This window comes from Streptomyces sp. NRRL F-2580, from assembly GCF_000720115.1.
Classification (GTDB): domain Bacteria; phylum Actinomycetota; class Actinomycetes; order Streptomycetales; family Streptomycetaceae; genus Streptomyces.
Genome location: NZ_JOIR01000037.1, coordinates 1 through 56,596, shown reverse-complemented (window position 1 = coordinate 56,596; position 56,596 = coordinate 1). Strand labels below are relative to the sequence as shown.

Genomic DNA, 56,596 nt, shown 5'->3' with positions numbered 1-56,596 from the left:
CTCCCCGGCGGAGAGCCGGGACCGCGCGGCCGGGGCCTCGTCGGCGGCCGGTACGGCGTCCCCCGTGAAGGGCTCGCCGTCGAGGCGGAGGCCGTCCTCGGCGACGGCGGTGAGCGCCACACCGCCGTCGGTCGTGCGCCAGCGCCCCGCAACGGCCGGAATTCGACCTACCGGGTAGTCGGCGAGCCGGTAGGTGCCCGTCAGCGCGAGGGGGCCGTAGGGGGCGGACACGGCCGCGGCCCTGCACTCGTGCCCTCTCCGCCAGGCGGCCTGCGGATCGTCTGCGTCGTCGCTCATCCCGCTCACCCCTTCCACGCGGGTCCGGACGGGAATCCCCTCGTACGCCGTCCGGACCTGTGAAACCTGAGAGGGTCTCAGCAGTCGCAGCCGCAGCAGTCACAGCTGCAGCAGCCGTCGCCACCGCCGCCGCCACCGGAGCCGTTGGTGCCGTTGCAGCAGTCGCAGCAGTCACAGGCGTCGCACCACGGGTCGCGCTTCTTCCGGGACCACGGGCCCTCATGCTCGGTGCAGCACATCTGGCAGGTGCAGAAGAGCCCGAGGGCGACCGCGCAACCGGCGAGCAGTCCGCGGCGCGGCGGCCGCGGCGGCGGCGGCGCGCCGCCGAATCCGCCCGGGCCCGTGGGCGGCATCCCGGGGCCGCCCGCTCCGCCGCCGTACGGAGCCCCGCCGTACGGGTTCTGGCCGTAGGGGTTCTGGCCGTACGGGTTCTGGCCGTACGGGTTCCCGCCCTGGCCGCCGTACGGCTGGCCCCCGTAGGGGTTGCCGCCCTGCCCGGCGGAGGCCGTCGCCGTGTGGCCGCAGCTGCCGGTCCCGAAGGCCCGGTCCACCGAGGTGCGCAGCTCGTGCACGAGCAGCCGGTGGGCGAGCCCCGCGTCCGCGAACTCCACCTCGCCCAGCGCGAGCCGGATCCCGTGCAGGGCGTCGTCACAGAGCCGCCGGGCCTCGGCGAGCGAGGTCCCGGTGGCGGTGAGCGGGTTCCAGGCGCCCGCGGCGGCGTCGGCGCCCTGGTCCTCCACGGCGTCCAGCAGGTGTGCGAGCCGGCCGAAGTACCGGCCCGCCTCGGCCAGCGCGGGGGCGTTGCCTGGCCGTCCGGCCAGCTGCGCGGTATGGGCGAAGGCGGCGGCCGTCGCGGTCTCCGTCGGCTCGGTCACCACGAGCACGGGCGTGCCGGGGCCCGCCAGCGTCTCGATGCCCGTCTGCCGGTCCACCGCGTCGACGAGCACCGCCGTGTCGAAGCCGAGCGAGGCCCCGGTGCGCGCGCCGGCCCGGTCCCAGCCGCGGGCCACCCTGCGCGCGGCCGCGGCCATGGGTGCGCGGGCCAACAGCCCGTCCCGGTCCGCCACGTGGTCGCGCACCTTCGCGGAGGCGAGGACGAGCGAGACGGCGGCCGCGAGCCGCGCACCCTCGCCCTGGGCGACCGAGGCGGTGCGCATCCCGCGCAGGGGACAGGGCCCCGCGGTGCGCCGGGCACCGGGCGCCGGACCCGACTGAGCCTCCGTCAGAACGGAGACGAGCAAACCGTCGTAGTTGGTGACGATCCGGGCGAACTGCCCGTGGTCTCCCCGAAGTGCCAGGCACAGCCCGCACAGATGGGCCATCCACTCCGCTTTGAACCGCTCCCCCAGCCGGTGCGTGCAAGGTCTGACGATGCCGAACAAGCTGCTTCCCCCGTGTGTCGTACGCCTTCCTGCCGGGCATCGTAGCGAGCCGATTCGTTCACTCGAACGTCCCCGTCGCTCACCCGCACGGCGGCAGTGGTCGTATTTTCACTCAGTCAGCAGTGGTAGCCACCAGGATCCTTGACCGTGCAACGGATGTTCTGCACCAGTACCGTCACGAAACCTCTGCGCGGCGGCTATCCACTTGGCGCGTTGTCAGCATCATGGACGAGCATAGGGGCAGCGGAGAGAAGACAGACTGATCGCGGTGAAAGGAGGCAGTCCATGGGTTCGGTGCGCAAGGCGAGTGCCTGGCTGGGTCTCGTGGAGGACAGCGACGACGAGCGCTACTACGACGACGACTACGCGGAGGCCGCCCAGGGTTCGGTGGCCGGCCCCGGCGAGCAGTGGGTCACCGACCCGCGGGTGAGGGTCGCCTCCGAGTCGGCCGTGGAGCACGGCCGTCGGATCGCGACGGTCACCCCGGACGGCTTCCGTGACGCGCGCGGCATCGGAGAGCTGTTCCGCGACGGGGTCCCGGTGATCGTGAACCTGTCGTCGATGGACCCGGGCGACGCGAAGCGCGTGGTCGACTTCGCGGCCGGCCTGACGTTCGGGCTGCGCGGTTCGATCGAGCGGGTGGCGACCAGGGTCTTCCTGCTGACCCCGGCCGACACCCAGATCGTGAGCGGCGAGCCCGGCGGCCGCTCGCGCGACTTCTTCAACCAGAGCTGAGCAGGGCCCTCACCGGAAGGCGTCGAGGCCGGTGAGCGCCTTGCCCAGCACCAGCTGGTGCATCTCGACGGTGCCCTCGTAGGTGAGGACCGATTCGAGGTTCGTGGCGTGTCGCATGACGGGGTATTCGAGCGAGATCCCGTTGGCACCGAGGATGGTCCGCGCGGTACGGCAGATGTCGATGGCCTCGCGGACGTTATTGAGCTTGCCGAAGCTGATCTGCTCCGGCCGAAGGGTGCCCGCGTCCATCCGCCGGCCCAGGTGGTGGGCGAGCAGGATGCCCTTGTGGAGTTCGAGGGCCATGTCCGCCAGTTTGGCCTGGGTGAGCTGGAAGCCGCCGATGGGCTTGCCGAACTGCTCCCGCGTCCTCGCGTAGTCGAGCGCCGCCTCGAAACTGGCGCGCGCCGCGCCCATGGACCCCCAGATGATCCCGTACCGCGCGTGGCTGAGACAACCGAGCGGCCCCTTGAGCCCGGTCACTCCGGGCAGCACCGCATCCGCGGGCAGCCGTACGTCGTCCATGACCAGCTCACTCGTCACGGACGCCCGCAAGGACCACTTGTGCTTGATCTCCGGCGCGGAGAACCCCGCGGCGTCCGTCGGGACGGCGAACCCGCGGATCCCCTCGTCGGTCTGCGCCCACACCACGGCCACGGCGGCCACCGACCCGTTGGTGATCCACATCTTGCGGCCGTTCAGCACCCAGTCCGTGCCGTCGCGCTTGGCGTACGTCCGCATCGCGGCCGGGTCCGAACCCACGTCGGGCTCGGTCAGCCCGAAGCAGCCGATCAGCTCGCCGGCGGCCATGCCGGGCAGCCAGCGCTGCTTCTGCTCCTCGGAGCCGTACTTCCAGATCGCGTACATGGCGAGCGAACCCTGCACCGACACGAGCGAGCGGATCCCGGAGTCGGCGGCCTCCAGCTCCAGGCAGGCGAGGCCGTACTGCACGGCGCTGGCCCCGGCGCACCCGTAGCCCTGGAGGGACATCCCGAGCGCCCCGATGGCACCGAGCTCGCGGGCCAGCTCCCGGATCCCGGGCAGCTCACCGTCCTCGTACCACTGGGCGATGTCCGGAAGCACCCGGTCCGCGGCCCAACTGCGGACGGTGTCCCGGACGGCGAGGTCCTCGGGCCCGAGGAGCTCGTCGAGCCCGAGCGGATCATGGGGCAGGAACGCGGACACTGGGCCTCCCGGCGGCCTGGATACAGAGCCTGGCAACGCAAGTTTTTGCGCCCAGCCGACGCTAGCCACCCGGATCCCACCCGTCCACCCCCGCCAATCCCAGCCCCGCCGGCGCTTGAGGCGCGGGGCCCGGGGGCGGCGCCCCCGCAACGGCGATCAGCCCGCGTGCTCCACCGACGCCGGCGCCCCGCACGGCTCACCGCTCGCCTGCGCGGGCAACCGCACGGCATCCCCCGCACCCCCACCCTCGACGGCCCCGCACTCCATGGCCCGCGGCAGCCTCAATGCCATCGCGGCCCCCGCGAGCAACAGCCCCGCGCTCACCACGAGAGTGACGTGCAGCCCGTGCACGAACGAGTGCCGCGCCGCCGCGTACAGCGAGGCCCCCGCCGGCCCCCCGAGGTGCGCGGCGATCTGGTACGCCTCGCCGAGAGAGTTCGCCGCGCCCGCCGAGTCCGCCGCGGACACCCCCGGCACTCCCGCCAGCCCCGGCCGGTACGCCGCGTTCATCACGCTGCCCAGCAGCGCGATGCCGATGCCCGCGCCCAGCTGGTACGAGGTCTCGCCGATCGAGGCCGCGCCGCCCGCGGTGGCCGCCGGGGCCTCGCTCAGCATCGACTCGTACGCGGCGAACAGCGTGGTCTGCAGTCCGAAGCCGAGCAGGATGAAGCCGGCGGTGAGGAGCAGCGGCCGGTCCTGCTGGCCCATCAGCGTCAGCAGCAGCACGGCGGAGGCCGTCAGGAGGAAGCCGAGCGAGACCATCGTGCGCGGCCCGACCCGGCCCAGCGTGTACGACCCGGTGGCGCCCGCGGCCATGGCGGCGAAGGTCAGCGGCAGCAGCCGCAGGCCCGTCTCCAGCGGGCTGAGCTCCAGGACCAGCTGGAGGTACTGGACGGCGATCAGCTCCAGGCCGACCAGGGCCAGCATGGCGAGGACGATGCAGGCCACCGAGGTGGAGAAGGCGGCGCGGGAGAACATCCGCATGTCGATCAGCGGGTGCGGGCGCCGCTTCTGCCGCCGGACGAACAGGACGAGCAGCACCGCGCCGAGCAGCAGCGGGACCACGGCCTGCGCGTCGAGGAGGTGGCGTTCGGCGCCGAGCCGCTTGATGCCGAGCACCGAGCCGAGTACGCCGGCGGCGGCCATCAGCGCGCCGAGCACGTCCCACGGCCCGTCCGCGGAGCCGCGCGACTCGGGCAGCAGCCGGCGTCCGAGCGGCAGGATCAGCGCCATCAGCGGGATGTTGATGAGGAAGACCGAGCCCCACCAGAAGTGCTGGACGAGGAAGCCGCCGAGCACCGGCCCGCTCGCGGCGCCGACCGCGGCGACGGCGGTCCAGATGCCGATGGCGAGCGCCCGCTCGCGCCGGTCGGGGAAGACCTGGCGCAGGATCGAGAGGGTGGCCGGCATGATCATCGCGCCGCCGATGCCGAGCAGGGCGCGCGCCGCGATGAGGACCTGGGCGTTGTCGGCGAGGGCCGCTGTCGCGGAGGCTACGCCGAAGAGTCCGTAGCCGAGGAGGAGGACGCGGCGGCGGCCGACCCGGTCGCCGAGGGTGCCGAAGAGGATGAGCAGCGAGGCGCATACCAGCGGGTAGGCGTCGACGATCCAGAGGAGTTCGATCGGGCCGGGGCGCAGGTCCTCGGTGACGGAGGGGACGGCGACGTGCAGGATGGTCGCGTCGAGTGCGACGAGGACCAGGCTGACGCAGAGAACCGCCAGGACGACCCAGCGGTTGGCTCCGCCGGAGGCCGCACTGAGCCGCTGCCAGGGGGAAGGGGTCCTGGCGCCGGCCGCGTTCGTCCCCGACATGCATGTACCTCCCAGGTGATCCCTCGCGCTCGGCGGACCAGCGTCTTGTGGAGCCACGGGGGGTGGTGCGCTGTGCGGCGTCCAACGGGGTCCGGCATCGACACGCGAGTGAACGGTCAGCGTACGCGAGTTCGTCCGTCCGACACGTGGCCAAGCTCTCATCACCGCGACGGCCCAGGTGTGGCGTGTGCCACTCGCCCATGCCCCGTCCCTCCCCCGCGTACGCACCCGCTCACGGCCCGTGGTCCCCGGCCCCGGGCAGGGTCCGGCGCCACCGATAATCATGCCCGTGAAAGATCTTGGATTGCGTCGGGCCGCGCCCGCCCTGGCCGCCTTCGCGGCGGTCCGGCTGCTGGGGCTGACCGTGCTCGCGGTGTGGGGCGCGGCGGCCGGCAGCAGCCCGCACACGCTGCTGTCGGCCCGCTGGGACTCGCTCTGGTACGCCCGCATCGCCGCGGAGGGGTACGGGTACGAGGTGGTCCTCCCGAACGGGGACGTCCACTCGAACCTGGCGTTCTTCCCGCTGCTGCCGTGGCTGGAGCGGCTGGTGTCGGCGGCGACCGGACTGTCGTACGGCTCCGCGGGGCTGGTGGTGTCGGCGGTCGCGGGGCTCGCCGCGGCCTGGGGGATCTTCGCGGTGGCCGATCTGCTGCACGGCCGCCGGGCCGGGGTGTTCGCGGTCGGTGTCTGGGCGGCGCTGCCCGTCGGGATCGTGCAGTCGATGGCGTACAGCGAGTCGCTGTTCACGGCGCTGGCCGCCTGGGCGCTGTACGGGACCCTGCGCGGCCGGTGGCTGACGGCGGGGCTGCTCGCGGCGGGTGCGGGGCTGACCCGTCCGGTCGGTGCGGCGGTGGTCGCGGCGGTGTGGGTGGCGGCCGTCCTGGCGTGGCGGCGCGGGGAGCGGTCGTGGCGGATGGCCGCGGGGGCGCTGCTCGCTCCGGCGGGCGCGGCGGCGTACGTGCTGTGGGTCGGCGCGCGCACGGGGGGCGGTCTGCTCGGGTACCTGGACGTACAGGGCGGCTGGGGCAACGGCTTCGACGGCGGCTGGGCCTTCGCGCGGTTCGTCGGCGCGAAGCTGGCCTCGTCCGCGTTCCCCGCCGGTGTGGGGCTGATCGCGGGGGTGGTGCTGGTGCTGTGGCTGTACGCGAGGTGCGTGCGGCAGCGGCAGCCGGCGCCGCTGCTCGTGTACTGCGGGATCGTCGTGGCGCTGGCGCTGTGCGCGTCCGGCTACTTCGGTTCCAAGCCGCGCCTGTTGCTGCCCGCCTTCCCGCTGCTGCTGCCGCCGGCGCTGGCCCTGGCGCGGTGTCGGACCCGGCGGGCGGCCACGGTGCTGGGCGCGGCGGCCCTGGCCTCGGCGGTCTACGGGGCGTTCTGGCTGAACGGCTCGGGACCTCCATAGAGCCCACACATAACGGAATGAATCATTCCCATCCATCTTTCAGCAAAAGAAATGACCTGCGGCAATAAAGTTCGGGTAAGCGACTGAAACAATTGCCGGGACCGTGGATCATCCGCTTCCAACCGCTGCCGAAATACCGCGAATTAAGCTCCGCGTGAGACCAACTCCACATCACATGGTCATCACAAAGCCCGCGATTCGCCCGGGCCGACCAGCGGCGCGCGGTAACGTCGATTGAGTGCGTACCGACCAAATCCTGACCCGTCTGGAGCGGGTGTTCGCCCGGCTGGACCGGGAACCAGAGCGACCGGCTCATCTGCAAACCCCGCAGATGAGCCGGCACCGCGTCGTACTCCTGGGATCGACCCTCGTCTTCTATCTCGCAATCGTGGTGGCCGTACTGACCACTTCGTGGCTGGTCCGCCTGGACTGGCAGATCATGTTCTTCCGGCCCTACGAACAGTGGCCGCAGGTGCACGCGTTCCTCGACTACCTCGTCGTGCTCGGCCAGCGCGGACCCACCGCGGTCATGGTCGCCGCCTGGCTCGGATGGCGCTGCTGGCGCCAGCACACGCTCCGGCCGCTGATCACCCTCGGCGTGGCACTGCTCCTGCTCAACGTCACCGTCGGCTCCGTCAAGCTCGGCCTCGGCCGGCTCGGCCCGCACTACGCCACGGAGATCGGATCCGCCGAACTCTTCGCGGGCGGCGATATATTTCCTTCCGGCCACACCGCCAACGCCGTCGTGACCTGGGGGATCCTGGCCTACCTGGCCTCCACCGTGGTCACCCGGCGGGTGCTGTCCGTGGTGTCCGCGGTCGTCTCCCTGAGCGTCGGCGCCACCACCGTGTACCTCGGCACCCACTGGGTCAGTGACGTCCTGCTCGGCTGGTCCGCGGGTCTGCTGATCCTGCTGGCCCTGCCGTGGTTCGAGCCGCTCATCGCCCGGACCGAGGCCTACGTGTTCGACCTGCGCGAGCTGCTGCGCCGCCGCGCCGAGACCGGACGGATGCCCGCGCCGGTCGTCTCCGCGCTCACCCCGCTGCTCTCCGCGGGCGGCAAGTGGCAGCTGCGGCGCGTCGACGAAGCCGCCGCGGAGCCGGTCCCCGTCCCCGCCGCGGCCGCGGCCGGCACGGCGCACTCCCCGGCTCCCCGGCCCACCGCGCACCCGGTCGCCGGCCGGCCGCACCTGATCCGCTCGGAGCGGACCCCGGTCACCCCGGTCGGCAGCCGCCGCCCGGCGCACACCGAACGGGCCGCCGCCCGGGGGGCCGCGGCCCGTCCGATCGCCGGCGGCTGACGGACCCACCGCGGGGCGGTACGCACCACCTCACCCCGCGACACGAGGCGGGCCCGGTCTCACCGACCGGGCCCGCCTTCGTCGTTCGTCAGCGTCACGCCCGGACGTTCGTCCGTCCCGGGTCACGCTTGTGTCACAGAATATCTACAACCGCAAATTGTTATCCGAAGCGCGACACGCCCGACGTGCAAGGACTTTGGAATTGACGCCGAGTGGCCCGGAATTCCCGGCGGGGATTGCCACGGCCCTCATGGACCAGACCAGCTGAATCCCCCTCAGGTCCGCTACATTTCCTTCACTTCTCCGGCGTCCACGGCCCTCCCCAGGAGATCCCGCGCGGCCCTGATCCGATCCGTGAGCTCCGGTGGCTCGACCACTTCGAACTCACAGCCGAGCAGCATGATGTGAATCACCAGAACGTCGAGGTTCGCCGCCCCGGTACGCAGCAGACAGCTCTGCCCGTCCACCGCTTCCAGGACTCCGTCGCTCGGCCCGACGACCCGGCCCGCCTCCTGCGCCGAAACCTTCAGCCGCACCACCGCCCGGGCCGCGTACGCCCGCTGCGACACGCCCTGGGAGACGTACGCGGCGAGGTCCTCGGCGGGCGGCGGGCGCGGGGTGAACCGCGGCCCGTGCGGCGGTCTGGGCTCGATCCGGTCGGCGCGGAAGGTCCGCCACGCGTTCCGGTCCACGTCCCAGGCGACGAGGTACCAGCGCCGCTCGGTGCACACCAGCCGGTGCGGCTCGACGGTGCGGCGGCTGACGTTGCCCTCGTGGTCCCGGTAGCCGAAGCGCAGCCGCTCGGCGTCCCGGCAGACGGAGGCCAGCTCGGTCAGCACCGAGGCGTCCACGGTGGACCGCTCGGCCCCGCGCAGCATCGGCACCGTGAACTCGTTGAGCGCGGACACCCGGCGCCGCAGCCGCGAGGGCAGCACCTGCTCCAGCTTCGCGAGGGCGCGTACGGAGGCCTCACCGATCCCCTCGACCCCGTTCCCGGCGGCGGTCCGCAGCCCGACGGCGACGGCCACGGCCTCGTCGTCGTCCAGCAGCAGCGGCGGCAGCTCGGCCCCCGCCCCCAGTTGGTAGCCGCCGCCGGTCCCCGGGCTCGCGTTCACCGGGTACCCCAGCTCCCGCAGCCGGTCCACGTCGCGGCGGACCGTGCGGGCGGTGACCCCGAGGCGCTCCGCGAGATCGGCCCCGGTCCATTCGCGGTGGGCCTGCAACAGGGACAGCATGCGCAGCAGTCGTGCGGAGGTGTCGAGCATCCCCCGAGTCTGCCAGCGGAGCCCCGCGGGAACGGGCCGGGCGGGAACGGGCCGGGCGGGAGTACGCGGGAGCGGGCCGGGCGGCGGGGTTCACCAGGGCGGCGCCGGCGCGGGAGCCGGGGCCTTGGCGGGCGGCTGCGCCGGCACGGCGGGGGACGAGGGCTGCGGCCCGGCGGGCACCGCCGGAGCCACCGGCTCAGACGTCGGGTCCGGCCGCAGGTCCGGCTCCGGCCTCGGGTCCGGCCGCAGGTCCGGCTCCGGCCTCGGGTCCGGCCTCGGGTCCGGCCTCGGGTCCGGCCTCGGGTCCGGCTTCGCCGACGGCGGCGGCTCGGGGACCGTCAGCAGCATGCCCACCGCGATCGCCTCCGGCCGCGGCCCGATCAGCTCCCGGTTCGCCTCGTACAGCGCCCGCCACCCGCCCCGCACCCGGTGCTTGCGCGCGATCGACACCAGCGTGTCCCCGGCCCGTACCGCGTGCATCCGCCCCGCGAGCCCGTACCGCTTCGAGCACACCGGCCAGGCGTTCCATCCCTGCGAGCCGAGGAGCTCCTCCGCGACCCGGATCTGCTGTCCGCGGGTCGCGAGGTCGGGCCGCCGGGCGAACGCCAGCCCCCCGTACTCCTCCCAGGTCGGCTGCCGGAACTGCAGCCCCCCGTAGAAGCCGTTGCCGGTGTCGACCGCCCACCGCCCGCCGCTCTCGCAGTCGGCCACGCAGTCCCAGGGCCACTCCCCGCCCGGTCCGCAGTCCCCCGGCCCGCTGCCGATCACCCCCGGCGAGCCGGGGTGCGCCGCGCCCGCCGGTCCGGGCGCGGGCGGTGGCGGTGGCGGGGCCGCGGCCGCGGGGCCGCGGGGAAGTACGAGCACCAGCACCGCGGCAGCGGCGACGCCGACGGCGGCGGCGGCCCGGCGGATCCGGAGGTTGGGCATCGGGTCACGCTAGGCAGCCCCCCGCGGCCCCCTCCGGCCCGCCACGCGGCGGGTCACCGCACCCCACCCGGTCGGCCGACCGCCACCCCTGCCCCAAACGGCCACACCCGGCCGCCAACTGACCACAATCAGAAAACAGTTGGCACGAATACAACGCTGCGGTCAGACGGTTCACTCTTCCGGGGGCCAGGTTCGATTCCGTTCCCTCCAATGGCGTGACCCCGGCCGCCGCTGCGCCGTTGAGCCCGGCGAGCCGGGAGTCCCCCGGCCCCGCCCCTATGCCGAGGAGCCACCCCGTGCCGCGCATGCTCGACGTCAGTGATGAGGTACGTGCCGAGATCGGTGACGAAGAAGCCGACAGGCTGCTCGTCGGCGAGGACGCGCCGCGCAGTTACGACTGCACTTCCTGCCGCACCCCGGGCGACCCCGAGAACGACCGCACCAGCACGGTGCTGTTCGTCGGCGAGGAGACCGCCGTCCTCGCCTTCGCCCACGCCACCTGCATCCCCTCGCAGGTCGTCTCCGTCTCCGAGGAGCAGCTCCAGGGCGCCGTCCGCAGCATCACCGGCGACAGCCCGGCGCCCGGCGCCGACGGCAGCGCCCCGCAGAACGTGCCCGGCGGCCAGGCCGTCCTCGGCATCACCAGCGGCCTGATCCTCATCGGCGGCGAGCTGCACCCGGCCCTGGTCGTCGAGCCGACCGCGCCGATCGCCCGCCCCGGCAGCGACGGCCCCGGCGACGACTTCCTGCCGCTCCTCATCGAGCAGGGCTTCATCCCGGTCACCGACACCACCGAGCTCCCCACGGTCCTGGGCGGCTGGTCCGTCCTGCTCGCCGGCGGCCAGCTGCACGCCGTACTGCAGCCGGGCACCGAGGGCGGCGGCCAGGTCGCCTGGTGGCAGGCGCACCAGGCGCTGTCGGTCACCGACGGCTGGCGCGCCGCCGTCCAGAAGACCCAGCGCGTGCTCATCTACGCCGCCCCGGTCGGCTCCATCGGGCAGCAGCCCCGCGAGGACCTGCTGCGCGACGCGCTCGACAAGGCCGCCGCCTCGGGCAAGCTCGTGGCCGCCGCGATGCCCCTGGCGGGTACGCCCGGGGTCTGATCCAGCGGGGTCACCGGAACGGCCGCCAGCCCCCGGCGAGGGGGCCCGGCGGCGTGCGCCGGGGGTGTGCGGTCCGTCCCGCGCACCCCCGGCGATCTGCGTTTCCTGCCCCGTCACCCCGCATCCGCAAGCCGTCGATTTCGTTGGCTGGTACGTGCATTCATACGACTCCTCCCGCGCCCCGTCCCATCCGAGCACCGTCCCCGCGCTGCGCCCCGCACGCGACCGGGACAGCGCTCCGGCCGTCTCGCACACCCCGATCTACGACACGCTGTACTCCGAGTACCTGCGTGCCTTCCGGGCACTGCCGGGCGACCGTACGGGCGAGGAGGACCTCGGGTTCACGGCCTTCTCCTACGGGGGCGGGTACACCGGCGGGGTCAGCTCGTACGGCAGCGGCTGGAATGGTTCGGCCTGGCAGCGGACCGACGACTGGCAGCCCTCGTACACCCCGCAGCCGCAGCCACAACCGGCGTACTCGTACGCGGGCAGCCCCGGATACGCCGGCGGGCGGCAGCACCAGACCGGGATGACGCACGTCCCGGCGGCCCTGCCGCCCGCTCCGCGCCGGGGCTACTGACCCCGGACAGCTCGTCCGCGTACCGCGGCCTCCGCTGCTACTTCTTCTTCTTGTGCTGGGCGCCGCGCTTCTCGCGCACCCGCACCGAGATGTGGATCGGGGTGCCCTCGAAGCCGAACTCCTCGCGCAGGCGGCGCTCGATGAAGCGCCGGTAGCCGTGCTCCAGGAAGCCGGAGGCGAAGAGGACGAACCGCGGCGGCTTGCTCCCCGCCTGGGTACCGAACAGGATGCGGGGCTGCTTGCCGCCGCGGATCGGGTGCGGGTGGGCGGCGACGACCTCACCGAGGAAGGCGTTCAGCCGGCCGGTGGGGACGCGCGTCTCCCAGCCCGCGAGGGCGGTCTCGATCGCCGGGACCAGCTTCTCCATGTGACGGCCGGTGAGCGCCGAGACGTTCACCCGGGGCGCCCAGGCGACCTGCTGCATCTCGGTCTCGATCTCGCGCTCGAGGTAGTAGCGGCGCTCCTCGTCGAGCTCGTCCCACTTGTTGTAGGCGATGACGATCGCGCGGCCGGCCTCGACCGCCATGGTGATGATGCGCTGGTCCTGGACGCTGATGCTCTCGGTGGTGTCGATGAGGATCACCGCGACCTCCGCCTTCTCGACGGCGGCGGCCGTGCGCAGCGAGGCGTAGTAGTCGGCGCCCTGCTGGAGGTGGACCTTCTTGCGGATGCCCGCGGTGTCGACGAACTTCCAGGTGATGCCGCCGAGCTCGATCAGCTCGTCGACCGGGTCGCGGGTGGTGCCGGCCAGCTCGTTGACGACGACACGGTCTTCCTTCGCCACCTTGTTGAGCAGCGAGGACTTGCCGACGTTCGGGCGGCCGATCAGCGCGATCCGGCGCGGGCCGCCGGGGGCGGCGCCGCCGAAGGTCTGCTCGGGCGCCTCCGGCAGGGCCTCGAGGACGGCGTCGAGCATGTCGCCCGTACCGCGGCCGTGCAGCGAGGAGACCGGGTGCGGCATGCCGAGGCCCAGCGACCACAGGGAGGCCGCGTCGGACTCGCCGCTCTGGCCGTCGACCTTGTTGGCGCACAGGACGACGGGCTTGCCGGCCTTGCGCAGCAGGCGGACGACGGCCTCGTCGGTGTCGGTGGCGCCGACCTTGGCGTCGACGACGAAGACGACCGCGTCGGCGGCCTCGATGGCGTACTCGGCCTGGGCGGCGACGGAGGCGTCGATGCCGAGGACGTCCTGCTCCCAGCCGCCGGTGTCGACGACCTTGAAGCGCCGGCCGGCCCATTCGGCCTCGTACGTGACGCGGTCGCGGGTGACGCCGGGCTTGTCCTCGACGACCGCCTCGCGACGGCCGATGATCCGGTTCACCAGGGTGGACTTGCCGACGTTCGGGCGGCCCACGACGGCGAGGACGGGCAGCGGGCCGTGGCCCGCCTCCTCGATGGCGCCTTCGACCTCCTCGATGTCGAAGCCCTCTTCCGCGGCGAGCTCCATGAACTCCGCGTACTCGGCGTCGCCAAGTGCTCCGTGGTCGTGCTGGTCGTTCATGAAGTCCGTTCCTCGTCGTTCGTGGTGGTCGGTGGCACCCGCGCAGCGCGGTTCCACTACTAGGTCAAGTCTCGCTCAGCGCCCGGTGAGGCGCTTGGCGTCGGCCAGGTGGGCGGTCAGCCGGTCCTGGATGCGTGTGGTGGCCTCGTCCAGCGCGGTACGGGTACGTCGGCCCGTGCCGTCGCCGGCGTCGAAGGCGGAGCCGAAGACGACGTCGACCCGGCTCTTGAAGGGCGGCAGCCCCGGGATCAGCTTTCCGCGGTTCTCGCCGCTGCCCAGGACGGCCACGGGCACGACGGGCGCTCCGCTGCGGACCGCGAAGTACGCGAGACCCGCGCGCAGCGAGGCGAAGTCCCCCCCGCCGCGGGTGCCCTCGGGGAAGATCCCCAGGGCCCCTCCGTTGTCGAGCACCTTCAGGGCGCGGCCTATCGCCGTCCGGTCGGCGCCGGTGCGGTCGACCTTGACCTGCCCGATCCCGTCGAGGAAGGGGCCGAGCGGGCCGACGTACGCTTCCTTCTTGATCAGGAAGTGCAGCGGGCGCGGCGCGGTGCCCATGACCATCGGGCCGTCTATGTTGTGCGAGTGGTTCACGGCGAGGATCACGGGACCGGAGGCGGGCACCTTCCAGGCGCCCAGCACGCGCGGCTTCCACAGCCCGTACATGAGCCCGATGCCGATGCGCCTGCCGACCGCCGCACCCGTGAGGGAGGGCGATTCGCTCACTTGCGGCCCGCCCGCTTCTCTTCCACCAGGGTCACGACGCATTCGATCACCTGGTCGAGCGTGAGCTCGGTGGTGTCCACCTCGACGGCGTCGTCGGCCTTGGCCAGCGGGGAGGTCTTGCGGCCGGAGTCGGCCGCGTCGCGCTTGATCAGCGCCTCCTTGGTGGCCGCCAGGTCGGTGGCCTCCTTGCCGCGGAGCTCGCCGCTGCGCCGGGCGGCGCGCGCCTCGGCGGAGGCGGTCAGGAAGACCTTGAGGTCGGCGTCGGGCAGCACGGTGGTGCCGATGTCCCGGCCCTCGACGACGATCCCCTCGGCCTCCAGGGCCGCCGCGGCGGCGATGGAGCGCTGGAGCTCGGTGATCAGGGTGCGCACCTCGGGGACGGCGCTGACGGCGCTGACCTTGGAGGTGACCTCCTGGGTGCGGATGGGACCGGCGGCGTCCACGCCGTCCACCGTGATGGTGGGGGCGGCCGGGTCGGTGCCGGAGACGATGGCGGGCTTGCCCGCGGCGACGGCTATGGCCTGCGGGTCGTCGGTGTCGACGCCGTTGCTGATCATCCACCAGGTGATGGCCCGGTACTGGGCACCGGTGTCCAGGTAGCGCAGCCCGAGCTTGGCGGCCACGGCCTTGGAGGTGCTGGACTTGCCCGTGCCGGAGGGACCGTCGATGGCGACGATCACGGCGGACGGAGCTGCGGTTTCCACGGTGCGGGCACCTTCCTGGTTGCGCGTACGTGTCCGGGCGCGGCAAAACGCCCCTCCCCAAGGTTACCGGCCCCGGACACCCCCCGGCCCCGCCGTGCACATCCGGCCCCGACGGGGGCCGGGGCGGGGCCCCCGCCCGGCCGGCGCGGCTACTGCTGGCGCAGCGCCCAGCCCCGTTCCCGCAGCTCGGCCGTCAGGCCGGCCACCGCCCGCGGCTCCACCATCAGCTGCACGAGGCCCGCCTGCTGCCCCGTCGCGTGCTCGATCCGCACGTCCTCGATGTTGACCCCGGCCCGCCCGGCGTCGGCGAAGATCCGCGCCAGCTCGCCCGGCTGGTCGCTGATGAGCACGGCCACCGTCTCGTAGACCGTCGGCGCCGCGCCGTGCTTACCCGGCACCCGCACCCGGCCCGCGTTCCCGCGCCGCAGCACGTCCTCGATGCCCGCCGCGCCGCCGCGCCGCTTCTCCACGTCGGCCGACTGGAGGCCCCGCAGTGCCTCCACGGTCTCCTCCAGGTCGGCCGCGATCCCGGCGAGGACGTCGGCCACCGGCCCCGGGTTGGCCGACAGGATCTCCACCCACATCCGCGGGTCGGAGGCCGCGATCCGGGTCACGTCCCTTATGCCCTGCCCGCACAGCCGGACGGCCGTCTCGTCGGCCTCCTCCAGCCGGGCCGCGACCATGCTGGAGACCAGCTGCGGGGTGTGCGAGACGAGCGCCACCGCCCGGTCGTGCGCGTCCGCGTCCATCACCACGGGAACGGCCCGGCACAGGGCCACCAGCTCCAGCGCGAGGTTCAGCACCTCGTGTTCGGTGTCCCGGGACGGGGTCAGCACCCACGGGCGGCCCTCGAAGAGGTCCGCGGTGGCCGCGAGCGGTCCCGACTGCTCCTTGCCCGCCATGGGATGCGTACCGATGTAGGCGGTGACGTCCACGCCGAGCGCCGCCAGCTCCCGCCGCGGCCCGCCCTTGACGCTGGCCACGTCCACGTACGCCCGCGCCGCCTTGCGTCCGATCAGGTCGGCGAGCGTCGCCGCCACGTGCGCCGGCGGTACGGCGACGATCGCGAGGTCGACCTGGCCCTCGGGCGCCTCGTCGGTGCCGGCCCCGAGGGCGGCGGCCGTACGGGCCCGGTCCGGGTCGTGGTCGGCGAGGTGCACGGTGATCCCGCGCGCCGCCAGGGCGAGCGCCGCGGAGGTGCCGATCAGTCCGGTTCCGATGACGACGGCGGTTCTCACGGGCGCTCCAGGGTTGCGTACGGAAGGTGACGGGACTGCCCGGCCAGGGTAGCCAGAGTGGACGCACGAGGGCCCGGCGGTCCGTCCGGTGGGACGGTGGCCGGGCCCGGGCTGTTGTCGCCGAGGGTCAGAGCGCCTGCGCCTTGATGATGTCCTCCAGCGAGCCGGACGGCACCTGTCCCTGCGGCGTCAGCCTGTCGACCGCCTGCGGCAGCACCCGCGCGATCTGGTCGGCGGCCTGCTCCGGGGAGACGCCGGCCTGTTCGGCGGCCTGCTGGAGGGCTCCGTCCGGCAGCGCCTCCTTGATCTGGTCGGCGCTGACGGGCTTGTTCTCGCCGGTGCCGATCCAGGACTGCGCCTGGTCGGCGAGGCCGGACCTGGCCAGCATGTCGAGCAGGCCGCCGAGCGGATTGTTCGCGCCGTTGCCGCCGGCCGTCTGACCGCCACCGCCGGCGCCCCCGCCGAGCGCGCCGATCAGCGCGCCGAGGATGTTGCCGGCGCCGCCGCTCCCGCCCTGGCCGCCGCCGCCCCCGAGGAGACCGCCGAGAAGAGAGCCGAGGTCGTTACCCGCCATGGTCCTGCCTTTCGAAGAGGGACCGGGCCGCGCGGACAGCGCCGTGCCCGGCTTCAAGACACGGACAATGTCACCCGTACCCCCTCATGCCGCCACCTGATGCGCGGGCCCCGGGCCGCTGCGGTAGAACGATCCGCATGATCTTCCACATCGTCCCGCTCGCCGACTGGGCCGCCGCGCCCGGGTTCCCGTACGCCCCGCCCTCACTGGACTCGGAGGGTTTCGTGCACTGTTCGGCCGATCGCCCGACGGTGCTCGCGATCGCCGACGCGCACTACCGGGAGGTGCCGGGTACGTTGCTGGCGGTGGAGCTCGACGAGGACGCCCTGACCGCGGAGGTCCGCCGCGAGGGTGAATCGGGCGTCCGCTACCCGCATGTTCACGGCCCGTTGAACCGGGAGGCCGTGGTCCACGTGTGGGAGGTCGTACGCACACCCGGCACCCCTGCCTCACTGGCCCCATGGGAACCGGGCCGATGAAACGGCGCGGCAAGCTTCACCTGAGGCTTGCCGCAGGCCAGGATGCTGCACGCCCTTCCCGGCCACAACGCGAGGAGAGACTCATGAGCGACCCCACGCACACCGCCCGGCGCACGGTACTGGCGGCGGGCGCGGCCGCCCTGGCCGGCGGCGCGCTGACCGCCTGCGGCAGTGACGGCGAGACGACCCCCCAGGGAGAGTCGAACGTCTCGGCGTCCGCGCCCGCCGCCTCCGGTACCGCCACCACCGCCACCCCGGAATCCGGTTCGACGGGCGCGGAAGTCCTCGTCAAGGCCGCGGACGTGCCCAAGGGCGGCGGCACGGTCCTCAAGGAGCAGAAGCTCGTGGTCACCCAGCCCACGGCCGGCTCCTTCCGCTGTTTCACGGCGGTCTGCCCGCACCAGGGCTGCCTGGTGAACAAGGTGGAGAACGGCAGCATCGACTGCCCCTGCCACGGCAGCAGGTTCGCGATCGCGGACGGCGCGGTGACCAAGGGTCCGGCCACCAAGGGACTGGCGGAGAAGAAGATCAAGGTCGCGGCGGACGGCAATATCTCGCTCGCATAGCGGCAGGTCAGGCGCCTACGCTCGCCCCATGGACGATCTGACACTGGTACGGGACCACACGGTCTACCGGTGCGTGATGGGGTCCCGGGCGTTCGGGCTGGCGACGGAGGCGAGCGACACCGACCGGCGCGGTGTCTACCTCGCCCCGGCTCCGCTGTTCTGGCGGTTCGAGAAGCCCCCCACGCACGTGGAGGGCCCTCGGGACGAGGAGTTCTCGTGGGAGCTGGAGCGCTTCTGCGAACTCGCGCTGCGGGCCAACCCGAACGTCCTGGAGTGTCTGCACTCGCCCCTGGTGGACGAGCTCACCCCGATGGGCGAGGAACTGCTCTCGCTGCGCGGGGCCTTCCTCTCCCGCCGGGCCCACACCAGCTTCAGCCGGTACGCGGCCTCCCAGCGCGGCAAACTCCTCGCCGACGTCCGCGTCCACGGCGCCCCGCGCTGGAAGCACGCCATGCACCTGCTGCGCCTGCTGCTGTCCTGCCGTGACCTCCTGCGCACGGGCCGCCTGACCATCGACGCGGGCCCGTACCGCGACCGCCTCCTGGCCGTCCGCCGCGGGGAGCTCGCCTGGGACGAGGCGGACGCCTGGATGGGCCGCCTCCAGGAGGAGACGGAGACCGCCCTGGCCACCACGTCCCTGCCCGCAGAACCGGACCACGCCCGCGTCGAGGACTTCCTGGTCCGCGCCCGCCGCGCGTCAGTCGCATAGCGTCCGGCGCCGTACGACGAACGCGTCGAGGGCCTCGTACGCCGACGCGTGCTCGGGCAGCGTGGAGACGGACTGCGTCGTGTCCAGCACCGCGTGCAGCGCCTCGAAGTCCGCGCGCACCCGCCGGCGCGCCGGGCGCTCGTAGCTCCCGTGTTCGGCGGCCCTTTCGAAGGGCCGCCACTGCGTGTCGGCCAACCCCCGGTAGTGGGTCAGGCATCCCAGAGGGCGCCGAAGGCCAGGAGTTCGTCCCGGTACTCGATGCGGCCCTCCCAGTCCCGGGGCCAGACGTCGGCCCCGAGGTGGGCTCCGGCGAAGGCGCCGGCGAGGCAGGCGATGGAGTCCGAGTCGCCCCTCGTGCAGGCCGCGCGGCGCAGGGCCAGGAGGGGCTCGTCGGGGAAGAGGAGGAAGCACTGGAGGGCGGTGGCGAGGGCCTCCTCCGCGATCCAGCCGTCGCCGGTGGTCAGGCAGGGGTCCGTCTCCGGGGACGGGGAGCGCAGGGCGGCCGCCAGCCGCTCCAGGACCGCGAGGCACTCGTCCCAGCCGCGCGCCATGAAGGACTCGGGCGAGGCGTCGGAGGCGGTCCGCGTCCAGAGGTCGCCGAGCCAGCGCTCGTGGTAGCGGGTGCGGTTCTCCAGGGCGTACGAGCGCAGCAGTCCGACCAGGCCCGTCACCTCGATGCCCGTGGCGAGCAGGTACACGGCCCGCGCCGTCAGGTCGGAGGCGGCGAGCGCCGTCGGGTGCCCGTGGGTGAGGGCCGACTGGAGCTGGGCCGCGCCCGCCCGTTCCTCTTCCGTCCAGCCGGGCACCAGCCCGACCGGGACCACGCGCATGTTCGCGCCGCAGCCCTTGGAGCCGAGCTGGCTGGCGTCCCGCCAGTCCCGTTCGGGCAGGTTCAGGAGGCTGCAGGCCTTGAGGCAGGTGTTCCCCGGCGCCCGGTTGTTCTCCGGCGAGTGGTACCAGTCGACGAACTCCTCGCGGACCGGCCGGGCCAGGCGCGGCGGGTCGACCCGGCCCCGCCCCTCGGCGGTACGCATGCCGCGCGCGAGGGCGAGGGTCATCTGGGTGTCGTCCGTGACGATCGCCGGGCGCGGGAGCCGCATCTCCCGCCACGGGCCCGTCTTGGCCAGGATCGAGGGCACGTCGTTGAACTCGGTCGGGAAGCCGAGGGCATCGCCCAGGGCCAGGCCGATCAGGGCGCCCGTCGCGGCTCGCTTCGTCATCGAGTGGGTCCTTCCGGTCGGAGCAGAGGGGGGTGCAGGGCGGTCGCCGGGCCGGGCCGGTAGAGGGCGGCCGGTTTGCCGCGGCCGCCGGTGAGCCGGGCGGCGCCCGGCACGGGCTCGACGAACCCGGGCGTCGTGAGGACCTTCCGGCGGAAGTTGGGGCGGTCGAGGGCGGTGTCCCAGACGGTCTCGTAGACGGCGCGGAGCTCGCCCAGGGTGAACTCGGGCGGGCAGAAGGCGGTGGCCAGGCAGGTGTACTCCAGCTTCGAGCCGATCCGCTCCCGCGCGTCCGCCAGGATCTCGGCGTGGTCGAAGGCCAGGTCCGGGGCCTCCCCCACCGCCAGCCAGCGGGCGTGCGCCGCGTCCCCGCCGCCCTCCGCCGCCGGCTCGGGCAGGTCCGGGACCAGCGCCGTGAACGCCACCGAGACCACCCGCATCCGCGGATCCCGGTCCGGTTCGCTGTAGGTGCGCAGCTGCTCCAGGTGGAGCGCCGCCACCACCTCCTCCGACAGGCCGGTCTCCTCGGCCAGTTCGCGCCGGGCGGCGCTCTCCGCGGACTCCCGCGGCAGGACGAACCCCCCGGGCAGCGCCCAGGCCCCCGCGTACGGCTCCTGGCCGCGCCGGATCAGCAGGACGTGCAGGGCTCCCTCGCGCACCGTGAAGACGGCCAGGTCGACGGTCACCGCGAACGGCTCGAAGGCGAGCGGAGCGAGATGGGGGTCCCCCCGGCCGGAGGCTGGGGGAGGGTCGTAGCCGGCTGTCATCGGTTCTCCGGGAGGGGGTCGGTGAAGTGCCAGCCCTCGGCCAGCAGCTCGTCCACGGCCCGGACGGCCGTTTCCAGCCGGGCCGCCCGGTCCCCGCGCACGACGAGGAAACGCCTCCCGGTGCGTTCCAGTTCCGCCCGGAACCGCTCCGTCATCCAGGGCCTGAGCTGCGGGCCGTCGCGCAGCCCGTCGTCCTCGAAGGGCACGTCGGCGTGGTCGGTCAGCAGGTACAGGTCCCGTCGGCTCCGGGCGGCGATCCGCTCGACCTCGGGGTTGCGGCCGCCCATGTACCGCTCGTGCCAGATCCCGGTGGCGAAGGAGTCGGTGTCGCAGAACAGCACCGGGGATCCGAGCCGGGCGGCCTGCTCCTCGTCGGCGTCCTGCCGGCGGGCGATGACCGGGAACTCCTCCGAGGTGAAGGACACGTCCGCCCAGGAGGCCGCCGGGTCGGCCGCGCGGGCCGCCGCCAGCTTCTCCTCGCTGTACCGGCGGCCGTACTCGGCGACCCAGCCGGTCTTGGCCCAGACTCCGCCGCGCCGCCGGTAGTGGTCCGCCAGGGCCCGCGACAGCGTGGTGGTCCCGGTGGACTCCGCGCCCAGGACCACGACCCGCCGGGTCAGCGCGGCGCGCACGGTCGGCCCCAGGAACTCCCAGGAGCCGACGGGATCCCTGCGCACCGCCGTCCCGGACACCGGGAACAGCGTCCGCTCCCGGTCCACCAGGACCTCCTCGGCGCCGAACCGCCGGGCCAGCTCGCTGCCGTACTCCTCGGAGGTGAACACGGCGTCCACCCGCCCGGGGACCGCGCTGCGGAACACTGCCATGTGGGCCTCCCAGATCGCCGGGTCGTGCAGGTCGACGGGGATGTCGTCGACCGCGCCGACGACCTCGGCCCCGGGGTGCGCCTCGCGCATCCAGGCGACCCGGTCGGCGAGCGGGACCGACTCGACGGAGGCCGCGCACACCAGCACGGTCAGCCGCTCGCACTGGTCCTGGGCGGTGCGCACGAGGTGGTGGTGGCCGGCGTGCGGCGGGTAGAACTTGCCGAGGACCAGGCCGTGCCCGTGGCGCCTCATGCCGCCGCCCCCGCGGCCGAACGGGCCTCCCGGGCGGGCAGCGTGCGCCGCCAGCCGAGGAGTCCGGCCACGCACAGGGCGAGGAAGCCCACGTAGAGCGCGGAGGTCAGGTAGAGCCCCTTGTGGGCGTAGAGCGGGACGTAGACGAGGTCGGCCGCGATCCACAGCCACCAGGACTCGACGAGCTTGCGGCACTGCCCGTACGTGGCGAGGAGCGAGAGCCCGGTGGTCAGCGCGTCCCAGAACGGGACGGTGGAGTCGGTGGCCCGGCTCAGCAGCAGCGTGAGCCCGAGCACGGTCACCGCCCCCGCCGCGGCGAGCCCGGCCCATTCGGCCCGCGTGGTACGGCGCACCGGCAGGGCCTCGGCGGATCCTGGTCCACCCCCGTGGGTCCAGGACCACCAGCCGTAGGCGGCGAGGGCGATGAAGACGATCTGGAGCCCGGCATCGGCGTAGAGGCCGGCCTGGGCGAAGAGCACGATGAAGAAGATGTTGTTGGCGATGCCGATCGGCCAGTTGGCGACGTGCTGCCGGGCGACCAACCAGACGCACAGGGCACCGGTGGCGAAGCCGAGCACCTCGGTCCAGCTCATGGTCCAGCTCATGCCGACCCCCCTCACTCCGCATTAATAGTCAGAACGACTATAAACCTTGGGGCGGGTGCGGACAAGCGAAAAGCCCGCAGTGCCGGGGGCACTGCGGGCTTCCACCGCTCAGGAGCGGACGTACCGCGGACGTACTGGCGTACTGACGGGCTACAGACCGACCTCGCGCATCAGCATGCCGACCTCGGTGTTGGTCAGGCGGCGCAGCCAGCCGGACTTCTGGTCGCCGAGCTCGATCGGGCCGAAGGAGGTCCGGACGAGCTTCTCGACCGGGAAACCGGCCTCCGCCATCATGCGGCGGACGATGTGCTTGCGGCCCTCGTGGAGGGTGACCTCGACCAGGTAGTTCTTGCCGACCTGGTCGACGACTCGGAAGTGGTCGGCGCGGGCGTACCCGTCCTCCAGCTCGATGCCGTCCTTGAGGCGCTTGCCGATCTCACGCGGCAGCGGGCCGGTGATGGCGGCGACGTAGGTCTTCTTCACGCCGTACTTCGGGTGCGTGAGGCGGTGGGCCAGCTCACCGTGGTTGGTGAGCAGGATGATGCCCTCGGTCTCCGTGTCGAGCCGGCCGACGTGGAAGAGACGCGTCTCACGGTTGGTGACGTAGTCGCCGAGGCACTGGCGGCCGTCGGGGTCCTCCATCGTGGAGACGACACCGGCGGGCTTGTTCAGCGCGAAGAACAGGTACGACTGGGTGGCGACGGTCAGGCCGTCCACCTTGATCTCGTCCTTCGGCTGGACGCGCTTGCCCTGCTCCAGCACGATCTCGCCGTTGACCTCGACGCGGGCCTGCTCGATGAGCTCCTCGCAGGCGCGGCGCGAGCCCATGCCGGCACGGGCGAGCACCTTCTGCAGACGCTCACCCTCCTCCTCGGCGCCCGGGAAGGTCTTCGGGGTCTTGATCACGGGCTTGTCGGCGTACCGGTCGCGCACGCGCTCCTCGATCCGCGCGTCCAGCTCGCGCGGGCGGGACTGGCCGCTACGGCTGCCCGGGCCGCTGCGCGGGCCGCCGGCCCCGCCGATGCCGGGGGTCTTGGAGGTCTTGGGGCCGCCCTTGGCGCCACCGCGCGCGGCCGCGCCACGGGCACCGCCGCCGCCGGCCTTGGGGCCGCTGCGACCGCTGCGCTCGCCCTCGGGGCCGACGTCGTAGCGGCGCTCCTCGGGGCGCGGGTTGCGGATCCGCGGCGGCGGAGCCTGGTCGCGGTCGCGGGAGTCCGAGCCACCGCCCTGGTAGCCGCCGCCCTGGTAGCCGCCGCCCTGGTAGCCGCCGCCCTGGTAGCCGCCACCGCCCTGGTAGCCACCGCCGGAGCTGCCGCCGCGGTAACCGCCGCCGCCTCCGGTGGAGCCGCCGCGGGAGCCGCCACCGCGGGAGGCGCCGCCCGAGGAGGAGCCACCGCGGGAGCTGCCACCGCCGGAGGAGCCGCCGCCGCGGTAGTTGCCGCCGGAGGAGGAGCCGCCGCGGGAGTTGCCGCCGGAGGAGGAGCCGCCGCGGGAGTTACCGCCGCGTCCGCCACCCCCGCCGCCGCTGTTCCTGTTGCCGCCGCCGTTGCCGTTGCCGCTGCTTCGCATCAAATGTCCGTCGTCTTGTCGTCTACATCGGTATCCGGAGCATCCGGATCGAACGACGGCACACCTTCTTGCGTCTCGGCTTCGATCGCGTCCGCCTCGGGGAGGAAGGGCGCGAGCTCCGGGAGCTCGTCCAGGCCTCGCAGGCCCATCCGCTCCAGAAAGTAGTTCGTCGTCCTGTATAGGATCGCACCTGTTTCGGGTTCCGTCCCCGCCTCCTCCACCAGACCGCGCTGGAGGAGGGTCCGCATGACCCCGTCGCAGTTGACTCCGCGGACCGCCGAGACCCGCGAGCGGCTCACCGGCTGGCGGTACGCGACGACCGCGAGGGTCTCCAGCGCCGCCTGGGTGAGCCGGGCCTGCTGGCCGTCCAGTACGAAGCCCTCGACCGCCGGGGCGTACTCCGCGCGGGTGTAGAACCGCCAGCCGCCGGCGACCAGCCGCAGCTCGAATCCCCTGCGCGCGGCCGTGTACTCGTCGGCGAGCTCGCGCAGCGCGTCCGCGACCTCGCGCGGGGTCCGCTCCAGCACCTTCGCGAGGTGCGCCTCGGTCGCGGGCTCGTCCACGACCATGAGTACGGCTTCCAGCGCCGGCTTCAGCTCCAGCGCGGCCACCGCGCTCGTCGCTTCGCTGCTCAATCCTTCGCCTCCACGATCTGGTCGAACTCGTCGGTCACGGTCGGCATGCCGTCGCCGTCGCCGCCGCTCCAGCGGACGGTGAGCGTCCGCAGGGCCTCCTCCTGGTCGAGGACCACCGCCTTCTCCCGGTAGAGCTCCAGGAGGGCCAGGAAGCGCGCGACGACGGTGAGGGTGTCGGCGGCGTCCTCGGTGAGCTCCTGGAAGGTGGCCTCCCCGCGCGCCTTCAGCATCCGCACCACGAGCCCGGCCTGCTCCCGCACGCTGACGAGGGGCGCGTGGATGTGGTCCACGTACACCTGCGGCTTGGCCTTCGGCTGCATGGCCTTGACCGCGAGGCGGGCGAACCCTTCGGGCCCGATGCTGATGACGACCTCGGGCAGCAGGTCCGCGTGGTGCGGCTCCAGCCCGACGGTCCTCGGGTACCGCTTGCCCTCGGCCTCGGCCCGCGCCTCGAAGATCTCGGCGATCTGCTTGTACGCGCGGTACTGGAGCAGGCGTGCGAAGAGCAGGTCCCGGGCCTCCAGGAGGGCGAGGTCCGCCTCGTCCTCGACCTCGGCCGCCGGCAGCAGCCGGGCGGCCTTCAGGTCGAGGAGGGTGGCGGCGACGACGAGGAACTCGGTGGTCTGGTCGAGGTCCCAGTCCGGCCCCATGGCCCGGATGTGGGCCATGAACTCGTCGGTGACCTTGGACAGCGCGACCTCGGTGACGTCGAGCTTGTGCCGCGAGATCAGCTGGAGCAGCAGGTCGAAGGGCCCCTCGAAGTTGGCGAGCCGCAACGTGAACCGCCCCTCGCCTCCAGCGGGGCCCGCGGTCCCCCCGACCGCCCCGCCCGCGGCGGGTGCGTCCTCCCCGGGGCCGCCCGCGGCGGGGACGGCGGCCTCAGCAGCTGCTGCGGCACCCCCGAGCCCGGCCCGGCCGGCTCCGGCAACAGCGTCGCCATCGGCAGGCACGGTGGCACCGCCGGCCAAGCCGCCTGCGGCGAGGCCCACCGTGTCCCCCTCCGGCCCACCCGCGGCGGGTGCGACCGCGTCGGGGTCGGGGTCGTCGCCTGCGGCGGGGGTGGCGGCCTCGGCAGCTGCTGCGGCACCCCCGAGTCCGGCCCGGCCGGCTCCGGCAACAGCGTCGCCATCGACAGGCACGGCGGCACCGCCGACCAGTCCGCCTGCGGCGAGGCCCACCGTGTCCCCCTCCGGCCCACCCGCGGCGGGGGTGGCCTCGGACTGGGTCTCCGGCGGGGTGGGCCGGCTGGGGTTGGGGTGGGGCTCCTGGCGGGCTGGAGGGCCGTCTGGGGCCGCGGGGGTCTTCTGGGGCTCCGCCCCGCCCTTCGTCGCTGCGGGGCGCGCAGTGGGCGCGTCTGGGGCTTCGGGGGCCACTCCCGCGTCCGTCGCCCCGGGTGTGCGGGGGCCGCGCCCCAGCGCTCGCCGGGGCGGTCGGCCGGATTCGGCGGGGAAGGGCATCGCGGTCCAAGTGATACGCAGGGGCAGCAGGGGCGAGCCGGGCGGAGTGACACGGCCACGAGCAGCCTAGGCCCTCTCCGGGCGATCCCCGTGGACCAGGCCGCCGGGGGGTACCACGCGGGCCGGTGATCGGGCCGGACCAGGTCACGTCGCCGGCCCTCGCGCATCGTGGGGCGAAGGAGCCTCGGCGTGCCGGGGCGGGGGCGGCGGCGCGGTGCCCGGCTGCCGTGCGTCGCCGGGCCGAGAGGCACCGGACCTGCCGGGCGGGCAGGGGGCGGCGGCGCAGTGGCCGGCTGCCCCGCATCGCGGGGCGAAGAGGCCCCCGGCGTACCGGGGCGGGCGGGGGCGGCGGCGCGGTGGCCGGCTGCCCCGCGTCGCAGGGCGGAGAGGCACCGGACCTGCCGGGCGGGCGGGGGGCGGCGGCGCGGTGGCCGGCTGCCCCGCATCGCGGGGCGAAGAGGCCCCCGGCGTGCCGGGGCGGGGGCGGCGGCGCGGTGGCCGGCTGCCCTGCGTCCCTGGGCGGAGAGGCACGGGCCCGGGCGGCCCTGCGACGGCGCGGCGCGCGGGGCCTGCCGGGGCGCGGTGTTCCGGGTCCGCCCCGCGGTCCCGGCGGCGGGGGCCGGGCCCGGCGGGAGCGGAAGGGTTCCGGGGGGGTCAGCGGCCGCGCAGGCGGCGGACCAGGATGCTCGCGTCCCCGCGGGACTCGAGGTCGGCGAGGACCACGGCCACCGCCTCGCGGACGATGCGGCCGCGGTCGACGGCCAGCCCGTGCTCCCCGCGCAGCACCAGCCGCGCGTGTTCCAGGTCCATGAGCTCCTCGGCGGAGACGTAGACCGTGATCTTCTCGTCGTGCCGTTCACGGCCGCTGGGCCGCCGGTTCGCACCGCGGCCCTGCCCCTTGCCCCGGCGGGTCGCGCCGGTCGGGGCGGCGACCGCCCCGCCGGCCGGGCCGACGGGGCTGACAGAACCTTCCTGCGGTCGTCGCGGCTGCCCCACGACGGGCCCGCCGGACGCCGTGCCGGCCTCAGCCTCCCGGCTGCGGCCCGCCCCCGCCGTGCCCTCGGCCGAACTCGCCGAGTGTTCCGCGACGGGTGCCTCGTCGACCCCGCGCCGCGGCGAGGACGACTGGAGCGCCATCCCCCCGGTCGTACGGAACAGTTCGTCGGCTCCGGGCAGACTCACTCGGCGTGACACCGGGCGAGCACCTCCCTGGCCAGCTGGCGGTAGGCGGCGGCGCCGACGGAGTTGGACGCGTACGTCGTGATCGGCTCACCGGCGACCGTGGTCTCCGGGAAGCGCACCGTGCGGCCGATGACCGTGTGGTAGACGTGGTCGTCGAAGGCCTCGACGACGCGCGCCAGCACCTCACGGCTGTGCACCGTACGGGAGTCGTACATCGTGGCGAGGATGCCGTCGAGCTCCAGCTCGGGGTTGAGCCGCTCCTGCACCTTCTCGATGGTCTCGGTCAGCAGCGCCACGCCGCGCAGCGCGAAGAACTCGCACTCCAGCGGGACGATGACCTTGTGAGCCGCCGTCAGGGCGTTCACGGTCAGCAGACCGAGCGAGGGCTGACAGTCGATCACGATGTAGTCGTAGTCGGCCATCAGGGGCTTCAGGGCCCGCTGCAGGGTGGACTCGCGCGCGACCTCACTGACCAACTGCACTTCCGCAGCGGACAGGTCGATGTTGCTCGGCAGCAGGTCCATGTTGGGGACCGCCGTCTTGAGCAGCACCTCGTCGGCCGACATGCCCCGCTCCATGAGCAGGTTGTAGACCGTCAGGTCGAGTTCCATCGGGTTCACGCCGAGACCCACGGACAGCGCGCCCTGCGGGTCGAAGTCGACGAGCAGCACGCGGCGCCCGTACTCGGCGAGCGCGGCACCCAGGTTGATGGTCGACGTGGTCTTGCCCACGCCGCCCTTCTGGTTGCACATCGCGATGATCTTCGCCGGACCGTGGTCGGTCAGCGGACCCGGGATCGGGAAGTACGGGAGCGGGCGTCCGGTCGGGCCGATCCGCTCACGGCGCTGGCGGGCAGCGTCGGGGGCGAGGGTGGCCGCGTACTCGGGGTCCGGTTCGTACTCCGCGTCGGGGTCGTAGAAGTGCCCTTCGGGCACATTGTCGTAGTCGGCGAAACCAGTGGGCTTTTCGCCGCTCAGGTCGCCGGCCCTGGAGTTCACGTCTAGGCCGTCCATGCTCTTTTGGGGCGTCGTCATGTGCTGGTGGTTTGCGAAGGTGCGTACCGCGACGGAGCCGACGGCTTCGAGCCCGGCAGGGCCTTGGCCCCGCTCGGGCATCCCTGCTCGACCACCCCCAGGGGCAAATGTCGACTCATTCACAAGTCGTCTTACCTCCTCGGACGTGACCAGGACACTTATCGATAGGTCAGCGTGGCACCATGCCGACGGTTGGCGACTCTATGGCGTGTCACCACTCAGCGGCAACACAATCCGCCGGACCCGGCACGATGTGTCGGCAACCGAACACCACTCTGTCAAGGGCGTGCGAGCTGTCGCTGCGAAGTTTCGCGGGTGTGCGAAAGGGTTAAAGGGTTACGTTCGAGGCGAGTTGAGCGGGGTCTCCGGACACGCCTCAAACGCGTCCGGCCGGACCTTGCGGGCAAGGTCCGGCCGGATACGTGAGATTGACGTCAGTCGTTGACGCGTCAGCCGAGGAGCGTGCTCAGCTCAAGGGTCTCGAGGCCGTGGGCCTCGGCGACCGGACCGTAAACGACCTGCCCGTCATGGGTGTTGAGACCCAGCGCGAGCGCGGGGTCACGGCGCAGCGCCTCGACCCAGCCGAGGTTCGCGAGCTGCACGATGTAGGGCAGCGTGGCGTTCGTCAGTGCGTAGGTGGAGGTGTTCGGCACCGCGCCCGGCATGTTGGCGACGCAGTAGAAGACCGAGTTGTGGACCTGGAAGGTCGGCTCGGCGTGGGTGGTCGGACGGGAGTCCTCGAAGCAGCCGCCCTGGTCGATCGCAATGTCGACAAGTACACTTCCGGGCTTCATCTTGGCGACGAGCTCGTTGGTGACCAGCTTCGGGGCCTTCGCACCCGGGATCAGCACCGCGCCGATGACGAGGTCGGCCTCGACGACGGCCTTCTCGAGCTCGAAGGCGTTGGAGACGATCGTCTTGATCTTCGTGCCGAAGATCTTGTCGGCCTCGCGGAGCTTGTTGATGTCGCGGTCGAGCAGGGTCACGTGGAAGCCCATGCCGATGGCGATCTGCGCGGCGTTCCAGCCGGAGACGCCGCCGCCGATGACCACGCACTCACCGGCGTGGGTGCCGGGGACACCGCCCGGGAGGACGCCGCGGCCGCCGGCCGAGCGCATCAGGTGGTAGGCGCCGACCTGCGGGGCCAGCCGGCCCGCGACCTCGGACATCGGGGCGAGCAGCGGCAGCGCGCGGTTGGCGAGCTCGACCGTCTCGTACGCGATGGCGGTGGTGCCGGACTCCAGCAGGGCGTCCGTGCACTCGCGGGAGGCCGCCAGGTGCAGGTAGGTGAAGAGGGTCTGGTCCTTGCGGAGGCGGTGATACTCCTCCGCGATCGGCTCCTTGACCTTCAGCAGCAGGTCGGCGGTGGCCCAGACCTCGTCGGCGGTGCCGAGGATCTCCGCACCGGCCGAGACGTACTCGGCGTCCGTGATCGAGGAGCCGACACCGGCGTTCTGCTCGATGAAGACCTGGTGGCCGTTGCGGACCAGCTCATGCACGCCGGCGGGCGTGATGGCGACCCGGAACTCGTTGTTCTTGACCTCGCGGGGGATGCCGACCTTCATCGTCGATCACGGTCCTTGGCTCAGGGGATATTTCGGGGCACTTCCATACATACCCGCCCACAAGAACGCGCAACGGGATGCACCACGGGATGTCGTGGTGAAGCCAGTCTAATGAAGGACGACGCGCTGTCTAGCCTTGCAAACAAATAATCTCAGTCGATATCACTGCGGATTTCGCAGGCTGCGGGGTCGTCACCCAGCAATCTGTCGGCTGCGGAGCGGTGCAGCCTCGCGGCCGCGGGGTCGCCCAGCCGGTCCAGCGTGTCGGCCAGCCGGACCTGCAGCGCGGCCTGAAGCCGCTGGTCGCCGGCCCTGCGCGCGAGCTCCACCGCCTCCCGGCAGGTGTGCAGCGATTCCTCGGGCCGTCCCGCGTACTCCTGGACCCGCGCCATCTCGCTCAACGCCTTTGCCTGCCCCGGCACATCGGCCAGTTTCCGGTAGCCCGCGGCGGCCGCCCGCCAGCTGCGCAGCGCGTCCCCGTACCGGCCCGCGTACGTGTGCACGTTCCCCAGCCGCCCGTACAGCCGGGCCTCGTCCGCGCGCTCCCCCCGCGCGAGGGCCTGGGAAAGGGCCCGGCCGAACCAGTCGGCGGCCCGGTGCCAGTCCGCCAGCTCCTGGTACGCGCCGCCTACGGATTCCATCGCGCGGCCGGTCGCGTACGGGTCCCCGGCGGCCTTTCCCGCGACCAGCGCGGCCCGGTAGCGCTCCAGGGCCTCGTGGGTCCGGCCGGTCTCGGCGTCCAGATCGGCCAGGTTCAGCAGCGCGGCGGCCTGCTCCCGGTGCAGGCCGCGGCGTTCTGCCACGTCCAGGACCAGCCGGTGCAGCCCGTACAGCTCCGGGGCGGCCCCGGCGGTGCCCCGGTGCTCCGCCAGGGCCCGCACGAGGGCGGCGACCAGCCGGCGGGCCAGGGTGTCCAGCTCCCCGTCGGCCACGGCCAGCGAGGCGGCCGCGGAGAGCGCGGGCAGCCGGGTGTCCAGCCAGGTGGCGGCGGCCCGCCGGTCCGGGAACCGCAGGGCGCGCGGCAGGCCGTCCAGCACCTCCCGGACCTCCTCCTCGTCCGCCGAGGCCATCGCCCCGCAGGAGTGCAGCAGCCGGACCGTGCGCTCCAGCATCCGGGCCCGGGCCAGCTGGACCTCGGCGGGCCGCTCCTTGGCCTCCAGCAGGGCCTGCAGCATGGGTGCGAGGCAGCCGGGCAGCAGGAACAGTCCGTCATGCGCGCCCTGTACGAGTCCCAGCCCGGCGAAATCGTCCAGCGTGGCCTGGGCCGCGGCCACGGAGCAGCCGGCGAGGGCGGAGGTGGTGTGCGAGTCGACGAGGCCGGCCGGGGCCAGCGGCAGCAGCCGCAGGGTCCGCTGGGCGGGCTGCGGCAGGGACTCGTAGACGAGCCGGAAACACCGGGCGAGCGGGCCGCCGGCGAGGCCCGGCATCTCGTGCAGCTGCTTGGCCACATCGGCGACGGAGGCCTTGGGCCGGGCGGCGAGCCACCCGCCGACGAGGCCGAGCGCGGCGGGCTGGCCCCCGCACTCCTCGGCGAGGGCGTCGGCGGCCCGGGGGTCGGCGGTGACGCGGGTGTCGCCGATGTGCCGGGCGAGCAGCTCCACGGCGGAGGGCGTGTCGAGCCCGCCGAGGGTGCAGGGCCGCACGTCCGGAATCCCCGTGAGGGGCCCCTCGGAGGTGACCACGACGAGGCACTCGGGGGTGTCCGGCAGCAGGGCGTCGACCTGGTGCGGATCAGCGGCGTCGTCGACCAGGATGATCACCCGCCGGCCGTTGAGCGCGGTGCGCAGGGCCGAGCTCAGCTCGTCCTCGCCGGCTCCGGGCGGGGTGGGCAGCCCGAGCCCTTCCAACAGGCCCCTGACGGCGCGTTCGGTGTCCACCGTCTCCCCTCCGGGGAGGACGAGCCGGGTGCGGAGCACCCCGTCGGGGTACTCGTGCGCCACCTCGCGCACGAACTCCTCGGCGAGGGCCGTCCGCCCGGAGCCCGGCCGTCCGGCGACGAGCAGCACCCTCGCCCGGGGCGCCTTGGCCTTCCGGCCGGAGAGGGTGTCGAGCCCGGTCCGCGCGATGTCCTCGCGCAGCTCCTTGAGCTCACGCCGCCGCCCGACGAAATCCGTCACGGATCCGCTCCTCTCACTGCCTTCGGATGGCGAGCGTAGTTCACGCAGAGCGACGACCCGTGTGGAGCGCGGCGGGCAAATCCCCCAATCGGATCAGCGGATGGTCCTCTTTTTTCACGCGCCGCTCGCGCGGACTCGGCCCCGGCGAGTCCCCCGGCTACCGCTGGGAGGTGCCCCAGGGGCTCCGCCCCGGACCCCGCGCCTCAAACGCCGGCGGGGCTGAAAAATCCAGCACCGCCGGCGTTCGAGGCGATCTTTCAGCCCGTCCGGCGCTTGAGGACCGGGGTCCGGGGCCGGCCCCGGCAGTGGCGGCGCGGGCTACGCCTCGTACGGGCGGGCCCGCCAGGGGGCCAGGGCCGGGCGGAGGGCTTCGATGCCGCCCTCGGAGGCCAGCGCGGCGGAAAGGGCCAGGACGCCCGTCACCAGCCCGGGATTGCCCAGCTCACCGGCGAGGATCCCGCGTACCAGGTCACCGAGCGGAACACGGGCGATCTCCATGTCCGCCTCCTCGTCGGAGACCACGTACCGCTCCCCCTCCGCCTCTGCGAGGTCCCGCGCCAGGAAGACCCGTACCGCCTCGTCCGACCCTCCCGGGGAGGTGAAGAAGTCGGCCAGCACCCGCCAGTCCTCCGCCCTGACGTGCGCCTCCTCGTACAGCTCCCGCTGCGCCGCGTGCAGCGGGTTCTCCCCCGCCACGTCCAGCAGCCCCGCCGGCAGCTCCCACAGCCGGTGCCGCACGGGGTGCCGGAACTGCCGCAGGACCAGCACCCGCTGCTGCTCGTCGAGGGCCAGCACGCACACCGAGCCGGGGTGCACCTGGTAGTCGCGGCGCACCACCGCGCGGTCCGGCATCCGGACCTGGTCCGATTTGACGGAGGTCTTCGCGCCCTCGAACGGGGTGCGCGAGGCGACGACCTCCCACGACTCCGGTGTGTCCACGATGTCGTTTCCGATGTCGTTGCCCATGGCCATGGCCGATACCTTCCCGAGAACGCGACAGCCGGGGCACGATCCGTGCCCCGGCTGTCTACGTTATGCGGTTAGGCGCTCACTTCGCGGACTGCTGCCGCTCCACGGCGGCCTTGACCAGGCCCGCGAACAGCGGGTGCGGGCGCGTGGGGCGCGAGCGCAGCTCCGGGTGGGCCTGGGTGGCCACCAGGTAGGGGTGCACCTCGCGCGGGTACTCGACGTACTCGACGAGCTTGTTGTCCGGGGAGGTGCCGGAGAAGACGAGGCCCGCCTTCTTCTCCAGTTCGCCGCGGTAGGAGTTGTTGACCTCGTAGCGGTGGCGGTGGCGCTCGTCGACGTACGCCTGGTCGCCGTAGACCTCACGGACGATCGAGCCCTCGGCGAGCTTCGCCGGGTACATGCCCAGACGCATGGTGCCGCCCAGGTCGCCCGCGCCCTCGACGAAGGCCAGCTGCTCCTCCATGGTCGAGATGACGGGGTGCGGGGTGGAGGCGTCGAACTCCGTGGAGTTGGCGTCCTCGATGCCCGCCAGGTTCCGCGCCGCCTCGATGACCACGCACTGCAGGCCCAGGCACAGGCCGAGGAGCGGGATCTTGTTCTCGCGGGCGTAGGTGATCGCGCCGACCTTGCCGTTGACACCGCGGTCGCCGAAGCCGCCGGGCACGCAGACCGCGTCCACGTCGGCCAGCTGCGCCGCGGCGCCCGCCGGGGTCTTGCAGTCGTCGGAGGCCACCCACTTGATCTCGACCCGGGCCTTGTTGGCGAAACCGCCGGCGCGCAGCGCCTCGGTCACCGACAGGTAGGCGTCGGGCAGGTCGATGTACTTGCCGACGAGCGCGACCTTGACCTCGTGGTCGGGGTTGTGGACGCGGTCCAGCAGGTCCTCCCACACCGTCCAGTCGACGTCGCGGAAGGGCAGGTCGAGCTTGCGCACGACGTACGCGTCCAGGCCCTCGGTGTGCAGCACCTTCGGGATGTCGTAGATCGACTTGGCGTCGATGGCCGCGACCACGGCCGCCTCGTCCACGTCGCACATCAGCGAGATCTTGCGCTTGATGGAGGTCGGGACCTCGCGGTCGGCGCGCAGCACGATCGCGTCGGGCTGGATGCCGATGTTGCGCAGGGCCGCGACCGAGTGCTGGGTCGGCTTGGTCTTCAGCTCGCCGGAGGGGCCGATGTAGGGCAGCAGCGAGATGTGCACGACGAAGACGTTGTCGCGGCCGACCTCGTGGCGGACCTGTCGGACGGTCTCCAGGAACGGCAGCGACTCGATGTCGCCGACGGTGCCGCCGACCTCGGTGATGACGACGTCGACGTCCTCGGTCGCCATGCGGCGGATGCGGTGCTTGATCTCGTTGGTGATGTGCGGGATGACCTGCACGGTGTCACCGAGGTACTCGCCGCGCCGCTCCTTGGCGATGACCTGCGAGTAGACCTGGCCGGTGGTGACGTTGGCCGAGCCGTCGAGGTCGACGTCGAGGAAGCGCTCGTAGTGTCCGATGTCCAGGTCGGTCTCGGCGCCGTCGTTGGTGACGAACACCTCACCGTGCTGGAACGGGTTCATGGTGCCCGGGTCGACGTTCAGGTACGGGTCGAGCTTCTGCATCGTGACCCGAAGACCGCGCGCCTTCAGCAGCGCACCCAGGCTGGAGGCCGTCAGGCCCTTGCCGAGGGAGGAAGCGACACCCCCGGTGACGAAGATGTGCTTGGTCGTCATGGCTGTGCTGTTTCGAAAAGCAGCGGGCGGCATCGCCAAGAGGGGGCTCCCGTGGTCGCGAGGTGAGGTGCGTCCGGCGCCGGCCACCGTCGATCCGGAAGGGTCTCTGGGGGCGCCGAAGCTGCGGTTTCGGGGCTCCTGATTCGCACAGGCAGACCACCGGTCCACGGGGTACCAGCCTATCAGCGCCCGGGCCGGTCCGCCTCCGGCCACGCGGCGTCAGCGGCCGGTAGCAGGGCGCCGAAGTGCGCCGGGCCGGTGCGGCGCCTGCTCACCCGTTCGGCCCAGCCGCATTCTTCCGGGGCTTAAGGAGATCACTAGGGTGCACGTCATATCCTGCTCGGATATTGCGAACATCACCGCCGGGCAGTCCGTCAGACGGCCTAACCGAGCCGATATGCGGAATCATGGGCTCAACGCGGAGATCCCCACCCACAGGTGACCGCGCAAACGCGCAATGCAAGCGCCCTTCGGGGCGGACGTGGCCGTTCGACTGGAGATGCACGTGTCCGGGCGCATCGAGGATTACGCACTGATCGGGGACATGCAGACCGCGGCGCTGGTCTGCCGGGACGGGGCGGTGGACTGGCTGTGCCTGCCCCGCTTCGACTCCCATGCCGTGTTCGCGAGCATTCTCGGCACCGAGGATCACGGGTTCTGGCGGATCGGCCCGGCGTACCCGGCCGGCTCCGAGGCCCCGCGTGCCGACCGCCGCCGCTACCGCGGTGACTCGCTGGTGCTGGAGTCGGAGTGGGACACGCCCCGCGGAAAGGTGCGCGTGATCGACTTCATGCCGCCCCGCGAGGACCACGCGCCGCAGCTGATCCGCATCGTGGAGGGCGTCAGCGGGCGCGTCCCGATGCGCTCGGCGCTGCGGATGCGCTTCAGCTACGGGCGGGTGGTGCCCTGGGTCCACAAGGTCGACGGGCGCACGGTCGCCGTCGCCGGCCCCGACTCGGTCTGGCTGGACACCGAGGCCCAGACCTACGGCAAGGACCTGACGACGTACTCCGACTTCACGGTCGGACCCGGCGACCGGATGGCCTTCAGCATCAGCTGGCAGCCCTCGCACAAGGGCGCGCCGGAGTCCCCCGACGCCGGGGCGGCCCTGGAGTCGACCACCGACTTCTGGCGCGAGTGGGTCGACCAGTGCACCTACCACGGGCCCTACCGGGAGGCCGTGGTCCGCTCCCTGATCACGCTCAAGGCCCTCACGTACGGCCCCACGGGCGGGATCGTCGCCGCGCCGACCACCTCCCTGCCGGAGGAGATCGGCGGGGTCCGCAACTGGGACTACCGCTACACCTGGCTGCGCGACGCGGCCATCACCCTCTCCTCGCTGCTGCGCACCGGCTACCGCGAGGAGGCCCGTGCCTGGCGCGAGTGGCTGCTGCGCGCGGTGGCCGGGGACCCGGAGAACCTGCAGATCATGTACGGGATCGCGGGTGAGCGGGAGCTCGGCGAGACCGAGCTGGACTGGCTGCCCGGCTACGAGAACTCCCGCCCGGTCCGCGTCGGCAACGGCGCCGCGGGCCAGCTCCAGCTCGACGTCTACGGCGAGGTCACCGAGGCCCTGCACCTGGGTCACATGACGGGCCTGGCCCGCAGCGACTACGCCTCGCTGCTCCAGCTCAAGCTGATCCGCTACCTGGAGACCCACTGGGACCAGCCGGACGAGGGCATCTGGGAGGTGCGCGGCCCGCGCCGCCACTTCGTGCACTCGAAGGTGATGGCCTGGGTGGCCGTGGACCGCACGATCAAGCTGATCGAGAGCGGGGACGCGGACGGCCCCCTGGACCGGTGGCGCGAGCTGCGCGACGAGATCCACCAGGACGTGTGCGAGAAGGGCTACGACAAGGAGCGCAACACCTTCACCCAGTCGTACGGGTCGAAGGAGCTGGACGCCTCCCTCCTGCTGATCCCGCAGATGGGCTTCCTGCCGCCCGACGACAAGCGGGTCATCGGCACCATCGAGGCGATCCAGCGCGAGCTGTCCACGCCCGACGGGTTCATCCTGCGCTACCCGACGGCGGGCGAGGAGGCCGGCGTGGACGGCCTTGAGGGCGACGAGGGGGCCTTCCTGGCCTGCTCGTTCTGGATGGCCGACGACCTGGCGATGATCGGCCGGGTGGACGAGGCGCGGCGGCTGTTCGAGCGGCTGCTGTCGCTGCGCAACGACCTGGGTCTGCTGGCGGAGGAGTGGGATCCGCGGCTCCAGCGGCAGGTGGGGAACTTCCCGCAGGCCTTCAGCCACGTTCCGCTGATCGACACGGCGCTGCGGCTGACGGCGAGCGGGGCTTACGGGGGGTAGCGCGCTCCCCGGCCATGAGCGGGGCCCGGCTCGGGTCCCGCTCGGGCGTACGGGGCGCGGGCCGCTCGCCGCGCCCCTCCGCACCCCGCCCCCTACGCTGGAAGGGTCCTTTGCCCTCCGCTGGAAGGGGCGGCCATGGCTCCCCTCTCGAAGGCGGGCGCGGCGCTGACCGCGCTCCGCGAGGACCTGTCCGGCGAGGTGTTCACCCCGCAGGACCCGGGGTACGACGGGGCCCGGACGGTCTTCAACGCGATGATCGACCGCAAGCCCGCCGTCATCGCCCAGTGCGAGAGCACGGCGGACGTGGTGACCGCCGTGCGTTTCGCGAGGGACCTCGACCTGAAGGTCGCGGTGCGCGGCGGCGGCCACAGCGTGGCCGGGATGTCCCTCAACGACGGCGGCCTCGTCGTGGACCTGCGCCGGATGCACGAGGTGACGGTCCATCCGGCGGCGAGGGCCGTGCACATCGAGGGCGGGGCCACGATGAGCCACCTCGACCGGGCCTGCCAGCCCTATGACCTGGCCACCACCGGCGGCCGGGCCTCCACCACCGGAGTCGGCGGCTTCGTGCTGGGCGGCGGGACCGGCTGGCTGGACCGGAAGTTCGGCCTGGCGGTGGACAACCTGCTGGGCGTGGACCTGGTCACCGCGGACGGCGAGCTGCTGCACGTGACCGCCGAGGACCATCCCGAGCTGTTCTGGGGGCTGCACGGCGGTGGCGGGAACTTCGGCGTCGCCACCTCGCTGACCCTGCGCCTGCACGAACTGCCCGCCATGTCGATCGCGTTCGTGCTGTACCTGCCCGAACGCGGGCCCGAGGTGGTCCGCGCGTTCCGGGACCTCATCGAGGCCGGGCCGCCGGAGGCCTCCGGCGCCGCCCTCTACGTGACCGGCCCGCCCGAGGACTTCGTACCGCCGCACCTGGTCGGGCTGCTGCTGGCCGGCGCGCTGCTGACGTACGCGGGCCCGGAGGAGGAGATGCGCGAGCTGGCACGGCCGCTGCTGGCGATCCCCCACGAGTCCGAGATCGTCACGGCCATCCCGTACGCCGACCTCCAGTCCATGATCGACGACCCGCCGGGGATGCGGAACTACTGGTCGGCGGAGTACCTCACGGGTATCCCGGACGAGTTCGTGAACGCCTTCTGCGCCCGCGCCGAGTCCATGCCGGTGCCGACCGGCACCCAGCACCTGGTCTTCCCGCAGGGCGGCGCCATCGCCTCCGGCCCGGCCGACTACCCGGTGCCGTACCGCGACGCGCCCTGGGCGGTGCACCCGTTCGGGATCTGGGAGGACGAGGCCGACGACGAGAGGTGCCGGCAGTGGGTCAAGGACGTCCGGGCCGACGTCGAGCCGTGGAGCACCGGCGCGGTGTACCTGAACTTCATCGGGGACGAGGGCGGGGACCGGGTGGTGTCCGGTCTGGGCAGCGAGAGCATGCGGCGGCTGGGCGAGCTGAAGCGGAAGTACGACCCGGACAACGTCTTCCGCTTCAACCACAACATCCGGCCGCTCTGAGGCTCACGTGAGGGCGGCGATCACCTCCCGCGCCGCCCGCTCGCCCTCGGTGGCGCCGCCTTCCATGAAGCCCTGGAAGTCGTAGCTGCAGTGCTCACCGCCGATGTGGACGTTGCCCTGTGCGGTGCCCTCGTACTTGGCGTAGCGGTGCAGGTAGCCGGTGGGCCAGTACGAGTACGCGCCGAGCGAGTGCGGGTTGCGGTGCCAGGCGGAGAGCTGGGCCTTGCCCGTCCAGACGGCCTTGGTGCCCGGGTAGAAGGCGTCGATGCCGGTCAGCATGCGGCCGGCGAGGGCGCGCACGTACGGGTCGGTCTCGGTGGCGAAGGGGGTCGCGGGGGTGAGCGACCCGGCGAGGGTGCCGCCGCCGTACTGGAGCAGGATGCCGCCCGTGCCGGGCTGGACCTTGGTGGTGTCCCAGGTCTGCTGGACGTCGGAGTCGGTGAAGCAGTCGCCGGCGGAGACCCCGGGCCAGGGGCCGGTGCCGCGCCAGGGGCGGGCGGTGAACTGCATGTTGAGCTTGGTGCAGTAGCCCATCCGGGCATCGCGCAGCAGGTTCCGCATGAGCGGGTCGAAGCCGGCCTGCGAGGTGTCGATGCGCTGGAGGATCGGCAGGGGCAGGCACAGGATCGTGTGGTCGGCGACGGTGGTGCGAACGGATCCGGAGTCGTTGAAGGTCAGCGTCTGGGTGCCGTCGGCGTTGGCCCGTACGGCGACCAGCTCACGGCCCATCACGATCGAGCCGGCGGGCAGGGCGGCGGCGATGGCGTTCGGCAGCCGGTCGTTGCCGCCGGTGATGTGGTAGCGCTCGTTGGACAGGCCCCAGACGTTGAAGTTGCCCGGGTTGGGCTGGTAGCCCATCAGCAGGACGAGGGCGAGCGCGGACTGCTGGTTCGTGTCCGCGCCGTACTCGACGTTGTAGGCCACGTCGATGAAGCGGCCGAGCTGCGAGCCGTGGCCGCCGGGGATCCGGCTCTCGATCCACTCGTACAGGGTCATGTTGTCGAGGGCGGTGCCGGCGGGGGTGCTGCTGTTCCAGGAGACCTCCCCGGCTTCCGAGAGGTCCCGGTGCAGGGCCTGGTAGACGGCCTTGAAGTCCTCGTCGGCCCGGGTGCGGGAGTAGTACTCCCCGTTGAACCAGAGGACTTCCTCCGCCCCGTTGGGGCCGCCGCCGAGGAAGTCCTCGGTGGGCAGGTTGAACCGGCGGCAGAGCTCCAGGATCTTCTTGTGGCTGGTGTCGATCAGCTCGCCGCCGATCTCGGAGGTCTGCCCGTACGCCCAGTGGCTCCGCTGGGTCCACATCCGGCCGCCGACACGGCTCGGGTTGGCCTCGTAGAGGGTGCAGGCGACGCCCGCGTCCTTGAGGGTGAGGGCGGCGGTCAGGCCGGAGATGCCGGCGCCGATGACGGCGACGCGGGCCGGGGCGACGGGCTTCTTGTCGGGGGTGGCCCCGGCGGCGTGGGCGGCCCCGGCCGCGGATCCGGCGAGGGCGGCGCCGAGGCCGAGGGCGGCGGCGCGGCCGAGGAGTTCACGGCGGGTGGATCCGCGGACCTCGGCGGCGGGCATGCCGAGGCGGGCTGCCGCGGCGTGCTCGGCGGCGAGGCGGCGCAGGGCGTGCATGAGGGGCGTACGGGCCATGGCGGGGCTCCTCAGAGGTTCGCGGCGGTGGACGAGGGGTTGCCCTGTCCGGGCAGGACGGTCAGGTTCGGCTGGCCGTCGGCGTCACCGGGCGCGTCGCCGGGGCGCTCGGCGGCGTCCTCCAGGACGATCCGGCCGATGATCTCGTAGCGCGCGGGGGCCTTCGCCTTGAGCCAGAAGCCGAGGCCGAGGCCGCCGAGGAAGACCGCGCCGACGATCCACGGGATCAGCTTGAAGAAGATCGATCCGGCGGCGCTGCCGGCCGCGGTCTCCATGTTGAGGACGAGCAGGACCACGACGGCCGTCATTCCGATGCCGCCGAGCAGCGGGGCGGTGAAGGTCTTGAACCAGTTCCGGTCCTCGGGGTGGTTCTTGCGGAAGTAGCCGATGACGGCGAAGGAGCACAGCGTCTGGACGATCAGGATCGCCATCGTGCCCAGGATCGCGAGCAGCGTGTAGAGGTGCAGGTACGGGTCCTGCCCGGTGGCCCAGAAGCCGACGACGAGCGCGGTGGCGATGGCGGTCTGCACGACCGAGGCGAGGTACGGGGAGCCGTGCCGGGGGTGGGTGTGGCCGAGCTTCGGCGACAGGAAGCCCTCGCGGCCGATGGCGTAGAGGTAGCGGGCGGCGCACTGGTGGAAGGCCATGCCGCAGGCGAAGGAGCCGGTGAGCAGCAGCCACTGGAAGGCGTCCACGGCCCAGGCGCCGATGAAGGTCCGGGTGGGGGCGAAGAACAGGTCGAGGGGGCTGGCGGAGGCGGACAGCTCGACGGACTCGGCCAGGCCGTTGCCCGCGATGGTCATCCAGGAGACGTAGATGTAGAAGAGGCCGACGCCGACGACGGAGATGAGGGTGGCCTTGGGGATGACCCGCTTGGGGTCGCGGGACTCCTCGCCGTACATGGCGGTGGACTCGAAGCCGACCCAGGACCAGAAGGCGAAGAAGAGGCCGAGGCCGGCGGAGGTGCCGGTGAAGGCGTTCTTCGGGTTGACGGGTTCGAGCGGGATGCCCTCCGGTCCGCCGCCGGCGATCAGCACGGCGGTGGCCACGGCGAAGAGCACGGCGATCTCGGCGACGAGCATCACGCCGAGCGCCTTGGCGGTGAGGTTGATGTCGAAGTGCGCGAGGGCGGCGGTGACGGCCAGCATGGCGGCCGCGTAGACGACCCAGGGCAGGTCGACGCCCAGCTGGTCGTGGACGGTGGTCTTCGTGAAGTAGGAGAACACGCCGACGATCGAGGCCTCGAAGACGATGTAGGCGAGGACGGCGAGCATGCCGGAGGCCATGCCCGCGATCCGGCCGAGGCCGTGCGAGATGTAACCGTAGAAAGCGCCCGCGGCGGTGATCCGCTTGGCCATGGCCACGTAGCCGACCGCGAAGACGGTCAGGACGAGGGTGGCGAAGAGGTATCCGGCCGGGGCTCCGGTGCCGTTGCCGAAGCCGACGGCGATGGGCAGGTTGCCCGTCATGGCGGTGATCGGGGCGGCGGTGGCGACGGCCATGAAGACGACGCCGACGAGGCCGACCGAGTTGGCCTTGAGTCGCTGGACCTGCGGAGCCGGGGGCGTCCGGGATGCCCCGCTGGTCGTGCCTCTGCTCATGGCGTCCTCTTCCTGTGTCGGGAGGCCGCCACTCTCCACCGGGGTGACGCAGACCACAATCGGCACACGGTCCGATAATCTCCTTGCGGGGAAGACGAGTTGTCGGTCCGGAAGAGGGGCAGATCGGGCTTTGTAACCGCCAGGTGATGTCCCCGGCACATGCGGCCCGGTAGCGTCCCGCGATATGGACGACCAGGGCGGGATCACGGTTCAGCGGGCACTTGAGCTGCCGGGACTGCGCAGCGGTCTGCCCGAGGTGGTGGCCTGCGCGGACCGCCTCGGCCGGACCGTTCGCTGGGTGCACGCGGGCGAGGTCCCGAACATCGCCTCCCTGCTCAAGGGCGGCGAGCTGCTGCTGACCACGGGGCTCGGCCTGGGCACCCGGCCCGCCGAGCAGCGCGCCTTCGTACGCCGCCTCGCGGACCGCGGGATCGCCGCGCTGGTCGTCGAGCTGGGGCCGCGCTTCACCCGGCTGCCCGCCACGATCGTGGAGACCGCGCGCACGGCGGGACTGCCGCTGGTCCAGCTCCACCGGGAGGTCCCCTTCGTCGCCGTCACGGAGGAGGTCCACACCGAGATCGTCAACCACCACTACGCGCTGCTCCAGCGGGCCGAGGAGGTCCACCGGCGCTGCACGGAGGCCCTGTTGGGCGGCGGGGGCATCCCGCAGGTGCTGCGGATCCTGGCCGACTTCACGGGGAACCCGGTCTTTCTGGAGACCCCCAACGGTCAGCTGCTGTACGCGGCTGGCAGCGCGGCCGGGGACGCGGGCGCGGACCCGCTGCAGGTGTGGGAGGGCCTACGGGGCCAGCGCGAGGCCGAGCCCTCGGCGAACACGGTGGTGGTCGACGTACCGGGCGGCGGCCACGGCACGGGCTCGGTCCGGGCCCGCGTCGTCCTGGTCGGCGTCTCGGCGCCGCTGCAACCGGTGCACCGGATGGCGGCGGAGCGCACGGCCGGCGTGCTGGCCGTCGTGCTGATGCAGGCGCGGCAGGAGGAGGAGTTGGCGGCGCGCGGCCGCGGCGACTTCCTGACGGACCTGGCGGAGGGCCGCATCTCGGCGGAGGACGCCCCGGCGCAGGCCCGCGTCCTGGGCTTCAGGCCGGGGGCGGGGCCGCTGCTGCCGGTGGTCATGCGGCTCTCCTCGGACCTCGGCCCGTCCGGCAACTGGGCCGTGCTGGCCCGCGCGGTCCTGGAGGAGCTGTCGTCCGTCGGGGTGCCGGTCCTGCTGGGCGTCCGCCCGGTCGAGGGCCGTGTCCCCCTCCTCGTGTCCCTCCGGGCCGAATCGGAGCGCACGGCGGTGGCCGACCGGGTCTCGGCCGCGCTGCGGGCGGGCGTCGAACGCGCGGGCCTGGACCGGGCCGCCGCCCCGCCGGCCGTGGTCGTCGGCGTCGCGGGCGGCTGGGCGGCCGCGTCGGCGGGTCTGCGGCACGCGGCGGAAACGGCCACGGCGGCGCACGGCCTGCCGGCCCGGCCCTGGTACGACGCGCGGCGGCTGGACATCGATCTGCTCCTGTGGCGGTTGCGCGAACACCCCGACCTGGCGGCCTTCGTGGACCGGGCGATCGGCCCGCTCCGCACCCACGACACCACGTCCCGCCCGCCGCTGCTGCCCACCCTGGAGACGTACCTGGCCCACGCGGGCCGCAAGGCGGAGACGGCCCGCGAGCTCCACCTGAACCGCCAGACCCTCTACAACCGCCTGGCCCGCATCTCGGAACTCCTGGGCACGGACCTGGACGACCCCGAAACGGTCCTCTCCCTGAGCCTGGCCCTCCGCGCCCGCCGCCACACCGCTTCTTGACGCTCTCCGTCCGCCGATGCCTGGGCGGGCAAAAATCCAGCCCCTCCGGCGTTGAGGAGCGGGGTCCGGGGCGGAGCCCCGGTCTTTCTGGCCGTGCCCCCGCCGGGAGCCTACCGCCGGCGTTCCATCAGCTCGTCGTACACGGACAAGACCTGCGCGACGGTGTCGTCCTCGGACGGCCACGTCGCCGCCTGCGCCCGCCCCGCCACCGCCAGCGCGGCCCTCCGCTCCGGGTCCGCCAGCAGGCCGGTCACGGCCGAGGCGAGCGCCGCCGCATCCCCCGGCGGGACCAGCACCGCGCCCTCCCCCACCAGCTCCGGCACGCCCCCCACCGCCGTGGCCACCAGCGGCACCCCCACCCTCAGTGCCTCCTGCGCCAGCAGGGCCCGCGCCACGCGCCGGCTCGGCAGGACCGCCAGGTCCGCCGCCGCCAGCAGCTGCGCCGCGTCCCGGCGGCGCCCGAGCAGCCGTACCGGGAGCCCCTCGGCCTGGATCCGCCGCGACAGTTCGGCCCGGAGCGGACCCTCTCCGGCGATCACGAGCAGCGGGGCCGGCTCCAGCGTCCGCCACTCCCGCGCCGCGTCGAGCAACAGGGAGTGCCCGCGGTGCGGCACCAGGCTGCCGACGGTGATCAGCAAAGGCCTTTCGACCGCCCCGAGTTCCGCCCGCACCTTGCCCGGGTCCGCCGCCTCGGGTCCGGCCGGACCCGCCGGTACCGCCACCGGTGCGAGCCGTGCGTCCCGGGCGCCGCGCAGCCGCGCGAGGTCCACCAGGTCCGAGGAGGCCCCGAGGACGACCGCCGCGGCCCGCGCCACGTGCCGTTCCAGCACCCGGCCCAGCCGCCCCAGCGCGCCCGCCTGCGTGGGCCCGTCGCCGTGCCAGCTCACCACCAGCGGCACCCGGCGCCCCCGCATGGCCAGCGCGGCGCGCAGCCCGGCGCGCACCCCGTGCGCGTGTACGACGTCCGCGCCGGCGCACGCGGCCCGCAGGACGCTCACCGCGTCGGGCGCGAACTCCGCCCCGGCGCCGGTGAAGTCGTACTCCCCCTCCGCCTGGACGGGCGCGCACACGGTGACCCGTACGCCGCGCGCGGCGAGCCCGGTCGCGAGCGACCGTACGTGCGCGCAGCTGCCCGCGCCCGCGCCGTCGCCGAGTACCTGGACGGTGCGGAGCGGCGGGCGCCCGTAGGGCTGTGCCGGGAGGGAGGTGGAGACCGGGGAGCTGCTCACGGGCCGAAGCTCCAGGGTGAGGGAGTCAGAGACGTCGCCAAGGATGCCAGTCCGCACGCGCGTTCCGGGACCATACGGGTGCGGATCCCGTACGAGTTGGCGCCGGACACCCCCCATCCTCACCCACACGGCTTAGTGCCGCGTCACCCAGGCGGACTCCCCGGCGTACTCCCCGGCCGGCTCCCCATGCCGGCCGCGAGCCGCGGGCAGCCCGGCCACCGGCACGGCGAAGGGCCCGCCGCGCCGTGCGCGCCGGGCCCTCCTGACCGTGTCACCCCTCGCGGTTCACGCGTCCGCGCGCGCCGCCGCCAGCAGTTCCTCGGCGTGCGCCCGCGCGGAGACCGAGTCCTCGTGCCCCGCGAGCATGCGCGACAGCTCGCGGATCCGGGCCTCGCCCTCCAGGACGGTGACCCCGCTCCTGGTGACGGACCCGTCGTTGGTCTTCTCGACGAGCAGCTGGCGGTCGGCGAAGGCCGCCACCTGCGGCAGGTGCGTGACGACCACGACCTGCGCCGACTTGGCGAGCTTCGCGAGGCGCCGGCCCACCTCGACCGCCGCCTTGCCGCCGACCCCCGCGTCGACCTCGTCGAAGAGGTAGGTCGGCACCGGGTCGGAGCCGGCGAAGACGACCTCGACGGCGAGCATCACCCGGGACAGCTCACCGCCCGAGGCGCCCTTGGCGATCGGCCGCGGCTGGGCGCCGGGGTGCGGGGCCAGCAGCAGCTCGACCTCGTCCGCGCCCGAGGGTCCGTAGGCGACCGGACGGCCGCCCACCTCCACGCCGTCCGCGTCCTCGGCCTGCCGGACGTCGATGGTCACGCGGGCGTGCGGCATGGCCAGCGAGGCCAGCTCCTCCGTCACGGCGGAGGCGAAGCGGGTCGCCGCCTCCACCCGGGCGTCCGTCAACGCCTGGGCCAGCAGCGACAGTTCGGAACGCAGCCCGTCCCGCTCGACGGTCAGCTCGGTGATCCGCTCGTCGTCGCCGTCCAGTTCCAGCAGCCGCGCCGCGCCCTGCTCGGCCCACTCCAGTACGGAATCCACGGTGCCGTCGGAGCCGTACTTGCGGGTCAGCTGGGTCAGGGCCGCCCGCCGCTCCTCGACGGCGGCCAGTCGCAGCGGATCGGCGTCCAGGTCGTCGGCGTAGCCCGCCAGCTCGCCGGCCACGTCGGACAGCAGGATGCCCAGCTCCCCGATCCGCTCGGCGAGCGCGCCGAGCGCCGGGTCGTGCGACCGTACGGATTCCAGGGCGCGGTGGGCTCCCGCGACGAGCATGTTGGCGTCGATGGCCTCCGGGTCCTCGGGATTGCCCGCGAGCGCGCCGTGCGCGAGCTGAGCCGCCGAGGCCAGCGATTCGGCGTGGCCGAGCCGTTCGGCCTCGGCCGCCAGCTCGGTGTCCTCGCCGGCCACCGGTTCCACGGCCGCGATCTCGTCCAGGCCGAAGCGCAGCAGGTCGGCCTCCTGGGCCCGTTCCCGGGCCCGGGTGGTGATCTCCTCCAGCTCGACGGCGACGGAGCGGAGCCTGCGGTAGGCGGATCCGTACTTCTCCAGCGGGACGGCGACGGCGTCCCCGGCGTAGCGGTCGAGCGCCTGCCGCTGCCGGGCCGGGCGCAGCAGCCCCTGCTGGTCGGTCTGGCCGTGTACGGCGACCAGGTCCTCAGCGAGTTCGCCGAGCAGGCCGACGGGCACGGACCGGCCGCCGACGTGGGCGCGCGAGCGCCCCTCGGCGGAGACGGTCCGGCTGATCAGCAGGGCGCCGTCGTCGAGCTCCGCCCCGGCCTCCTCGGCGCGTACGGCGGCGGGCGCGCCGGGGGGCATGACGATGCGGCCCTCGACGACCGCGGCCTTGGCCCCGATCCGCACCAGGGCCGGGTCGGCGCGACCGCCGAGCAGCAGCCCGAGGCTGGTGACGACCATCGTCTTGCCCGCGCCGGTCTCGCCGGTCACCGCGGTGAAACCGGGCGACAGCTCGACCACCGCGTCGTCGATGACCCCGAGCGACCGTATCCGCATCTCCTCAAGCACGGGACGACGATACCGAGGTTTCACCGGTGCCATGTGACGTCACCCGTCCCGAGTTCTCCGAACGGATGTGCTATTAACCACGAACGGCGACACGCCGGAACGCCTGCTAGTGGGGCGCCCCACGCCAACCCGACACCGGCAGCGCGAACTTCGCGACGAGCCGGTCCGTGAAGGACGCGTGGTGCAGCCGGGCGAGCCGCACGGGCACCGCCCCGCGCCGGACCTCCACGCGGGCCCCGGACGGCAGCTCCAGCATCCGCCGGCCGTCACACCAGAGCACGCCGTGCGGGGTGCCGGACTGCACCTCCACCGCCAGCACCGAGGTGGGCGAGGTCACCAGCGGCTTCGCGAACAGCGCGTGCGCGCTGATCGGCACCATCAGCAGCGCCTCCACCTCCGGCCAGACCACCGGCCCGCCCGCGGAGAAGGCGTAGGCCGTCGAGCCCGTCGGAGTCGCGCAGACGATCCCGTCGCAGCCGAAGCCGGTCACCGGGCGCCCGTCGATCTCCAGGACCACCTCCAGCATCCGCTCCGGGGACACCTTCTGCACCGCGGCCTCGTTCAGTGCCCAGTCCCGGTGGACCACGTCGCCGTTCGTGCGCACGACCACGTCGAGGGTCATCCGCTCCTCGACCTCGTACGAGCGCGACACCACCCGGTCCACGACCTTGTCCAGGTCGTCGCGCTCGGCCTCGGCGAGGAACCCCACCCGGCCCAGGTTGACGCCCAGCATCGGCACCCCCGAGGCGCGCGCGAGCTCCGCGCCCCGCAGCAGGGTCCCGTCACCGCCCAGCACGATCAGCAGCTCGCACCCGTCGAGCACCCCCGGTGTGGACTCGGTGACGAGCTCCACCTCGGGCGGCAGCGGCAGGTCCACCGCCTCGTGCGCGAAGACCCGTACGCCCAGCCCGCAGCGCAGCAGTCCCTTGACGACCAGCTCCGCGCTGCGGATGGCCGCCGGCCGTCCGGTGTGCGCGAGCAGGAAGACGGTGCGTTCCCCCGTTGAATCTGTCACTGCGGCCCCTCCGCCACTGCACGGTCAACATCCGCCGGGTCGAGTGCCGGTGCCCCCGCCCGCAGCCACAGAAAGTACTCGACGTTGCCCGATGGTCCCGGCAGCGGACTCGCCGTGACCCCGAGAACGCCCAGACCGAGCTTCGCCGCCTGCGCCGCGACCTCGCGCACGGCCTCCGCCCGGAGCTCCGGGCTGCGCACCACCCCGCCGCTGCCCAGCCGGTCCTTGCCGACCTCGAACTGCGGCTTGACCATCAGCACCAGGTCGGCGTCCGGCGCGCAGCACCGTACGAGCGCTGGCAGCACCAGCCCGATGGAGATGAAGGACAGGTCGCCGACGACGAGGTCCACCGCGAGCCCGTCGATCTGCTCGACCGTCAGCTCGCGCACGTTCGTCCGGTCCTTGACCGTGACCCGGTCGTCGCTCTGCAGCGACCAGGCGAGCTGCCCGTAGCCGACGTCGACGGCCACCACGTGGGCGACGCCCGCGCGCAGCAGCACGTCGGTGAACCCGCCCGTGGAGGCCCCGGCGTCCAGCGCGCGGCGGCCCTCCACGCGCAGCCCCTGCGGCTGGAATGCCGCCAGCGCGCCCGCGAGCTTGTGGCCGCCCCGCGAGACGTAGTCGGGATCGCTGTCGTCCTTGAGGACGACCAGAGCCGCGCTCGTCTCGACCTGGGTGGCGGCCTTGGTCGCGGTGGTGCCGCCCACGGTCACCCGGCCCGCGGCGATCAGCTGCGCGGCGTGCTCGCGCGAGCGGGCCATGCTGCGGCGTACCAGTTCGGCGTCCAGGCGGCGGCGTGCCACTCCTGCCACGTTCGGTTCAGCTCCTGTTTTCGTACGGACCAGGGACGGGCGGTGCGTCCAGCGCGGTCAGCGCCTCGCGCAGCCCCCTGTGGACATCCTCGTACACCTCGACGTGTCCGTCCGCCGCGAGGTGGTCCGCGTCCGCCAGCCGCGCCAGGTGCGCGTCCACGCCGGCGTGTCCGGTGGGCGTGCGTACGACGCCCAGCGCCACGGGCCCCGCGGGCCCGGCGGAGGCTTGGCCGTCGGCTTCTTCTGCGCCCTGGGCTTCGTCGGTCATGCCCCGACGCTACCCCGAAGCGCCCCGCGACCACGTACGGCTCTGCGGTACGGTCGTGATCACGATGGCTACGATCCAGGAGTGCCGCGAAGCACTCGACACCCTCTCCGGCAATCTCGCCCGGGCCGACGGCGGCGTACGCGGCGCGGCCGCGCTCGACCGCTCCCTGAGCTGCCACATCACGGACCTCGACCAGACGTTCACGGGCCGCCTCGACAGGGGCCGCATCCGCGTGGACGCGGTCGCCCCCGGGCCGCCGGCCGCCAAGGCCGAGATCCGCCTCGCGATGACGGGCGACGACCTCCTCGCCTTGGTCGCGGGCGACCTCAAGTTCGCCAAGGCCTGGGCCTCCGGCCGGGTCAAACTCGAAGCCGGCTTCCGCGACCTCCTCCGGCTCAAGAGCCTGCTCTAGCCCCTGATCGGCCCCGCCCGCACCATCCGGCCCCGCCGCGTTTGAGGCGCGGGGGCCCGCGGGCAGCGCCCCCGGCAACGGCGCCGCACGCGCTACACCGCCGTGTGAGCCCCCACACGGGACCGCCGCGCCGCCGGAATCACCAGCGGCGTCCCCGTCTCCGGGTCGTCGATGATCTGGCACTTCAGGCCGAACACCCTCTCCACCAGCTCCGCCGTCACCACCTCCGCCGGCGGCCCCTCCGCCACGACCTTCCCGCCCCGCATCGCGATCAGGTGTGTCGCGTAACGAGCCGCGTGGTTCAGGTCGTGCAGCACCGCGACCAGCGTCCGCCCCTGGTTCTCGTGCAGCTCCGCGCACAGGTCCAGCACGTCGATCTGGTGCTGGATGTCCAGGTAGGTCGTCGGCTCGTCGAGCAGCAGCAGCGGCGTCTGCTGCGCCAGCGCCATCGCGATCCACACCCGCTGCCGCTGCCCGCCCGACAGCTCGTCCACGGCCCGGTCGGCGAGTTCGGCGACCCCTGTCGAGGCCATGGACTCGTTCACGACCCGCTCGTCCTCGGCCGACCACTGCCGCAGCAGCCCCTGGTGCGGGTACCGGCCGCGCGCGACCAGGTCGGCCACCGTGATGCCGTCCGGCGCGATCGAGGACTGCGGGAGCAGCCCCAGGGTCTTGGCGACCTTCTTCGCCGGCATCGACCCGATGGCCTGCCCGTCCAGCAGCACCCGCCCGGCGGACGGCTTCAGCATCCGCGACAGGGCCCGCAGCAGCGTGGACTTGCCGCAGGCGTTGGGGCCGACGATCACCGTGAAGGAGTGGTCGGGGATCTCCACCGACAGGTCTTCGGCGATGACCCGCTGGTCGTAGCCGAGCGTCACGTTCTCCGCGGTCAGCCGCTGCACTTGCGTACTCCTCGTCAGGTTCATATACGTCCCGCCTTGCGCTCGGTGACGAGCAGCCAGAGCAGGTAGACGCCGCCGACCAGCCCGGTCACCACGCCCACCGGCAACTGGTCGGCGCCGAAGGCCCGCTGTGAGGCCCAGTCGGACACCATCAGCAGCACCGAGCCCATCAGCGCGGCGGTCAGCAGGTTCCCGCCGGGCGAGCGGGTGAGCCGCCGGGCCAGCTGCGGCGCGGCCAGCGCGACGAAGCTGATGGGCCCGGCCGCCGCGCTCGCCGCGGTGGTGAGCAGGATCGCCGCGAGCATCAGCAGCAGCCGCGTCCGCTCCACCGGCACCCCGAGGGCGTACGCGGCGTCGTCGCCCATCTCCATCATCCGCAGGGCCCTGCCCTGCCCGAGGACCAGGGGGAAGAGCACCGCGCAGACCGCGAGCAGCGGCCACACCTGCGCCCAGTCGCGGCCGGCCAGCGAGCCGGTCAGCCAGACCATGGCGCGGGTCGCCTCGACCATCTGGGCCTTCGTGATCAGGTACTGGATCACGGCGATGAGCATGGCGGAGGCGCCGATGCCGACCAGCACGAGCCGGTAGCCCTGGATGCCCTGCTTGTACGCCAGCAGGTAGACGGCGGCTCCGGCCAGCAGGCCGCCGATCAGCGCGCCGACGGCCACCTCGGTGGCGTCGCCCTTGAACAGGATGATGACGACGAGCGCGCCGACCACCGAGCCGTACCCGAAGCCCAACAGGTCGGGGGAGCCGAGCGGATTGCGGGAGACCGACTGGAAGACAGCGCCGGCCATCCCGAGGGCGGCCCCGACGAGCAGGGCGACCAGGACCCGCGGCAGCCGCAGGTCGTTGACGATGAAGTCGTCGGCGGGGGTGCCGTTGCCCAGCAGGGTCTGGACGACGTCCCACGGTGCGATCTCGAAGTCGCCGGTGCCGATGAGCAGCACGGCCAGCGCGAGCGTCGCGCCGGCGAGCAGGAGCCCGACGGCCAGCGCGCGCCCCTCGACGCGCAGCGAGATCCCGCCGGGCAGGTGCACCGGGCGGGGCCCGGACCGGCCCTTGCGCGGTGTGTCGTTCACGGTGGCGGTCACGGTCACAGCTGGGCCATCCTCTTGCGCCGAACCAGGTAGATGAAGACGGGGCCGCCGATGAGCGCGGTCACGACGCCTACCTGCAGTTCGGCGGGCCGGGTGACGACACGGCCTACGACGTCGGCGCCGAGCAGCAGGACGGGCGACAGGACGGCCGAGTACGCGAGCACCCAGCGCATGTCGGGACCGGTGAACGCCCGGACGAGGTGCGGGATCATCAGGCCGATGAAGACGATGGGCCCGCACGCGGCGGTCGCCGCACCGCACAGCAGGGTGATGGCGACCATGGCGGCGATCCGGGTCCGCGTCAGGTGCGCGCCGAGCGCCCGCGCCGTGTCGTCACCCATGGCCATCGCGTTCAGCGGGCGGCCGAGCGACAGCGCGAGCACCGCGCCGACGATCAGGAAGGGGGCGACCTGGCGGACGGTGTCCATGTTGGCCGAGGCCAGCGAACCCACCGTCCAGAAGCGGAGCTTGTCCAGCGCCTTGCTGTCCATCAGCTGCACGGCGTTGATGTAGCCGACCAGGGCCGCGCTGGCCGCCGTACCGGCGAGCGCGAGGCGCACCGGGGTCGCGCTGCGGCTGCCGCCGAGCACGTACACGACGACCGAGACGACGGCGGCGCCGAGGAAGGCCCACCACACGAACGCGCGGATGGACGTCGCGCCGAAGAAGCTGATCGCGGAGACCACGGCGGCCGCGGCGCCGGCGTTGACGCCGAGGATGCCGGGCTCGGCCAGCGGGTTGCGGGTCAGCGCCTGCATCACGGCGCCGGACAGGCCGAGGCCCAGTCCGACCATCAGCCCGAGGAGGGTGCGCGGGACCCGCAGGTCCCGCACCACCACGTCGGAGGGCGTTCCCGCGTAGGCGAACAGGCCGTGCCAGACCTCGTCCAGGGGCATCTGCCTGGCGCCCACGGCGATGCTCACGACCGCGATCAGCGCGAGCACCGCGAGGGCGGCCAGCAGACCGGCGACGCGCGCGGCATGGCGCGGGCGGGCGCCGACGGCCTGTTCGGGCGCCGCGCTCGGTTCGGATTCAGGGGGGCTCTCGACCAACACGCGAGTTAGGTTAGCCTACCCTGCACCTTGCGCGGATCGCCCGTTCAGCCCTAAAGACCCAGCCTGGCCAGCGCCTTCGCCGCGTCCAGCGTGCAGACCCCGTCCCCGGCCGCCGTCCAGGCCGCCGCGCACAGCGCCCGCAGCCCGTCGACCGGATCCCCGCCCTCCCCACGCAGCTCCAGCACACCGCGGTTCAGCGCGACCGCGGTCCAGCCGCCGCAACGGAACCCCTCCGAGGCCGGCTCCACCTCCGGCTGCCCCGTCAACAGCCCCCGCAGGTCCCGGTCCACGTACGTCGGCCGGTGCCTCGGCTCGGCCCGCACCAGCTGCTCCGCGTCCGTCACCCCGGTCAGCACCAGCAGCGAGTCCACCTCCCCGTTGAAGGCACCCTCGATGTCGGTGTCCAGCCGGTCCCCGACCACCAGCGGCCGCTCCGCCCCCGTCCGCAGCACCGTCTCCCGGTGCATCGGGGGCAGCGGCTTGCCCGCCACCTGTGGCTCCGCGCCCGTGGCGATCCGTACGACCTCCACCGCGGCCCCGTTGCCCGGCCCGATCCCCCGCGTCCCCGGGATCGTCAGGTCGGTGTTCGACGCGAACCACGGCACCCCGCGGTTGATCGCGTACGAGGCCTCCGCGAAGCGCCCCCAGGGCAGTTCGGGACCCCCGTATCCCTGCACCACCGCCGCCAGGCCCTCCTCCTCGGCCGACTCCACCGGCACCAGCCCGCGCTCGCGCAGCGCGACCCGCAGCCCCTCCCCGCCGATCACCAGCACCTTCGAGCCCGGCTCCACCTGCTCCGAGATCAGCCGGGCCACCGCCTGCGCCGAGGTGATCACCTCGGCCGCTTCCGTGGGGATGCCCAGCTCGCCCAGGTGCTCCGCGACGGCGTCCGGGGTCCGCAGCGCGTTGTTGGTGACGTAGGCGAGGTGCATGCCGTCGGCCCGCGCCGCGGCCAGGGACTCCACGGCGTACGCGATGGCCTCGCCGCCCGCGTACACCACTCCGTCGAGGTCCAGCAGGGCCGTGTCGTACGCCTGGTGCAGACTCTGCTCACTCGCCGCGGGACTGGTCCTGCTCTGCCGGGTCATCGCGTCCGCTCCTCTCGGTGCCCTCCCGGCGCCGGCCGGGGGAGATCGATCTTGTCCGATTCTGCACTGCCCCGATCATCCCGCATGGCGAGACGCGACTTACCATGCACCAATGACCACACCTGGCAGCGCGGACCAAGGGCTGCGACTGATCCCGTTCCATGGCCTGCGCTACGTCCCGGAGCGTGTCGGCAGCCTCGCCGCCGTCACCTCCCCGCCGTACGACGTGGTCGTGCGCCCCGATGGAGTCGACCACCTCGAATCCGCCGATCCGCACAACATCGTCCGCCTGATCCTCCCGCAGGCCGGCACCCCGGCCGCGCGCAACGAACAGGCCGCCCGCACCCTGCACGACTGGCTCGCCAAGGGCATCCTCAGCGCCGACCCCGAGCCCGCGCTGTACGTGTACGAACAGCGCAAGGCCGGTCTGCTCCAGCGCGGTGTCATCGGCGCCCTCGCCCTGTCCACCGCGGACGCGGGCATCGTCCTTCCCCACGAGGACGTCATGCCGGACGTGGTCACCGACCGGGCCGGCCTGATGCGGGCCACCTCGGCCAACCTCGAACCCCTGCTCCTCACTTACCGGGGCGACGACCCCGGCACGGGAGCGGCCGCCGTCGTCGAGCGGACCGCCCAGCGCGCGCCCCTGCTGTCGACGACCACCGAGGACGGCTTCCAGCACCGCCTGTGGGCCATCACCGACCCGGACGAGCTCGCCACGGTCACGGCGGACCTCAGCCACCGCCAGGCCCTCATCGCCGACGGCCACCACCGCTGGGCGACGTACCTGCGCCTCCAGGAGGAGCACGGCTCCCCCACGGCATGGGACTTCGGGCTCGTCCTCCTCGTGGACACCGCCCGCTACCCGCTCCAGGTCCGCGCGATCCACCGGATGCTGCGCCGGCTCCCCGTCTCCGACGCCCTCGCCGCCCTCGGCGGCCACTTCCGCGTCACCCCGGTCGACGGACCGCTCCCGCTGGCCCTGGAAGCCCTCGCCGACGCCTCGGAACGCGGCAACGCCTTCCTGCTCACCGGCGACGGCGCCTTCCACCTGGTCACCCATCCCGACCTGGCGCTCCTCGACCGCACGGTCCGCCACGACCGCCCGGAGGCCTGGCGCCGGCTGGACGCCACCGTGCTGCACGCGACCCTGCTCGACGCCCTCTGGCACGTTCCGGACGCCCCCGAGGAGATCACGTACATCCACGACGCCGCCTCCACCGTGGCCATGGCCGAACGCCACGGGGGCACCGCCGTGCTGCTGCACCCGGTACGGGAGGAAGTCGTACGCGACCTGGCCCGCCAGGGCGTCACCATGCCCCGCAAGTCCACCTCCTTCGGACCGAAACCGGCCACCGGCCTGGTCCTGCGCGGGCTGGGCTGAACCACTCCGGACACGAAAAAGGGCGGTACCCCACCGGGGGTACCGCCCTTTCTCATGCGTTCACCGTGCTTCAGGCCTTGTCGCGGCCCGAGTCCTGCGCGGCGTCCTCGACGTCGGCGTCGGCCGCGGACTGCTCCAGCGGCTCGTACTCCTCGTCGTCCTCGTCGTAGTACTCGGCGACGTCGGAGGCGCGCTCGGCCGCGGCGATCTCCGCCGCGTCCTCGTCATCGTCCTCGTCCTCGTCCTCGTCCTCGTCGTCGATCTCGTCCTCGACGACGAGGTCGCCTTCGACATCGGCATCGACGTCGGCCAGGTCGACGGCGGCGTCGACGAACTCGACACCGTCGAGCTCGGCGAGACGGTCCGAGGCGTCGGTGGCCCCGTCCTTGTCCGCTTCGAGGGTCTTGCCGAACCACTCGCGCGCCTCGTCCTCACGACCGGCCGCCAGCAGGGCGTCGGCGTAGGCGTACCGCAGGCGCGCGGTCCAGGGCTGGACGGAGCTGGAGGCCAGCTCCGGGCTCTGCAGGGTCACGATGGCCGCTTCGAGCTGCCCCTGGTCCCGCCGGGCACCGGCCGCGACCAGACGCATCTCGACCTGGCCGGCCTTGTCCAGCTTCTGCACCTCGGGCTCACCGGCCATGGCCAGCGCCCGCTCCGGACGGCCGAGGCCGCGCTCGCAGTCGGCCATGACGGGCCACAGCTCGACCGAGCCGGTCATGCGCTTGGCGGCACGGAACTCCGCGAGGGCCTCGCTGTACTTCTGCGTGGCGTACGCGGCGAAGCCGGCGGCCTCGCGGACGGCGGCGACGCGGGAGGCCAGTCGCAGGGCGATGCGCGAGTACGCGTACGCCTGCTCGGGGTCCTCGTCGATCAGCCGCGCGACCATGACCAGGTTCTTCGAGACCTCTTCGGCCAGGCCCTTGGGCAGGCTCAGCAGCTCCTGGCGCACATCGGCGTCGATCTCTCGCCACCACGGTCGTCGCGACGGGGGTAGGACGGGCGGTCGCCGCCACGGTCGTCACGACCACCGCGGAAACCACCACGGTCGTCATCACGACGCGGGTACGAGGGACGCTCGCCACGGTCGTCGCGACGCGGGAAGCTCGGACGGTCGCCGCCACGGTCGTCGCGACGGAAGCCGCCGCCACCGCCGCCGGTGGGACGGTCACCACGGTCATCACGACGCGTCGCCACCACGGTCGTCGCGACGGGGGTAGGACGGGCGGTCGCCGCCACGGTCGTCACGACCACCGCGGAAACCACCACGGTCGTCATCACGACGCGGGAAGCTCGGACGGTCGCCACCGCGGTCGTCGCGACGCGGGTAGGACGGGCGGTCGCCACCGCGGTCGTCACGACCACCGCGGAAACCACCACGGTCGTCATCGCGACGCGGGAAGCTCGGACGGTCGCCACCACGGTCATCACGACGGGGGTACGAGGGACGGTCCCCGCCACGGTCATCGCGGCGCGGGAAGCTCGGGCGGTCCCCGCCACGGTCATCGCGACGGAAGCCGCCACCGCCACCGGAGGGACGGCCACCACGGTCGTCGTCACGGCGGGGGTAGCTGGGACGGTCGCCACCGCGGTCGTCACGGCGGAAACCGCCGCCACCACCGCCGGCGGGACGCCCGCCACGGTCATCGCGACGGAAGCCGCCGCCGCCGCTGGACGGACGACCACTGGCACCACGGTCGTCACGACGGAACGGGGGACGGTCGCCACCACGGTCGTCACGGCCCCCGCGGTAGCCGCCCCTGTCACCGCCGTCGTTGCGCCGAGGCTCGCGCTCCGGACGATCGTCGGGAGAGTTGGACATGGGTGTGACTCCTGTCTTCGGGGTACCGCTAGTCATTCTCGCGCAACCAACCCATGGCCGCGCTTCGGCGTAAAGAGGTGAAACAAAAAAGGACCCTTGGTCCAGCGTTGAACGCTGGACCAAGGGTCCTTTGAAAGATTGTTCGGCGGCGTCCTACTCTCCCACAGGGTCCCCCCTGCAGTACCATCGGCGCTGAAAGGCTTAGCTTCCGGGTTCGGAATGTAACCGGGCGTTT

At 73.1% G+C, this 56,596-nt stretch carries 49 protein-coding genes, 1 rRNA gene and 2 pseudogenes (1 of these 52 cut by a window edge); 13 read left to right on the top strand and 39 right to left on the bottom strand.

All coding sequences use genetic code 11. From position 1 onward, the window contains the following. Positions 1-297 carry the 5' portion of a hypothetical protein gene (locus IF88_RS48480; protein WP_234323764.1) on the bottom strand. It extends 213 nt beyond the left edge of the window, so only the first 297 of its 510 coding nucleotides appear in the window; the start codon lies at positions 295-297; its stop codon lies beyond the left edge, outside the window. 77 nt (positions 298-374) lie between these two features. Continuing rightward, the gene (locus IF88_RS0131555; RefSeq protein ID WP_030720162.1) at positions 375-1,679 is read right to left on the bottom strand and encodes a DUF5685 family protein; all 1,305 of its coding nucleotides are present in this window, start codon (positions 1,677-1,679) and stop codon (positions 375-377) included. Between the two features lie 285 nt (positions 1,680-1,964). Here IF88_RS0131555 and IF88_RS0131550 point away from each other — a divergent pair, with 285 nt between their 5' ends. Further along, complete coding sequence (locus IF88_RS0131550; protein WP_030720159.1) at positions 1,965-2,414, top strand: cell division protein SepF; 450 nt, start codon at positions 1,965-1,967, stop codon at positions 2,412-2,414. Between the two features lie 9 nt (positions 2,415-2,423). Here the strand turns inward: IF88_RS0131550 and IF88_RS0131545 are convergent, their stop codons facing one another. Together IF88_RS0131545 and IF88_RS0131540 are read right to left on the bottom strand one after the other, a co-directional pair. Beyond that, positions 2,424-3,596, bottom strand: a complete 1,173-nt coding sequence (locus tag IF88_RS0131545; protein ID WP_030720156.1) for an acyl-CoA dehydrogenase family protein — start codon at positions 3,594-3,596, stop codon at positions 2,424-2,426. 156 nt (positions 3,597-3,752) lie between these two features. Further along, positions 3,753-5,408, bottom strand: a complete 1,656-nt coding sequence (locus IF88_RS0131540; RefSeq protein ID WP_037807732.1) for an MFS transporter — start codon at positions 5,406-5,408, stop codon at positions 3,753-3,755. 283 nt (positions 5,409-5,691) lie between these two features. On the opposite strand from IF88_RS0131540, the gene IF88_RS0131535 reads away from it, so the two are divergent. Then, a complete protein-coding gene (locus tag IF88_RS0131535; RefSeq protein WP_030720150.1) occupies positions 5,692-6,807 on the top strand; it encodes a glycosyltransferase family 39 protein in 1,116 nt (371 codons plus the stop codon). A 238-nt stretch (positions 6,808-7,045) separates the two neighbouring features. After that, complete coding sequence (locus IF88_RS0131530; protein WP_030720146.1) at positions 7,046-8,107, top strand: phosphatase PAP2 family protein; 1,062 nt, start codon at positions 7,046-7,048, stop codon at positions 8,105-8,107. A gap of 311 nt (positions 8,108-8,418) precedes the next feature. Here the strand turns inward: IF88_RS0131530 and IF88_RS0131525 are convergent. After that, positions 8,419-9,372 (bottom strand): annotated as a pseudogene (locus IF88_RS0131525) (helix-turn-helix transcriptional regulator); the annotation flags it as partial. A gap of 90 nt (positions 9,373-9,462) precedes the next feature. Beyond that, positions 9,463-10,299: a transglycosylase family protein gene (locus tag IF88_RS0131520; RefSeq protein WP_078893267.1), complete on the bottom strand. Its 837-nt coding sequence runs from the start codon at positions 10,297-10,299 to the stop codon at positions 9,463-9,465. A 296-nt stretch (positions 10,300-10,595) separates the two neighbouring features. Between IF88_RS0131520 and IF88_RS0131515 the strand changes: the two genes are divergently transcribed. Both IF88_RS0131515 and IF88_RS0131510 read left to right on the top strand, forming a co-directional pair. Beyond that, entirely contained in the window at positions 10,596-11,402 is an 807-nt protein-coding gene (locus IF88_RS0131515) for a hypothetical protein (protein WP_030720139.1), read from the top strand. A 154-nt stretch (positions 11,403-11,556) separates the two neighbouring features. Next, positions 11,557-11,982: a hypothetical protein gene (locus IF88_RS0131510; RefSeq protein WP_030720136.1), complete on the top strand. Its 426-nt coding sequence runs from the start codon at positions 11,557-11,559 to the stop codon at positions 11,980-11,982. Positions 11,983-12,019: 37 nt separating this feature from the next. Here IF88_RS0131510 and der read toward each other — a convergent pair whose 3' ends face one another. The 5 genes from der to IF88_RS0131485 all read right to left on the bottom strand — a co-directional run bounded on the left by der (position 12,020) and on the right by IF88_RS0131485 (position 16,722). After that, positions 12,020-13,483, bottom strand: a complete 1,464-nt coding sequence (gene der, locus IF88_RS0131505; protein ID WP_030720133.1) for a ribosome biogenesis GTPase Der — start codon at positions 13,481-13,483, stop codon at positions 12,020-12,022. Positions 13,484-13,558: 75 nt separating this feature from the next. Next, complete coding sequence (locus tag IF88_RS0131500) at positions 13,559-14,248, bottom strand: lysophospholipid acyltransferase family protein (protein ID WP_051837894.1); 690 nt, start codon at positions 14,246-14,248, stop codon at positions 13,559-13,561. Further along, positions 14,203-14,910: a (d)CMP kinase gene (gene cmk, locus IF88_RS0131495; RefSeq protein ID WP_030720127.1), complete on the bottom strand. Its 708-nt coding sequence runs from the start codon at positions 14,908-14,910 to the stop codon at positions 14,203-14,205. Before cmk ends, IF88_RS0131500 begins: the two co-directional genes overlap by 46 nt. Positions 14,911-15,059: 149 nt before the next feature. Next, complete coding sequence (locus IF88_RS0131490) at positions 15,060-16,148, bottom strand: prephenate dehydrogenase (RefSeq protein WP_030720124.1); 1,089 nt, start codon at positions 16,146-16,148, stop codon at positions 15,060-15,062. Positions 16,149-16,275: 127 nt separating this feature from the next. Continuing rightward, positions 16,276-16,722: a YidB family protein gene (locus IF88_RS0131485; RefSeq protein ID WP_030720122.1), complete on the bottom strand. Its 447-nt coding sequence runs from the start codon at positions 16,720-16,722 to the stop codon at positions 16,276-16,278. 137 nt (positions 16,723-16,859) lie between these two features. Between IF88_RS0131485 and IF88_RS0131480 the strand changes: the two genes are divergently transcribed. The 3 genes from IF88_RS0131480 to IF88_RS0131470 all read left to right on the top strand — a co-directional run bounded on the left by IF88_RS0131480 (position 16,860) and on the right by IF88_RS0131470 (position 18,476). Beyond that, positions 16,860-17,201 (top strand): DUF952 domain-containing protein, encoded by a 342-nt coding sequence (locus tag IF88_RS0131480; RefSeq protein ID WP_030720120.1) that lies wholly within the window; start codon positions 16,860-16,862, stop codon positions 17,199-17,201. A gap of 83 nt (positions 17,202-17,284) precedes the next feature. Beyond that, positions 17,285-17,767, top strand: a complete 483-nt coding sequence (locus tag IF88_RS0131475; RefSeq protein ID WP_030720117.1) for a Rieske (2Fe-2S) protein — start codon at positions 17,285-17,287, stop codon at positions 17,765-17,767. 28 nt (positions 17,768-17,795) lie between these two features. Continuing rightward, positions 17,796-18,476, top strand: a complete 681-nt coding sequence (locus IF88_RS0131470) for a DNA polymerase beta superfamily protein (protein ID WP_030720114.1) — start codon at positions 17,796-17,798, stop codon at positions 18,474-18,476. Here IF88_RS0131470 and IF88_RS0131465 read toward each other — a convergent pair. The 14 genes from IF88_RS0131465 to IF88_RS0131400 form a co-directional block, all read right to left on the bottom strand. Further along, complete coding sequence (locus tag IF88_RS0131465; protein ID WP_030720111.1) at positions 18,465-18,671, bottom strand: hypothetical protein; 207 nt, start codon at positions 18,669-18,671, stop codon at positions 18,465-18,467. The two genes, IF88_RS0131470 and IF88_RS0131465, sit on opposite strands and share 12 nt — an antisense overlap. A 14-nt stretch (positions 18,672-18,685) precedes the next feature. Continuing rightward, entirely contained in the window at positions 18,686-19,696 is a 1,011-nt protein-coding gene (locus IF88_RS0131460; RefSeq protein ID WP_030720108.1) for an ADP-ribosylglycohydrolase family protein, read from the bottom strand. Next, complete coding sequence (locus IF88_RS0131455) at positions 19,693-20,460, bottom strand: NUDIX hydrolase (RefSeq protein WP_030720105.1); 768 nt, start codon at positions 20,458-20,460, stop codon at positions 19,693-19,695. Before IF88_RS0131455 ends, IF88_RS0131460 begins: the two co-directional genes overlap by 4 nt. Then, entirely contained in the window at positions 20,457-21,536 is a 1,080-nt protein-coding gene (locus IF88_RS0131450; RefSeq protein WP_030720102.1) for an AAA family ATPase, read from the bottom strand. Before IF88_RS0131450 ends, IF88_RS0131455 begins: the two co-directional genes overlap by 4 nt. After that, positions 21,533-22,141 (bottom strand): nicotinamide riboside transporter PnuC, encoded by a 609-nt coding sequence (gene pnuC, locus IF88_RS0131445; protein ID WP_030720099.1) that lies wholly within the window; start codon positions 22,139-22,141, stop codon positions 21,533-21,535. The genes IF88_RS0131450 and pnuC overlap by 4 nt, the downstream gene beginning before the upstream one ends. 150 nt (positions 22,142-22,291) lie before the next feature. Further along, positions 22,292-23,710 carry a pseudouridine synthase gene (locus IF88_RS0131440; protein ID WP_030720096.1) on the bottom strand — a complete coding sequence of 473 codons (1,419 nt, stop codon included), beginning with the start codon at positions 23,708-23,710 and terminating at the stop codon, positions 22,292-22,294. Continuing rightward, a complete protein-coding gene (gene scpB, locus IF88_RS0131435; protein WP_030720093.1) occupies positions 23,710-24,345 on the bottom strand; it encodes an SMC-Scp complex subunit ScpB in 636 nt (211 codons plus the stop codon). The genes IF88_RS0131440 and scpB overlap by 1 nt, the downstream gene beginning before the upstream one ends. Then, on the bottom strand, positions 24,342-25,523 hold the full coding sequence (locus tag IF88_RS0131430; protein WP_078893266.1) for a segregation and condensation protein A: 1,182 nt from the start codon (positions 25,521-25,523) through the stop codon (positions 24,342-24,344). Before IF88_RS0131430 ends, scpB begins: the two co-directional genes overlap by 4 nt. Before the next feature lie 933 nt (positions 25,524-26,456). After that, positions 26,457-26,996 (bottom strand): hypothetical protein, encoded by a 540-nt coding sequence (locus IF88_RS0131425; protein WP_199808163.1) that lies wholly within the window; start codon positions 26,994-26,996, stop codon positions 26,457-26,459. Further along, positions 26,981-28,099 (bottom strand): ParA family protein, encoded by a 1,119-nt coding sequence (locus IF88_RS0131420; RefSeq protein WP_030720087.1) that lies wholly within the window; start codon positions 28,097-28,099, stop codon positions 26,981-26,983. The genes IF88_RS0131425 and IF88_RS0131420 overlap by 16 nt, the downstream gene beginning before the upstream one ends. Positions 28,100-28,467: 368 nt before the next feature. Continuing rightward, positions 28,468-29,583 carry an alanine dehydrogenase gene (gene ald / locus IF88_RS0131415; RefSeq protein WP_030720084.1) on the bottom strand — a complete coding sequence of 372 codons (1,116 nt, stop codon included), beginning with the start codon at positions 29,581-29,583 and terminating at the stop codon, positions 28,468-28,470. 152 nt (positions 29,584-29,735) lie between these two features. Then, a complete protein-coding gene (locus tag IF88_RS0131410) occupies positions 29,736-31,700 on the bottom strand; it encodes a tetratricopeptide repeat protein (protein WP_051837892.1) in 1,965 nt (654 codons plus the stop codon). A gap of 318 nt (positions 31,701-32,018) precedes the next feature. Then, positions 32,019-32,672: an NUDIX domain-containing protein gene (locus IF88_RS0131405; RefSeq protein ID WP_234323763.1), complete on the bottom strand. Its 654-nt coding sequence runs from the start codon at positions 32,670-32,672 to the stop codon at positions 32,019-32,021. A gap of 76 nt (positions 32,673-32,748) precedes the next feature. Continuing rightward, complete coding sequence (locus tag IF88_RS0131400) at positions 32,749-34,419, bottom strand: CTP synthase (protein ID WP_030720074.1); 1,671 nt, start codon at positions 34,417-34,419, stop codon at positions 32,749-32,751. A gap of 466 nt (positions 34,420-34,885) precedes the next feature. Between IF88_RS0131400 and IF88_RS0131395 the strand changes: the two genes are divergently transcribed. Both IF88_RS0131395 and IF88_RS0131390 read left to right on the top strand, forming a co-directional pair. Beyond that, positions 34,886-36,697, top strand: a complete 1,812-nt coding sequence (locus IF88_RS0131395; RefSeq protein WP_030720071.1) for a glycoside hydrolase family 15 protein — start codon at positions 34,886-34,888, stop codon at positions 36,695-36,697. Positions 36,698-36,832: 135 nt separating this feature from the next. Then, the gene (locus IF88_RS0131390) at positions 36,833-38,215 is read left to right on the top strand and encodes an FAD-binding oxidoreductase (RefSeq protein WP_030720069.1); all 1,383 of its coding nucleotides are present in this window, start codon (positions 36,833-36,835) and stop codon (positions 38,213-38,215) included. A gap of 3 nt (positions 38,216-38,218) precedes the next feature. Here the strand turns inward: IF88_RS0131390 and IF88_RS0131385 are convergent, their stop codons facing one another. Both IF88_RS0131385 and IF88_RS0131380 read right to left on the bottom strand, forming a co-directional pair. Beyond that, the gene (locus tag IF88_RS0131385) at positions 38,219-39,850 is read right to left on the bottom strand and encodes a flavin monoamine oxidase family protein (protein WP_030720066.1); all 1,632 of its coding nucleotides are present in this window, start codon (positions 39,848-39,850) and stop codon (positions 38,219-38,221) included. A gap of 11 nt (positions 39,851-39,861) precedes the next feature. After that, a complete protein-coding gene (locus IF88_RS0131380) occupies positions 39,862-41,451 on the bottom strand; it encodes an APC family permease (RefSeq protein WP_078893273.1) in 1,590 nt (529 codons plus the stop codon). A gap of 184 nt (positions 41,452-41,635) precedes the next feature. Here IF88_RS0131380 and IF88_RS0131375 point away from each other — a divergent pair, with 184 nt between their 5' ends. After that, on the top strand, positions 41,636-43,255 hold the full coding sequence (locus IF88_RS0131375; RefSeq protein WP_030720062.1) for a PucR family transcriptional regulator: 1,620 nt from the start codon (positions 41,636-41,638) through the stop codon (positions 43,253-43,255). Between the two features lie 110 nt (positions 43,256-43,365). Here IF88_RS0131375 and IF88_RS0131370 read toward each other — a convergent pair whose 3' ends face one another. The 5 genes from IF88_RS0131370 to IF88_RS0131350 all read right to left on the bottom strand — a co-directional run bounded on the left by IF88_RS0131370 (position 43,366) and on the right by IF88_RS0131350 (position 48,601). Further along, positions 43,366-44,484, bottom strand: coding sequence for a glycosyltransferase family 4 protein (locus IF88_RS0131370; protein ID WP_030720061.1), 1,119 nt, complete (start codon positions 44,482-44,484; stop codon positions 43,366-43,368). A 285-nt stretch (positions 44,485-44,769) separates the two neighbouring features. Next, positions 44,770-46,494, bottom strand: a complete 1,725-nt coding sequence (recN, locus tag IF88_RS0131365) for a DNA repair protein RecN (RefSeq protein WP_030720059.1) — start codon at positions 46,492-46,494, stop codon at positions 44,770-44,772. Between the two features lie 118 nt (positions 46,495-46,612). Then, the gene (locus tag IF88_RS0131360) at positions 46,613-47,521 is read right to left on the bottom strand and encodes an NAD kinase (protein WP_030720057.1); all 909 of its coding nucleotides are present in this window, start codon (positions 47,519-47,521) and stop codon (positions 46,613-46,615) included. Beyond that, the gene (locus IF88_RS0131355; protein WP_030720055.1) at positions 47,518-48,333 is read right to left on the bottom strand and encodes a TlyA family RNA methyltransferase; all 816 of its coding nucleotides are present in this window, start codon (positions 48,331-48,333) and stop codon (positions 47,518-47,520) included. Before IF88_RS0131355 ends, IF88_RS0131360 begins: the two co-directional genes overlap by 4 nt. A gap of 7 nt (positions 48,334-48,340) precedes the next feature. Further along, complete coding sequence (locus IF88_RS0131350; RefSeq protein ID WP_030720053.1) at positions 48,341-48,601, bottom strand: hypothetical protein; 261 nt, start codon at positions 48,599-48,601, stop codon at positions 48,341-48,343. A 64-nt stretch (positions 48,602-48,665) separates the two neighbouring features. On the opposite strand from IF88_RS0131350, the gene IF88_RS0131345 reads away from it, so the two are divergent. After that, a complete protein-coding gene (locus IF88_RS0131345; RefSeq protein ID WP_030720051.1) occupies positions 48,666-49,013 on the top strand; it encodes an SCP2 sterol-binding domain-containing protein in 348 nt (115 codons plus the stop codon). Positions 49,014-49,105: 92 nt separating this feature from the next. On the opposite strand, the gene IF88_RS0131340 is transcribed toward IF88_RS0131345, so the two are convergent. From IF88_RS0131340 to IF88_RS0131325, 4 genes are read right to left on the bottom strand one after another with little or no spacing between them, the layout of a single operon-like run. After that, positions 49,106-49,939: an ABC transporter ATP-binding protein gene (locus tag IF88_RS0131340; protein ID WP_199808162.1), complete on the bottom strand. Its 834-nt coding sequence runs from the start codon at positions 49,937-49,939 to the stop codon at positions 49,106-49,108. Beyond that, the gene (locus IF88_RS0131335; protein WP_420711016.1) at positions 49,936-51,009 is read right to left on the bottom strand and encodes a FecCD family ABC transporter permease; all 1,074 of its coding nucleotides are present in this window, start codon (positions 51,007-51,009) and stop codon (positions 49,936-49,938) included. The genes IF88_RS0131340 and IF88_RS0131335 overlap by 4 nt, the downstream gene beginning before the upstream one ends. Positions 51,010-51,011: 2 nt before the next feature. Further along, entirely contained in the window at positions 51,012-52,070 is a 1,059-nt protein-coding gene (locus IF88_RS0131330) for a FecCD family ABC transporter permease (protein ID WP_030720042.1), read from the bottom strand. A gap of 50 nt (positions 52,071-52,120) precedes the next feature. Further along, a complete protein-coding gene (locus IF88_RS0131325; protein WP_030720039.1) occupies positions 52,121-53,158 on the bottom strand; it encodes an HAD hydrolase-like protein in 1,038 nt (345 codons plus the stop codon). Between the two features lie 112 nt (positions 53,159-53,270). Here IF88_RS0131325 and IF88_RS0131320 point away from each other — a divergent pair, with 112 nt between their 5' ends. Next, a complete protein-coding gene (locus IF88_RS0131320) occupies positions 53,271-54,542 on the top strand; it encodes a DUF1015 family protein (protein WP_030720036.1) in 1,272 nt (423 codons plus the stop codon). Positions 54,543-54,612: 70 nt separating this feature from the next. On the opposite strand, the gene IF88_RS41150 is transcribed toward IF88_RS0131320, so the two are convergent. From IF88_RS41150 to rrf, 3 genes and pseudogenes are all read right to left on the bottom strand, one after another. Then, entirely contained in the window at positions 54,613-55,476 is an 864-nt protein-coding gene (locus IF88_RS41150; protein WP_199808169.1) for a tetratricopeptide repeat protein, read from the bottom strand. After that, a pseudogene (locus IF88_RS46865) lies at positions 55,473-56,334 on the bottom strand (hypothetical protein); the annotation flags it as partial. The pseudogene IF88_RS46865 and the gene IF88_RS41150, both read right to left, overlap by 4 nt. Before the next feature lie 167 nt (positions 56,335-56,501). Beyond that, positions 56,502-56,596 (bottom strand): 5S ribosomal RNA (rrf, locus tag IF88_RS42490); the annotation flags it as partial.

What these genes read in the sequence shown, in the direction of transcription:
- IF88_RS0131470 (WP_030720114.1), top strand. Translation starts at nt 17,796, where the DNA reads ATGGACGATCTGACACTGGTACGGGACCACACGGTCTACCGGTGCGTG.
- IF88_RS0131380 (WP_078893273.1), bottom strand. Translation starts at nt 41,451, where the DNA reads ATGAGCAGAGGCACGACCAGCGGGGCATCCCGGACGCCCCCGGCTCCG.
- IF88_RS0131325 (WP_030720039.1), bottom strand. Translation starts at nt 53,158, where the DNA reads ATGACCCGGCAGAGCAGGACCAGTCCCGCGGCGAGTGAGCAGAGTCTG.
- der (WP_030720133.1), bottom strand. Translation starts at nt 13,483, where the DNA reads ATGAACGACCAGCACGACCACGGAGCACTTGGCGACGCCGAGTACGCG.
- recN (WP_030720059.1), bottom strand. Translation starts at nt 46,494, where the DNA reads ATGCGGATACGGTCGCTCGGGGTCATCGACGACGCGGTGGTCGAGCTG.
- IF88_RS0131450 (WP_030720102.1), bottom strand. Translation starts at nt 21,536, where the DNA reads ATGAGGCGCCACGGGCACGGCCTGGTCCTCGGCAAGTTCTACCCGCCG.
- IF88_RS0131455 (WP_030720105.1), bottom strand. Translation starts at nt 20,460, where the DNA reads ATGACAGCCGGCTACGACCCTCCCCCAGCCTCCGGCCGGGGGGACCCC.
- IF88_RS0131350 (WP_030720053.1), bottom strand. Translation starts at nt 48,601, where the DNA reads ATGACCGACGAAGCCCAGGGCGCAGAAGAAGCCGACGGCCAAGCCTCC.
- pnuC (WP_030720099.1), bottom strand. Translation starts at nt 22,141, where the DNA reads ATGAGCTGGACCATGAGCTGGACCGAGGTGCTCGGCTTCGCCACCGGT.
- IF88_RS0131480 (WP_030720120.1), top strand. Translation starts at nt 16,860, where the DNA reads ATGATCTTCCACATCGTCCCGCTCGCCGACTGGGCCGCCGCGCCCGGG.
- IF88_RS0131520 (WP_078893267.1), bottom strand. Translation starts at nt 10,299, where the DNA reads ATGCCCAACCTCCGGATCCGCCGGGCCGCCGCCGCCGTCGGCGTCGCC.
- IF88_RS0131320 (WP_030720036.1), top strand. Translation starts at nt 53,271, where the DNA reads ATGACCACACCTGGCAGCGCGGACCAAGGGCTGCGACTGATCCCGTTC.
- IF88_RS0131475 (WP_030720117.1), top strand. Translation starts at nt 17,285, where the DNA reads ATGAGCGACCCCACGCACACCGCCCGGCGCACGGTACTGGCGGCGGGC.
- IF88_RS0131550 (WP_030720159.1), top strand. Translation starts at nt 1,965, where the DNA reads ATGGGTTCGGTGCGCAAGGCGAGTGCCTGGCTGGGTCTCGTGGAGGAC.
- IF88_RS0131375 (WP_030720062.1), top strand. Translation starts at nt 41,636, where the DNA reads ATGGACGACCAGGGCGGGATCACGGTTCAGCGGGCACTTGAGCTGCCG.
- IF88_RS0131385 (WP_030720066.1), bottom strand. Translation starts at nt 39,850, where the DNA reads ATGGCCCGTACGCCCCTCATGCACGCCCTGCGCCGCCTCGCCGCCGAG.
- IF88_RS0131440 (WP_030720096.1), bottom strand. Translation starts at nt 23,710, where the DNA reads ATGCGAAGCAGCGGCAACGGCAACGGCGGCGGCAACAGGAACAGCGGC.
- IF88_RS0131340 (WP_199808162.1), bottom strand. Translation starts at nt 49,939, where the DNA reads ATGAACCTGACGAGGAGTACGCAAGTGCAGCGGCTGACCGCGGAGAAC.
- IF88_RS0131500 (WP_051837894.1), bottom strand. Translation starts at nt 14,248, where the DNA reads ATGCGTCGTGACCCTGGTGGAAGAGAAGCGGGCGGGCCGCAAGTGAGC.
- IF88_RS0131540 (WP_037807732.1), bottom strand. Translation starts at nt 5,408, where the DNA reads ATGTCGGGGACGAACGCGGCCGGCGCCAGGACCCCTTCCCCCTGGCAG.
- IF88_RS0131390 (WP_030720069.1), top strand. Translation starts at nt 36,833, where the DNA reads ATGGCTCCCCTCTCGAAGGCGGGCGCGGCGCTGACCGCGCTCCGCGAG.
- IF88_RS0131460 (WP_030720108.1), bottom strand. Translation starts at nt 19,696, where the DNA reads ATGACGAAGCGAGCCGCGACGGGCGCCCTGATCGGCCTGGCCCTGGGC.
- IF88_RS0131395 (WP_030720071.1), top strand. Translation starts at nt 34,886, where the DNA reads ATGCACGTGTCCGGGCGCATCGAGGATTACGCACTGATCGGGGACATG.
- IF88_RS0131400 (WP_030720074.1), bottom strand. Translation starts at nt 34,419, where the DNA reads ATGCCGCCCGCTGCTTTTCGAAACAGCACAGCCATGACGACCAAGCAC.
- IF88_RS0131535 (WP_030720150.1), top strand. Translation starts at nt 5,692, where the DNA reads ATGCCCGTGAAAGATCTTGGATTGCGTCGGGCCGCGCCCGCCCTGGCC.
- IF88_RS0131420 (WP_030720087.1), bottom strand. Translation starts at nt 28,099, where the DNA reads ATGCCCGAGCGGGGCCAAGGCCCTGCCGGGCTCGAAGCCGTCGGCTCC.
- ald (WP_030720084.1), bottom strand. Translation starts at nt 29,583, where the DNA reads ATGAAGGTCGGCATCCCCCGCGAGGTCAAGAACAACGAGTTCCGGGTC.
- IF88_RS0131405 (WP_234323763.1), bottom strand. Translation starts at nt 32,672, where the DNA reads ATGGCCATGGGCAACGACATCGGAAACGACATCGTGGACACACCGGAG.
- IF88_RS0131485 (WP_030720122.1), bottom strand. Translation starts at nt 16,722, where the DNA reads ATGGCGGGTAACGACCTCGGCTCTCTTCTCGGCGGTCTCCTCGGGGGC.
- IF88_RS0131345 (WP_030720051.1), top strand. Translation starts at nt 48,666, where the DNA reads ATGGCTACGATCCAGGAGTGCCGCGAAGCACTCGACACCCTCTCCGGC.